This window comes from Aquisphaera insulae (genome assembly GCF_011064615.1).
Classification (GTDB): Bacteria; Planctomycetota; Planctomycetia; order Isosphaerales; family Isosphaeraceae; genus Aquisphaera; species Aquisphaera insulae.
The window spans coordinates 1-57,671 of record NZ_JAALJH010000011.1; the positions used below are offsets into that span (position 1 = coordinate 1).

The following is a 57,671-nucleotide window of genomic DNA, read 5'->3' on the forward strand; positions in this document are numbered from 1 at the left end:
CCAGGCGCCGGCTGGCGATCGCGCCGGGGCCTGGTTCCCAACCGCATCGCGGGCCGCGTCAGGCGCAACAGAAACCGTCACGTCCGCATCCCGGGTGTGGGGCAGGCAATACCAACCTTTCATCTCGCCACCCTCGCCCTCCCGAAGGGCCGTGGCTCGAGCGTGGGCGTGATCCCGGCCGAGCTCTGGGCGGGCCATCTCGGCGCGACGAGGCCGCCCGACGACTCCCTTCCGCCTGGCGGTGATCGCCGCTATGGTGATCGTCGGGCCCGAACCCGCCACGATGACCGTCCGACCGGAGACGACGAAATGTCCATGCGCTTTCGCATCATGATCAATCTGGGGCTTCTTGCCGGGATCATCCCGGCCCCGAGCGCGCTCGCCCAGGAGCCGCCCGCCAGGGCGGCCGGCGACATCGTCACGCTCACGGACATCACCTACACGAAGGTCGGCGAGGCCGAGCTGAAGCTGGACATCACCGGCCCGAAGGAGGGGGGGCCCTATCCGGCGGTGCTCGTGATCCACGGCGGGGCCTGGCGCGGGGGGAACAAGAAGGATTGCCAGATCATCATGCCGGACCTCGCCCGGCACGGTTACGTGGCCGTCTCGCCCCAGTACCGGTTCTGCCCGAAGGAGCGGTTCCCGGCCCAGCTCGACGACGTGAAGGAGGCCGTCCGCTGGGTCAAGTCGCACGCCAAGGAGCATCGCGTCGACCCCAACCGCCTGGGCGCGATGGGCTTCTCCGCCGGCGGACATCTCGCGCTGATGCTCGGCCTCACCGGCCCGAGCGACGGGCTCGAAGGGGCCGGCCCTGACGCGGAAGGCAAGTCGGATACGAAGATCCTCGCCGTCGTCAACTTCTTCGGCCCGACCGACCTCGCGGCCGACGACATCCCGGCTCGCTCGCGGCCGCTGGTCGCTGACTTCCTCGGCGCGACCGCGAAGGAGAAGCCGGAGCTCGCGGCAAAGGCGTCTCCCCTGACCTTCGTTTCGAGCGGCGACGCGGCCATCCTCACCTTCCAGGGCACCAAGGATCCGCTCGTCCCGCATACCCAGGCTACGAAGCTGGCCGACGCCATGACCGCCGCCGGCGTGCCCGGCCGCGTCGAGCTCCTCCTGGGCGCCTCCCACGGCTGGGGCGAGCCGGAGCTGTCGCGCACCAAGGCGGAGACCTTCGCGTTCCTGGATCGTTACCTGAAAGCCGCGGGGAGGTAGCCTCCCCGGCCTCGGCTCGGACGACGGCGGCTTCAGCCCGTCGGAACCAGGGGCGTGGATCCCGCCGGCGGAAAAGCGGAGGCCGGCCGCAACGATCGGGCCGCCGATCTCTTCCGGCGGGCGAAGGCCGGGGGGGGAAGCCCCCGGAGGGCTGGCTGGCCCGGCCCCTCCTGCGCAGGCCCCTTGGCATGGGCACGCCCTGATCGACGGCTCGCGGCGCCCCTCGTTCAGCCCAGCAGCTTGAAGAAGGTGACGCCGCCCCCCTTGACGGTGCGGTCCTTGAGCTTGGCCCCCAGGGCCTTCATGTGGGGGGCCTTGCCGTGGGCGTCCAGGTCCGCCTGGCTGGACCAGATCTCGTAGAAGACGAACTCGGTCGGTTCGGACTTCGACTGGTGGAGGTTGTAGCAGATGCAGCCGGCCTCCTTGCGGGTCGGCTCGACGAGCGAGAGCAACGCCTCCTTCACCGCCTCGACCTCGTCCGCCCTGGCCTTGATCGCGGCCGTCAGGATGACCGCCCCTTCGGGCAATTCGGGGCGCTTCGCGCCGTCGGCCTGTACCTCAGCTCCCAGCATGGCCGCTCCCGCCAGGGTCGCCCCGGTCGTCAAGATCGTGCGTCGGTCGAGTCCCATCGTCGTTCGCTCCCGGCCCCCCGAGCCATTCGGGGCGAGCCCGGGACGAGCATACGACCTGCCGCGACGGGCCGCAAGCGGGCCTCGATCGCCGGGCGGGGCGGTTCTTTCGCCCCCAGGGGGGCGGCAGGGATGTTCCGGAGCAGGGCCCATTCCGTAGAATGCACTCCTCGAAGGGCCGCCCACACGTGATGTCGCGGCCGACGGGTTCGCGGTTCGGAGGCGGGATGCCGGAATCGATACGACGCGCCGCGGCGGAGGAGACGAGGGGCGGGCTCTTCGTGGGATTGCTCGCCGTGGTCCTCTCGTTCGCCGCGATGGGGGGGATCGCCTACTGGAACACCCGCACGCTCTACCTCGTCGCGCGGCAGGTCGTGGCGACGCACGACATCCTCTCCAGGCTCGACGGCATCATCTCGCTCATGAAAGATGCCGAGACCGGGCAGCGGGGTTACGTCCTCACCGGCGATGATCGCTACCTGGATCCGTACGTCTCGGCCCGGACGGTCATCGATCAGCGGCTCGGCGAGGTGGAGCGGCTGGTCGCCGACAACCCGGAGCAGGCCGCCCGCCTGCCCGCCATCAAGGAACAGGTTGCCGGCAAGCTGGCCGAGATGGCCGAGACGATCGAGGTGCGGCGGTCGCAGGGGTTCGAGGCGGCCCGGAAGATCGTGGTGACGGATCGCGGCAAGGAGGCCATGGATGCCGTCCGGACCCAGGTCGGCCGGATGCAGGAGGACGAGCGGGCGAGGCGCCAGCAACGGATCGCGGAGATGGAGTCCGCCTACAAGGTCGCGATCGCCAGCGGGGTCCTGACGGGGCTGCTCGGGACGGCCCTCTCGGGCTTCATCGCCCACCTGGTCCGCCGCCGGGCGATCGAGCGGAAGCGGCAGGAGTGGCTCCAGGCCGGCCAGATCGGCGTCAACGAGGCGCTGGCCGGCGACCGGCGGCTCGAGGAGCTCGGGGAGAGCGTGCTCGGGTTCCTGGCCGGCTACATGGGCGTCCAGGCCGGGGCCTTCTTCGCGGCGTCGGGGGGGCAGTTCCGCCGGGTGGCGACCCATGGCGTGCCCGCCGACGGGGACGTGCCCGCCGCCTTCCGGCTGGGCGACGGCCTGCTCGGGCAGGCGGCCGCGGACCGCCGCACGCGCCTGATCCGGGACGTGCCCGACGGCTACCTGACGATCGGCTCGGCGCTCGGGAGGGGCAGGCCGCGTCACCTCGTGATCGCCCCGGCCGTCGACGACGCCAGGGTCAACGGCGTCCTCGAGGTCGGCTTCCTCCACCCGCCCGACGGCCTGGTGCTGGACCTGCTGGATCGCGTCTCGCGGTCGCTGGGGGTGGCCGTGCAGTCGGCCAGCTACCGGACGCACCTGCAGGACCTGCTCGAGGAGACGCAGCGGCAGGCCGAGGAGCTGCAGGCGCAGGGGGAGGAGCTGCGGGTCTCCAACGAGGAGCTGGAGGAGCAGGGGAGGGCCCTCAAGGAGTCCCAGGTCCGGCTCGAGCAGCAGCAGGTGGAGCTCGAGCAGTCCAACAGCCAGCTCGAGGAGCAGACGGCCATCCTCGGCACCCAGCGGGACGACCTCCAGCGCGCCAAGGACGCGCTCCAGGTCCATGCCCGCGAGCTCGCCCGGGCCAGCCGGTACAAGTCCGACTTCCTGGCGAACATGTCGCACGAGCTGAGGACGCCGCTGAACTCGTCCCTGATCCTGGCGAAGCTGCTGGCGGACAACCCGACGGGGAACCTGACGGCGGAGCAGGTGGAGTACGCGGAGACGATCCGGTCCGCGGGCGACGACCTCCTGACGCTGATCAACGACATCCTCGACCTCTCGAAGATCGAGGCCGGGCACATGGACGTCCGCGCCGAGCCGGTCCGCATCGTCGACCTGGTGGACGGCCTGGCGCGGGTCTTCGAGCCGCTCGCCCGGGAGAAGGGGCTGGGCGCCCGGTTCGACGTCCGGCCGGGCTGCCCGGAGACGATCGAGACCGACCGCCAGCGGCTCGATCAGGTCCTCAAGAACCTCCTCTCCAACGCGGTCAAGTTCACGGAGTCCGGCGAGGTGCGGCTGGAGGCGGCCCCTCGCGAGGACGGGCGGATCGAGTTCGCGGTCGCGGATACGGGGATCGGCATCGCGGGGAACGAGCAGCAGGTGATCTTCGAGGCGTTCCGCCAGGCCGACGGGACCACCAACCGGAAGTACGGCGGGACCGGGCTGGGCCTGTCCATCTCCCGCGAGCTGGCGCGGCTCCTCGGCGGCGAGATCCGGCTCCAGAGCGAGCCCGGCAAGGGGAGCACGTTCACGGCGATCCTGCCGCGGACCTATCGCCCCCCCGAGCCGAGGAGGCCGGCCGCGGCCGCCCCCCCCAGCCCGACCGCGGTCGCCGACGCGGCCGCGGCCGAGCCCGTCGAGCCGGCCGCCTCGACGTCCTCCGCCCCCCGGCCGGCGGCCGCGCCGGTCGCGGCGAGGGCCCCCGCCCAGGTCCCGGACGACCGCGAGGTCCTGATCGGCGACCGCCGGACGCTCCTGGTCGTGGAGGACGACGAGGCGTTCGCCCGCATCCTCCGCGACCTGGCCCATGAGCTGGGCTTCCAGTGCCTGGTGGCCGCGACCGCCGAGCAGGGCCAGGCGATGGCCGTGCAGTACCTCCCCAGCGCCGTCGTTCTCGACGTCGGGCTCCCGGACCACTCCGGGCTCTCGGTCCTGGACCGGCTCAAGCACGACGCCCGGACCCGCCACATCCCCGTCCACGTCGTCTCCGCGGGGGACTACTCCCGGGTCGCCCGGGAGCTCGGCGCCGTGGGCTACATGCTCAAGCCGGTCAAGCGCGAGGAGCTGGCGCAGGCCCTCCGGCAGCTCGAATCCCGCCTGGCCCAGCGGATGCGCCGGGTCCTCCTGGTCGAGGACGACCCGGTCCAGCGGGACAGCCTGGGCAAGCTCCTCGGCTCGCACGAGGTGCAGACCGTCGGCGCCGGCACCGCCGCCGAATGCCTGGCCCTCCTCAAGGACTCGACCTTCGACTGCATGGTGCTGGACCTCTCGCTGCCGGACGCCTCGGGGTACTCGCTGCTGGAGACGCTCAGCCGCGAGGACACGTACTCGTTCCCGCCGGTCATCGTCTACACCGGCCGCGACCTCTCGCCCGAGGAAGAGCAGCGGCTCCGTCGCTACTCCAAGTCGATCATCATCAAGGGGGCGAAGTCCCCCGAGCGGCTGCTCGACGAGGTGACGCTCTTCCTCCATCAGGTGGTCTCCGAGCTGCCGGCGGAGCAGCAGGTGATGCTCGAGAAGGCGCGGAGCCGCGACGCCACGATCGAGGGCCGCCGCGTGCTGGTGGTCGAGGACGACGTCCGCAACGTCTTCGCCCTGATGCGCACCCTGGAGTCCCGCGGCGCCGTCGCGCAGGTGGCCCGCAACGGCCGCGAGGCCATCGCGGCGCTCGAGGCGACGATCGGCGACGCGGCCCCGGCGATCGACCTGGTGCTCATGGACGTGATGATGCCGGAGATGGACGGCCTGGCCGCCACCGCCGAGATCCGCAATCGCCCGGAGTGGAAGAAGCTGCCGATCATCATGCTGACCGCCAAGGCGATGAAGGACGACCAGGAGCGCTGCCTGGCCGCCGGCGCCGACGACTACATGGCCAAGCCGCTGGACGTCGAGAAGCTCCTCTCGCTCGTCCGGGTCTGGATGCCGCGATGAATGGGGAGGCGGGCCCCGGGGGGGCGTCACGAAGCGGACCGGGACGGCGTATGCGAGGATGGCCATGGACGAGAAGACCGAGGACATCGAGATCCGCCTGCTCCTCGAGGCGATCCTCCGCGCGTATCACTACGACTTCCGCGGCTACTCGATGGCGTCCATGAAGCGGCGGCTCGTGCAGGCCAGGGAGCACTTCGGCGTGCCCACATTCTCACGGCTCCAGGAGCTGGTGCTCCACGACGCCGCGACGCTGCCGCGGCTGATCTCGTTCCTCACGGTCCAGGTCAGCGACTTCTTCCGCGACCCGGACTACTTCCGGGCGATCCGGGAATCGGTCGTGCCGCACCTGAGGACGTACCCCTCGCTGAAGGTCTGGGTGGCCGGCTGCAGCGCCGGGGAGGAGCTGTACTCGCTGGCGATCCTCTTCCGCGAGGAGGGCCTGGAGGAGCGGACCCTCTTCTACGGCACCGACATCAGCCCCGAGGCCCTGGCCCGGGCCGAGGCCGGCGTCTATGCCATGGACCGGATCCCGACCTTCACGCGGAATCACAGGGCATCCGGGGGGAAGTCGTCGCTGTCGGACTACTACACCGCGGCCTACGGGTCCGCCGTCTTCGACCGCAGCCTGCGGAGGCGGGCGGTCTTCTCGGACCACAGCCTGGTGACCGACGCCGTCTTCGCCGAGGTGCAGCTCGTCTCCTGCCGGAACGTGATGATCTACTTCGATCGCGGCCTCCAGGATCGGGCCGTCGGGCTCTTCAAGGACTCGCTGGCCCGCAAGGGCTTCCTCGGGCTGGGGGCCAAGGAGAGCCTCCGCTTCTCCTCCCACGCCGACGCCTTCGCCGACTTCGTCCGCGAGGAGCGGATCTACCAGAAGCGAGGTGAGTGGTGAGCGCGGCGAGCACGCGGGCGATCGTCATCGGGACGTCGGCCGGCGCCGTGGAGGCGCTGCTGGCGATCCTCCCCCAGCTCCCCCGCGAGTTCCGCCTGCCGATCCTGATCGTCGTCCACCTGCCCGCCGATCGCGAGAGCCTCCTCCCCGGGCTGCTCGGGGCCCGCTGTCTGGTGGACGTCCGGGAGGCCGAGGACAAGGAGCCGATCGCGGCCGGCACGGTCTATCTCGCGCCGCCGGACTATCACCTGCTGGTCGAGGGCGACGGCTCGCTCTCGCTCTCCAGCGAGGAGCCGGTCCTCTTCTCCCGGCCGTCGATCGACGTCCTGTTCGAGTCCGCCGCCGACGCGTTCGGCCCCGGCCTGATCGGGGTCGTCCTCACGGGGGCCAACAACGACGGCGCCCGCGGCCTGCGGGCGATCATGGATGCCGGCGGGATCGGGCTGGTACAGCGCCCCGACCTCGCCTATTCTTCGACCATGCCGCAAGCGGCCCTGGACGCCTGCCCCGGCGCCCAGGCCCTCACCCTGGATGAGATCGCGGCCCGGCTCATGGAGGCACGGAGCGGCCCATGATCGACACCCCGATGGACCCCGTCCACTGCCTGCTCGTCGATGACCTGGAGGAGAACCTGCTCGCCCTCGAGGCGCTCCTGCGGCGGCGCGGGGTCGTGCTCCTGAAGGCCCGCTCCGGCTTCGAGGCGCTGGAGCTCCTCCTCAAGCACGACGTGGCCCTCGCCCTGGTGGACGTGCAGATGCCGGAGATGGACGGCTACGAGCTCGCCGAGCTGATGCGCGGCACCGAGCGGACCCGGCGCGTCCCCATCATCTTCCTCACCGCGGGCACCGCCGACCGCGAGCGCCGATTCCGGGGCTACGAGGCCGGCGCCGTGGACTTCCTCCAGAAGCCCCTCGATCCGGACATCCTGCGGATGAAGGCCGACGTCTTCTTCAACCTGGACCGCCAGCGCCGCGAGCTCGCCCGCCAGCGCGACGAGCTCCGGGCCGCGACCGAGGAGAACGCCCGGCTGCTGGCCGAGAGCCGATCCTACGCCGAGGCCCTGCGGCACGCCGACCTCCGCAAGGACGAGTTCCTGGCCACCCTCTCCCACGAGCTGCGCAATCCCCTCTCCGCGATCGCCGGCGCGGTGCAGATCCTCGGGGCCGAGGCGCTCGCCGAGCAGCACGACTGGGCCCGGCGCGTCATCGAGGCCCAGGTCGGCAACTTCTCCCGCCTGATCGACGACCTGATGGACGTCTCCCGGATCGCCAGCGGGAAGATCCGCCTCAAGCCCGAGCCGACGGACGTCCGCCCGATCCTGGAGCGGGCCGTCCACTCCGTCGGCCCGCTCGTGAAGGCGCGCGGGCACGGGCTGACCGTCGCGTTCGACCATGGCGACGCCGCGATCGTGGTGGACCCGACGCGGCTCGAGCAGATGGCCGTCAACCTGCTCAACAACGCCGCCAAGTACTCCGAGGACGGCGGCCGGATCGCGGTGCGGACCTCGCTCCGCGAGGGGACGTTCGTCCTCAGCGTCCAGGACACCGGGTTCGGATTCGAACCGGAACGGCTCCCCGAGATGTTCGAGCTCTTCACCCAGGACGACCGCTCCCTGGCCAGGTCGGAGGGGGGACTCGGCATCGGCCTGACCCTGGTCAAGCGGCTCGCCGAGCTGCACGGCGGCGGCATCGAGGCGGAGAGCGCCGGGCCGGGGCGGGGGAGCACCTTCACCATCACCCTCCCCGCGACGATCTCGGAACCTCCCGCGGACTCCTCGGCTTCCGCGCCCGTCGCGGCGAGCGACGGACCGGCCGGCCAGGGGGCGTCACGCCGGCGGATCCTCCTCGTCGACGACAACGTCGACGCCGCCTGGTCGATGGCCGAGCTGCTCAGGCTGGACGGCCACGAGGTGGAGATCGCCCATGACGGTCCCGCGGGCATCGAGCTCGCGGGGAGGTTCCTCCCCGACGTCGTCATCCTCGACATCGGCCTCCCAGGGATGGACGGCTACCAGGTCCTGCGTGCCCTCCGCGCCGACCCGAGCTGCCGCGGCGCCACCTTCATCGCCACGACCGGCTACGGCCAGGACCAGGACCGCGCCCGCTCGCGCGAGGCGGGCTTCCACCACCACCTGGTCAAGCCGATCGACCTGCACAGGCTGGCCGCGATCCTCTCCGGACCGGCCGGGGCGGACGGCGGGGCGTGATGACGTCCGGCCCGGCTACTCACGATCGAACCGCGCCCGCGGTGGAGGCCATCCTCGTGCTCCGGTATTCCCCGGATCGTCCCAGGTGCATGGCCTCAAGGATGAGTGTTGGGCTGATGATCCCGCCGGGGAAGAGACTTCAGCCACTCGATGGCCCGAGGCATCCCCTCATCGATCATCGACTCGTAATGGCCTCCCGCGGGGACGCTCGAAATCGAGACGTCCTTCTTCTTGGCGCGGAGCCTCTCGCCGAAGGCTCGGACCTTGCTGGCGAACCTCGCGTCGTCCTCTGCATAGAACAGGAAGATGGGACACGTCAGGTTGTCGTCATGTTGGGACGGATTGAATCGTCCGTAGAGGTCGGCGATCCCGTCGATGACCGGCGTGAGCATTTCCATGGCGTTGAGGGGGATGTGTTCCGGGAGAGCGGTCGCAGGTGCATAGGCCGCGCAGGCGGCGACGCGAGGCTCGTTCTCGGCGACCAGGAGGGCAAGCGTTCCCGCCGAGCTGTGACCGGCCACGAAGAGACGCTCCGGGTCGATCGTCGGGACGTGCCGGATGGCGTATTGAATCGCGTTGTGGGCGTTGATCAGTCCAGCCTGAGCCCGGAGGAAGTCCGAGCACGCCTTGACGGTCAGCTTCACGTCAGCCTCCGCGGCTTCCGTGAGCATGCCGTCCAGCTCGTAGGCCAGGACGGCCATCCCCGCGCGGGCGTACGGCAGGTGCTCGGCGCGAGCCGACTCGTGAAGGTCCATCCCGGCGATCAACTTCGAGCCCGCTCCGGTGATCAGGACGCACGGCAGTGAATGCGGGGCGTGCTCTCCGCCCGGCAGGTAGAGCCACAGCTTTCCCCGGTGACCGGGCCGGGGCTCCGCCTCGCCGGGCGGCGTGAGAATGGGGATCTCGCGGAACAGGATCCCGGGCTCGATATCGACGGCGGCCGTCGGCTCGCCGAACGAGGGCAACGTCCAGTCCGTCAGGTCGAGGCCCTCCGGCACCGTTTTCCTCGGGAGGATCCTCCCCTTCCGGGCGGAGTATTTCGCCGCTAGGGCGCGCTGCCGCTCCTGATCCTTCCGATGGCTGCGATAGAGGGGATAGACCTGGGCCCCCAGGATCACCAGGATGCCAGCGATCCCGAGGAGCATGCGGAGATTCCTGGGCAGGTCCCAGGACCGCTCGCTCGAGATCCGGCCGGCGGCCGGGCTGCGTGCCCCGGCCGGGCTCGAGGCTCCGGCTCCCGCGGGGCGGCCCGACCGGGCGGCGGCGACGGGCGAGTCGTCCTCTTCCCACCAGCCGGGCGAGGCCGTCCCCTGGTCGTCCGGGGTCTCGTCGGCGGGGGGCATAGGGACCTGCACACGCTCGCCGCACCGGCTGCACTTCACCCTCCTGCCGGCCCACTCCAGAGACGTCGAGTATCGCTTCGCGCAGCGGGGGCATTCGAAGGAGATGACCATGGCACGTCTCGAGTTATCGGTGGCCTTCGAGCGTCGAATGGAGAGGTGTTCGGACGATAAATGCGTCAACCGGATTCGTCAAGCCGAATGCCTGTGCGTCGGCACGGCCGTTCGACCCGGGCGATGATCGGCCGCTTGACTCCCCCTCGCCGGCACCCTAACGTGATGAGCACTGATCATCAGATGTGCGACCGCCCGGTCAAGGGCACCACCAAGCGGCGGGCTGAGGTCATGAATCCGGACGCCATCGGGAAACTGCGGGGCCGGCTCGCCGCCGACGTCCCCGCGCTTGGCCTCTGGGTGACGCTGGAGTCGCCGAGCATCACCGAGATGGCGGTGGGCCTGGGCCTGGACTGGGTCGTGATCGACGCCGAGCACGGCCACCTCGACTGGAAGGAGATCGTCGAGCACCTGCGGGCCTGCGCGCGGAGCGACACCGTCGCCCTGGTCCGGATCGCCGAGCTGAACGGCGGGCTGATCAAGCGGGCGCTCGACCTCGGCGCCGACGGCGTGGTCGTCCCCTGGGTCGAGTCCGCCGACCAGGTCCGCCGGGCCGTGGCCTGCGCGCGGTACGCTCCGGAGGGCACGCGTGGGATCGGCGCGGAGCGCGCGACCGGCTGGGGCGAATGCCTGGCGGAACACGCGGCGACGGCGAATGATCACGTCCTGGTCGTGCCGATCATCGAGACGGTGGGGGCGCTGTGCGAGGTCGAGGCGATGAGTCGGGTGGACGGCGTGGAGGTCTTCTTCTTCGGGCCCGCCGACCTGTCCGCGACGGTCGGCCATCGCGGGCAGTGGCAGGGGCCCGGGGTTGCGGAGGCGATCCTGTCGGCGAAGGACGTGTTCCGGCGGGCCGGGAAGCACTGCGGCGTGGTGGCGGCCGGCGAGGAGGACCTGGTGCGCCGTGGTCAGCAGGGCTTCCGGATGATCGGCGTCGGGCTCGACGGCGGCCTCTTCCTGGGGGCGTTGCACCGGGTCCTGAAGGCCGCGGGGCGAGATCGGCGCCTCGGGGCATCGCCGGCCCCGGGGCCGGCGTCGGCCCCCGGCCCCGTCCCGCTCGCCCGGCCGCCGGAGTCATTCCGGCCCGACCGGCCGGAAGTGATCGCCCCGGTCGGCTCCGGGCCCAGGACCGAGATCGAGCGCGGGGTCGTCTTCGAGTGCCTGGTCGGGACCCACAATCGCGCCCGCAACCTGACCACCGGGCTGGTCACGTTTGCCCCGGGCGCGGAGCTCCCCTGCCACACGCACCCGTTCGGCGAGTCGATCACGCTGGTTCGCGGCCGGGCCGCGATCGAGGCGGACGGCCGCGACTATGAGCTGGGCCCGCTGGACAACGCGGTCATCCCCGCGGGCCTGGCCCATCATGTCCGCAACCTGTCGGCTCGCGAGCCGGCGGTCTTCCACATCGCCATGGCGACGGACGCCCCGGTCCGGACCCTCGTCGAACGGCCCGTGCCGCGGACGTCGATGCCGGCGGCGTCGGCCGGCACGCCCGGCGCCGAGCGGATCAACCGGCATGCCACGGCCCCGAGGTTCGCGGCCGGTCCGAACACCGAGTTCATCGACTTCTTCAACGTCGACCTGATGGAGGGGATGGAGATGAGCGGCGGCTACGGCCTCTTCCACCCCGGCGGCCGGCTCCCGGCCCACATCCACGACTTCGACGAGTCGATCTGCATCCTCTCGGGCCGGGCGACGTGCGTCGTCGAGGGCCGGCGCCACGCCATGAGCGACGCCGCGACGGCCCTGCAACCGCGCGGGCGGGTCCATTACTTCATCAACGAGTCCGACGGGCCGATGGAGATGCTCTGGGTCTATGCGGGACCACGCCCGGAGCGGATCGTGGTGGACGAGGGCTGCGCGACCGCGGAGGGCGACCCATGGCGGTGAGCTTCACGGTGGGACTGACCGGCGATTTCATCGGCCCGGATGGCCGGCCGGTCTACCGAGACATCGGGCTGGACGTGCTCGAGGGCGTCCCCGGCATCGCGGTGGAGTACCTGGCGGAGCACCGGCCGGAGCTCGGGCCGGACCAGTCGGCCGGGCTTGCGGGCCTGATCGTCCTGACGCCCCGCGTGAGCGCCCGCAGCCTGTCGACGGCCGGCGACCTGCTGGCCCTGGGGCGGTTCGGCGTCGGCTATGACAGCGTGGACGTGGCCGCCTGCACGGCCGCGGACGTCGTCCTGTTCATCGCCGCGGGGGCCGTCGACCGCTCCGTCGCGGAGGCGACCGTCGCCTGGATGCTCGCCCTGACCCATCGGGTCCGCGCCAAGGACGCCCTCGTCCGCGCCGGCAAGTGGCAAGAACGCTCGGGCTACATGGGCTGCGAGCTCCGCGGCCGGACGCTCGGGATCATCGGCCTGGGGGGGATCGGCCGGGCGCTCCTCCCGCTGCTGGCCGGCTTCGGCATGAATCCGCCCCTGGCGTTCGACCCGCACGCGGATCCGGAGGCCGCCGCCGGGCTCGGCGTCCGGCTCGTGACGCTGGACGAGCTGATGGCGTCGGCGGACTTCGTCTCGATCCATTGCCCGCTCAACGACCAGACGCGCGGCCTGATCGGCGCCCGCGAGCTCGGGCTGATGAAGCCGACGGCCTTCCTGCTGAACACCGCCCGCGGCGGGATCGTGGACGAGGCCGCCCTCGTCGAGGTGCTCCGTGCGCGCCGGATCGCCGGTGCCGCGATCGACTGCTTCGCCGAGGAGCCGGTGACCCGGCCGCACCCGCTCGGCGAGCTCGACAACGTGCTCCTGTCCCCGCACTGCATCGCCTGGACGGACGAGCTCTTTCGCGACATCGGCCGCACGGTCTGCCTGGGCATGGTCGAGCTGGCGCAGGGCCGTCGGCCCCGCGGGGTCGTCAACCCCGAGGTGTTCGATCGGCCCGGCTTCCGGACGAAATGGGACAGGCTGAGGCTGGAAGGGCGGCGGTGATCGCGGTCGCGCGAGGGTGACCCGAGGAGGACCGGCATGAGCCGTCGGTTGGTGGGGCAGACGGCCTGGATCAGCGGGGCGGCCTCGGGCATCGGCGAGGCGACCGCACGGCTCTTCGCGGCCGAGGGCGCGCGTGTGGGCCTCGCCGACCTCCAGGCCGATCGCGGCGGCGATGTCGAACGCGCGATCCGGTCGGCCGGCGGCGAGGCCCTGTTCGTCCCCTGCGACGTCACGCGCGAGGACTCGGTCCGGTCCGCGATCGACGACGTGGCCGGTCGCTTCGGCGGCCTGCAAATCGTGGTCAACTGCGCCGGCATCGTCCACGGCAAGCTCCTCCACGAGTACGACGCCGCGGATTGGGACCGGTTGATGGCGGTGAATGTCCGCGGCATCTTCTTCGCGATCAAGCACGCCCTCGCCCACCTCCGACTCAACGAGCGCAGCTACGTGGTCAACATCGGCTCGATCAGCAGCTTCGTCGGCCAGGCGGGCACGCCGGCCTACACGGCGTCCAAGTTCGCGGTGCTCGGGCTGAGCCGGTCCATCGCCCTGGACTACGCCGACATCGGCCTGCGGTGCAACTGCGTCTGCCCCGGGATCACCGACACGCCGATGCTCCGCCATCACCTGCACGCGACTCCGGACCCCGCCGCGACCCTGTCGAGGCGGCTCCATCGCGTGCCGACCGGCCGGGCCCTCCCGCCGGACGACATCGCCCGATCGGTGCTCTACCTGTCCTGCGAGGATTCGGCGGGAGTCACGGGCACCTCGCTGACCGTCGATGGCGGCTACCTCGCGGCCGCCGAGTGGGAGACCTCCCGAGTCACCTTGCCGAGCGACCTGCCATGAAACTCCGACTGGCCTGCGCCGACTTCACCTTCCCGCTGCTCTCCCACGACCAGTCCCTGCGGCTGATCGCCATGCTGGGGTTCGAGGGGGTGGACATCGGCCTCTTCGAGGGCCGCTCGCACCTCTGGCCCTCCCGCGAGTTCGTCGACGTGTCGCGGTCCGCGGGCGAGCTCCGCCGCAAGGCGGACGACCTGGGCCTGGACGTCGCCGACGTCTTCCTGCAACTGGCCCCGGACTTCCGCCCCTGCGCGATCAATCACCCCGAGCCCGCCCGGCGGGCGGAGGCCCGCGACACCTTCCTGGAGGCCCTGGATTACGCCTCGGTCTGCGGCTGCCGCCACGTCACGATCCTGCCGGGGGTCCACTTCGAGGAGGAAGGATACGACGCCTCGTTCGGCCGGACCGTCGAGGAGCTCGCCTGGCGGGTCGACCAGGCCGGTCAGCGCGGGATCGCGCTGGGGACCGAGGCGCACGTCGGCTCGATCGCCCCCGACCCGGCCGGCGCCGAGCGGCTGGTGACGGGCGTCCCCGGCCTGACGCTGACGCTCGACTACACGCACTTCACCCGCGCCGGCCTGCCCGATTCCGCGATCGAGCCCTTGCTCGCTCACGCCGGCCACTTCCACGTCCGCGGCGCCCGCCCCGGCCGGCTCCAGGCATCGTTCAAGGACAACGTCATCGACTACGGCCGCGTCGTCGACCGGATGCGCGCGCTCAACTACCCCGGCTGGGTCGGCGTCGAATACGTCTGGACCGACTGGGAGCACTGCAACGAGTGCGACAACCTGTCCGAGACGATCCTCTTCCGCGATTTCCTTCGCGGGCTCCCCGATCGGCCGGGCGATTCGATGGGGACCCTCACGGCGTGACCGCCATCGCGCGGAATCTCTCCTGCGCCTCGCGGAAGCGGACCTCGACCTGGCGACGATCGTCGGCGGTGGCGAAGCGGTTGCGGGCGGCGACGGCCCGGAGCATCTGGTCGATCCAGCCGACGAAGAATTCGGCATCCCGCCGGCTGGCGATCTTCTTGCCGGCCACCGCGACGTACACGGGGCTGGTGTGGGCCCAGGCGGGCCCGTCGAAGAGGTCCGGGTGATCCGGGCCCCGCACCCGCAGGGCCACCCAGCCGCTCCGCTCGAAGGGCAGCTCGGCCTCGAGGCGGCCGGACCGCACCCCTCCCGCGTCGCCCGCATTGAAGTCCTTGCGGGCCGCCACCTCCCCGTTCACGATGACCTCGATCCGGTCGAACGGCACCCGGCTCTCCACGGTCGCGATCACGCGAACCTTGCCGGCCGCCTCGAGCGCGATCGCCTCGCCCGGGCCCTTGCCGTCGACCTCGAGCATCGGCATGGGGCCGTTGGTGACGAAGCTCCGGCCGGCCTTCAGGCCCTCGAGCCAGCCCCGCATCGTGAGCGGCCCGTCGGCCTTCACGTAGACCCGGTCGCCCCCGAGCGGGTCGGTCGAGCGGTCCAGCAGCGCATCGGTGCCGACGCACGCCGAGAGCCTCAGGCCGCAGTTCAGGAGCCGATACCAGAGCTCGGTCGAGCGATCCTCGTCGCTGTTGTACGACATCAGGTCGACCGCGTGGACCACGCCCAGCACCGCGTCGATCGGCAGCTCCCGCGCGGCCCCGCTGGGCTCCGACGGGTCCTTGCCGAACGGCGACGACTGGCCGGAAAACATGGGATGGCCGTAGGTCACGACGCCTCCCTGGCGGACGGCTTCGGAGGCCGCCGCGAAGTTCGCCGGGAAGTCGTTGCGGTTCGGCGTCCCGTCGAAGCCGGTGTATTGCGGCTCGACCAGGCGGCCGATGCCGAAGAACTGCATGTGCCCGTAGATGGTGCTCCGCAGCTCCTCGCCGAACGCGACGAGGTGACGATCCGTCGACACGGCGTGCGGCTTGCCGGTGATCAGCTCGGCGTCGCGGACGTCGTCGCCGGCGCTGTTCGACGCGCAGAGGTTGACGAAGCTCACCCCCTCCGCGCGGGCCGCCACCAGCGCATCCGCGGGGGTCACGCCGATGGGGCCGCCGGTGTGCAGGTGGACGTGCGAATCGCCCGAGTACCAGCCGCGTGCCGCCAGGTCGGCCCAGCGGCCCAGGCGCACGGCCTGGGCGTCGGGGCTCGCGGGGTCCAGGTTCAACTCCTGCGGGACCGACTCGATGCCGCCGTCGACCCGCATCCGCGCCGGCCCAGGAGGCAGGTCCACCTCGAAGGATCCGTCGGCGTAGAAGTACGAATCGCCCCGGGTCGTCTTCCGCAGCGGGGCACCCGCCGGGCCGTAAGGCCGGCCGTCGCTGCCGACGATCCGGACGCGCGCGGCGGCCGGCGCACCGTCTCGGAGCAGGCTGACGCGAGTCGGCCGCGGGCCGAAGTCGGAATCACCGAGGACCAGCCGGAAGACCGTCCCCTCGTAGCCGACGAGCAGCAGCTCGCCGCCGTGGTCGACGCCGAAGGAGACGATCCGCTGGGGCGACTCGACGATCTGCCGGATCCGGGTCAGCCGGCGTCCGGCCTGGGTCATCGCCCAGATCCGCTTGGATTCGAAGTCGCCGAAGATGTAGGCGCCCTGGTACGACGCGTTGCGCGTCCCGCGATAGACGTATCCCCCCGTGACCGAGGGCCCGTACTTGCGCCGGTAGGCCAGCACCGGCGGCGTGTACGCCACGCCCGGCCTGCGGTAGCGGTCCGAGAACGTCATGAACCCTTCGTGGACATTCCAGCCGTGATTCTCGCCGGCGCGGGCGATCGTGACTTCCTCGAACAGATTCTGGCCGACGTCGCCGACCCAGAGGTCCCCGGTGAGCGTGTCGAAGCTGAACCGCCAGGGCATGCGGAAGCCCTTGGCCCAGATCTCCGGCCGCACGGACGGGCCGGCGTTCCGGAAGGGGTTCGTCTCCGGGATCGCGTACTCCCTGCCATCCTGTCGGCGGTCGACGTCGATCCGGAGGATCGACCCGGTCAGCAGGCGCGGGTTCTGGCCATGGCCGTCCGGGTCCTCCTGCGGCCCGGCGTCGCCCGCGCCGATGTACAGGAACCCGTCCGGCCCGAACGCCAGCATGCCGCCCCAGTGGATGTCGGTGTCCTGGTGAATCTGGAGGATCCGCCTGGAGGAGACGCCCGCGTCCCGCCGGAGGTCGGGCGTCGCCTGCCGCTCGACGATCACGGGCGAGAAGAAGCTGCCCTGGTTGCGGACGTGATAGTTCACATAGTACTTGCGATTCTCGACGAAGTTCGGGTGGAAGGCGAGGCAGACCACCCCCTCGAAGTCACCGGTCGTCGCCTCGCCGCTGAGGTCGACGAACAGCTCCTTCCGGTCGCCGGGGTTGCCTTCCTCGACCCGCCAGATCTTCCGCGACTTCTGCTCGACGACCAGGAACGCCCGGCCGCCGCCGGGCACGGCGACGACCCAGACGGGGTGATCGAACCGCATGCCCTCGCCGAACAGCGGGGCGAGCCGGATCGGCCTTTCGACGGGGGGGATCTCGATCGGCATGCCGTCGAACCCCGGCGTCCCTTCCGACTGCTTCAACGAGGCGAGGTAGGCGATCAGGTCCGCGAACGCCCCGACCTTCAGGGTCTTCTCCAGGCCGACGGGCATCAACGAGGCCTCGCTCCGCTTCTCCGCCTCGACGTCGCCGATCGGCAGCGTGACGAGCTTGCTCTCGGCGTCGAGCAACCGGAGCTCCGTTTCGGTCCGCCTCAGCAGCACGCCCGTGAAGACCCTGCCGTCCTTCGTCGATGCGACGATCGTGCCGTAATCGGGGTGGACTGTCGCGCTCGGCTCCAGCACCGACTGGATCAGTTGTTCCCGGCTGTACTTGTCGCCGACAACTTGCAGGCTTGGCCCCGCCCGCCGCTCATCCCCCTCGACGACATGGCATTTGGCGCAGCCCACCTCGGTCGACTGGAAGACGGCCTTCCCCCGCGCCGGGTCGCCTCCCACGAGCCCGGCCTGACGGTATACGGCCAGGTCGTCCCGCTCGATCGTCCGCACGGCGAGGGCGAGCGGAAGGGCGGCGAGCAGGATGAACGAGGACACGATCGCGAGCACGATTCGCCGCATGAGTAGCCCCCCGGACCGCCAGCAAGACCCGCCGCGATTAGACCACGGCCGATCGCCGCGTTTCCAGGGCGCCCCCCACTCGATGATTCACCGCGACGTTTGTAGGATGGAGTGGGCCGTCTCGGGAAGGGAGCCGAGCCGGGCGCAGGCCGTTGACCCCGCCAGTGCCCCGTTCCCGATCGCATCGCGGACCGCGTCTGGCGTCACAGAAAGCGTCGCGTTTGAGCCCAGCGACCGGGGAGTTTCCATCATGCCCGGCACGTTCGACCACGATCCGGAGTTCGCCGGCACGATCCAGAAGCCGCGGCGTCGGCGATACCAGATCCTGAAGCACCTGGGCTGTCTGGGCGTAATGGTGCTGTGGCTGATTCTGTCGACGCTGGCGTACGAGCACGGCAGACATGCCGCCTCTCGCGGCTGGTGCGGCAACAACCTCAAGCAGATCGCCCTGGCGATGCGGAGCTACGAGGACGACTACCACGCCTTGCCGCCCGCCTGCACGGTGGACGCGAACGGCCGGCGGCTCCATAGCTGGCGGACCTTGATTCTGCCCTACCTCGATCAGGAGGCACTCTACAAGTCCATCGACCTGTCGAAGCCCTGGGATGATCCGGCGAACGCGAAGGCACGGGCGGCCATGCCGAGCGTCTACCGCTGCTACCTATCAAAAGCGCCCAAGAATACCACGACGTACCTGGCCAACGCGGCCGAGGGCGGTTGCCTGGTCCCGGGCCGGCCCCGGCGGCTGGACGAGATCACCGACGGGCTCCTATGGACGTTGCTGGCGATCGAGGTCGACGAGCCGCACGCCGTCCCCTGGATGGCCCCGATCGATGCCGACGAGGCCCTCATCCTGGGCCTCTCTCCGGGCTCGAAGCTCACCCACGCCGGGGGCGTCAACGCGGCGTTCGGTGGCGGCGACGCGACGTTCATGAAGGCCACGAAGCCGGCCCAGACGCGCCGCGACTGGATCTCGATCGCCGGCGGCGACGGGATCTGTCTCGAAGGGTATTACGATTGACGTGACGATCCCGAAGCTCCCCGGGCGGCCCGGCCTGACCTGCCTCACCCAAGTTTTCGGAGGAGTTACTTGACGCGGATGACCTGGTGCCGGAATCTATGTTCGAACATTGTTCGGACGTAGTCTGAAAACGGGGCATGGTCTTGAAGATCGCATCCGTCGCCGCCCTCCGGATCAGACAGCCGGAGTTCGAGGATTTCACCTGGTGGGCGACTTCGCCGCTTGACGCGCTCTACGAGGAAGGGCGGCGGCAACGGGATCAGGGGGCGGCGCTGTTCAACAGGACGATCGACTCCCGCGACGACGACGTCTTCCATGTCCTGGTGCGAGTCACGACCGATGACGGCCTGACGGGGCTTGGGGCCATCGGGCTGGGCTCGCGGGCGATGGCCGACGCGGTCGAGCGGCTGCTGGCGCCGCTCATCCTGGGCCGAAACCCGTTCGACGTGGAACTGCTCTGGGAGCTGATGTTCCGCTCGACCGTGAATATCGGGCGCAAGGGGCTGATCCTTGAAGCGATCAGCGGGATTGACATTGCGCTCTGGGACATCCTGGGCAAGGCGACCGGCCAGCCCGTGTATAACCTGCTCGGCGGTCGGACGCGGGAGAAGATCCGTGCCTACGCGAGCTACCTCTACGCCGACCGCGACCTCGACCGGTTCGCCCGCATGGCCAGGGGTTACGTCGAGGCCGGATTCACCGCCGTCAAGATGCGGTTCGGCTATGGCCCGTACGACGGCCGCGCGGGGATGCGGAAGAACGTCGAGCTGGTCCGGACGCTCCGGGAGGCCGTGGGCGACGACGTCGACGTGATGGCCGACGCCTACATGGGCTGGACCGCGCAGTACGCCATCGAGATGATCCGCCTGCTCGACGACTACCACCTCGCCTGGATCGAGGAGCCGGTCTTGCCCGACGACCTCGACGGCTACGCCCGCATCCGCGCCTCGACCCGGACCGCGATCGCCGGGGGCGAGCACGAGTTCACGCGGTACGGATTCAAGGAATTGATCACTCGCGGGTGCGTCGATTATGTCCAGCTCGACGTCAACCGCGTCGGCGGCGTCACCGAGGCGCGCAAGATCTGGGCGCTGGCCGCGTCGTTCTCTCTGCCGGTCGTGCCGCACTCGCAGAACTACCATAACCAGCACCTGATCATGGCGCACCTGAACTCCCCGCTCTCCGAGTACCTCCCGCCGGATTACCGCGACGGCGACACATTCCTGTCCGAGCTGTTCATCGGTGACGCCGTCGCCCGCGACGGGCACATCACGCTCTCCGACGCGCCCGGGATGGGGGTGGAATTGAATGAGGCGGTCGTCGCCGAGTACCTGCTGCCCCGTGATGGAGGATCGCCGCGATGAAGGCTGATGCCTCGGGCGTCTACCCGATGCTGGTCCCGTTCTACACGGCCGACGATCGCGTCGACCACGCGCTCTGGCGCCCCCAGGTGGATGCGGCGGTCCGCCACGGCTGCCACGGGATCGGCGTCATGGGCCTCGGGACCGAGGTCAACAAGCTCTCGTCCGCCGAGCGCCGCGAGGTCGTTCGATCGGTCGCCGAGGCGCTCGGCGGACGGCTCCCGCTCTCGGTCACGGTCGGCGAGAACACGGTCCGGGGCCAGATCGAGTTTGCTCGGTTCGCCGTCGAGCACGGCGCCGCCTGGCTGATCCTCCAGCCGCCGTCCGTGTCCGACCTGCCGGAGATTGAGCTCCTGCGGTTCTTCGGCGCCGTGGCCGACGCGGTCCCGGTGCCGATCGCCGTGCAGAACGCGGCCATCTACCTGGGCATCCAGCTCACCGCGGCTGGCCTGGTCTCGCTCCACAGGCAGCACCCCAACATCAGCCTCCTGAAGACGGAGGATCCGCCCGACGTCACGGCGCGGCTGATCGAGGAGACCGGGGGCGTCCTCCGCGTCTTCGTCGGCCGGGGCGGGCTGGACATGATCGACGAACTTCGGGCCGGGGCCGTGGGGATCATCCCGGGCGTCGAGACGATCGACCGAACCGCGCGCATCTTCGACGCCTTCCGGGACGGCCGCGAGGTCGAGGCGGAGGCGGCCTACGGCGAGATCCTGCCGACCCTGGTCTACGTCGAGCGGTCCATCAACCATTTCGTCACGGCCTCGCGCGAGATCCTGGCCCGTCGCCTGGGGGTGGCTCCGGTCCGCCACCGGCTCGGCAAGGACCTCGGCGACTTCGGCCGAGAGATGGTCGCGAGGTGCTCGCGATCGCTCGGTCCCCTGGCCGCCGGCGACGCGGCGGGAGTCTCCTCATGAACGTCCTGCGCCTCGGGATCGTCGCGATGGTCCTGACCTCGGCATCGGCCCGCGGTGAGGATGTCCGGTTTCAGGCCGGGATCATCTTCTCGGAGCCGGGCGGCGAGTCGCTCCGGCTGGACCTGGCACGACCGGCCTCGGGCGACGGGCCGTTCCCGGCGGTGATCTGCATCCACGGCGGCGGCTTCTCCGGCGGTCGTCGCGAGGACTACGACGACCTCTGCCGCAAGTTCGCCCGCCGGGGCTACGTGGCGGTGACGATCGACTATCGCCTGGCCCCAAGGCATCGCTGGCCGGCCCAGATCCACGACGTCAAGGCGGCCGTCCGCTGGGTCCGCGCCCATGCCGGGGAGTACGGCATCGATCCCGAGAAGATCGCCGCGATGGGCGCCTCTGCCGGCGGCCATCTGGCCCAGTTCCTCGGCGTGACGAACGACGTCCGCGAATTCGACGGGGACGCCGCACCGGGTGCCCCGTCGAGCCGGGTGGCGTGCATCGCCGCCTGGGCCCAGGCCAGCGACTTCACCCGGGAGTATGGCGTCTGGAAGGGGGCGGCCGAGGCGTTCCGCGGATTCCTGGGGGCGGAGCTGACGGCCGACTCGCGGAGGCTCCACGTCCGCGCCAGCCCGCTCTTCTGGGTGACGCCCAACGCGGCCCCGTCCCTCCTGGTCCATGGGACGGCGGACAGGGACGTCCTGTTCGCCCAGTCGGCCTGGATCTACGAGCGGCTCGTCTCGGCCGAGGTCGACGCCGAGCTGGTCCGGATCGAGGGGGGCGGCCATGGCCTGGCTGGTGCCCATCTCGAACAGGCCGAGCGCGCCACGTTTCGGTTCTTCGATCGCCGGTTCCGGCCGATGGGGCCGGGGGAGGCCTCTCATGACTGACGTGCTGGCCGGCGCGGGGATGTCGAAGGCACGCCACGCCTTCCTGGAACTCCGCGAGCAGATCCTCGACGGCCGCCTCCCGCCGGGGACGCACCTGACGTTGCGGCCGATCGCGAAGTCGCTGGGCATGAGCGTCGGGGCCGTCTCCGAGGCGGTCCGAGAGCTGGTCCACGAGCAACTCGTCGACTTCGAGCCGAACTACGGGGCGCGCGTGAAGCGGTTCGACTCGGAGACCGTGCGCTGCCAGCACATCCTCCGGATCGCGATCGAGTGCGAGGCGATCCGTCGCTGCACCGATCGGATTTCCGGCCGCGAGCTTGACGAGCTGGAGGCACTGGCGCGAGAGGTCGACCGGCTGGTCGACGTCGAGGAGGACCTCTCCAAGGCGCGGCGGCGCGACCTGGAATTCCACCTGCGGATCGCCGACCTCTCGGGCATCCCGACGCTGGCAGGCGTGCTCCGTTCTTGCCACCTCGTCCGGCTCTTGGCCGTCGAGGCCTCGCCGGGTCACGAGGCAATCCCGATCCCGAACCGGACGCACATCGAGCTGGTCGAGGCGATTCGAAGCCGCGACCCCGACGCGTCCGAGCGGGCGATGCGCGACCACTGCGAACGCTCGCTGCTCCTGCAACAGCGACGGGCCCTGGGCATGGTGTCCCGCTGATTGGAAACGGCTTCGGCTCGGAGGCGATCCCGTGAGCACACGCCGGAAGACAATCATCGTCGCGACGTCCTGGCTCGTTGCAGGGTGGGCATCGGCTGCGCCCGCCCTCGCGGCCGATGATGCGGCCGCCAGGTTCTTCGAGGACAAGGTCCGCCCCACGCTCGCCGATCGCTGCTACGAGTGCCACGGCCCGGCGTCGGGCAAGGGAAAGGCGAAGCTCCGCGTCGATTCGCGCGAGGCGCTGCTCCGCGGCGGCGAGTCGGGCCCGGCGATCGTCCCGGGCGAGCCGGATCGGAGTCTCCTCCTGCTCGCGATCCGTCACGACGGCGCCGTGGCGATGCCGCCGAAGTCCAGGCTCGACCAGGCCGAGATCGACGCCATCGCCGCGTGGGTCAAGGCCGGGGCTCCATGGCCCTCGGAGTCCGGCGCCCGGGCCGACGCCGCCACGCCGGCCGGCGGCTTAGCGGGATGGGGCAAGGAGGCGCGCGCGTTCTGGGCCTTCCAGCCGCTGACGTCGCCGAGCCTTCCCGGCGTCGCCGACCCGAAGTGGGCGCGATCGCCGATCGACCGATTCATCCTGGCCCGGCTGGAAGCGGCCGGGCTCCATCCCTCCCCTCCGGCCGACCGTCGGACCCTGATCCGCCGCGCGACGATCGACCTGATCGGCCTGCCGCCGATGCCGGAGGAGGTCGAGGCGTTCGTGCGGGACGCGTCGGCGGACGCCTTCGACCGCGTCCTGGACCGGCTGCTCGCCTCGCCCCACTATGGCGAGCGGTGGGGCCGGCACTGGCTCGACGTCGCCCGATACGCCGACAGCAACGGGATGGACGACAACCTCGCCTACTCCGACGCCTGGCGGTATCGCGACTACGTCATCGCCTCCTTCAACGCCGACGAGCCGTTCCCGCGATTCCTCGAAGCACAGCTCGCCGGCGACATCCTGGCCGGCTCCGACCCGAAGCGTCGCGACGAGCGAGTCGTCGCGACCGGCTTCCTGGCGATCGGCCCGAAGATGCTCGCCGAGGACGACCCGGTCAAGCAGCAGATGGACATCGTCGACGAGCAGCTCGACACGACGTGCCGCACGTTCCTCGGGCTGACCATGGGCTGTGCTCGCTGCCACGACCACAAGTTCGACCCGCTGGCGATGGCCGACTATTACGCCCTCGCCGGGATCTTCAAGAGCACGCGGACGATGCTCAGCTTCCGCGTCGACTCCAAGTGGAACGCGACCGGCCTCGAGACGGCCCAGGCCGCCCTGCGACTCGAAGACCTCGAGACGATCATCGACCGCCACGACAACGCCCTGGTCAACGGCAACACCAACGCGATGCCCGCCGAGGAGCGCGCGGCCCGGGCCAGGCTCCTCGAGGACGCCAAGGCCGAATACGCCCGAATCCCCAAGGCCATGTCGGTCGCCGAGGGGAGCGTCGGCGACGTCCCCGTCTTCCTTCGCGGCAACCATCTGACCCCCGGGCCCGTCGTGCGTCGCGGCTTCCCGACCATCCTGGCCGGCTCCGACCAGGCCCCCCTGCCGTCGTCGCAGAGCGGCCGGCTCGAGCTGGCACGGTGGCTGGGGAGCCCGACCAACCCGCTCACGGCGCGGGTGCTCGTCAACCGGGTCTGGCGGTGGCACTTCGGCCGGGGGATCGTCCCGTCCGCGGACAACTTCGGCAGGCTCGGCCAGGTACCTTCCCACCCCGAATTGCTCGACTGGCTGGCGACCCGATTCATCGCCGACGGCTGGTCGATCAAGGCCCTGCACCGGCGGATCTTGCTCTCGCAGACGTATCAAATGAGCACGTCCTGGGACGAGAAGGCCGCCCAGGTCGACCCCGAGGATCGGCTCTTCTGGCGGATGCGGCGGTCGAGGCTCGACGCGGAGACGCTCCGCGACGCGATCCTGGCCGTCTGCGGCCTGCTCGACCCGGCGTCGGGCGGCCCGCCTATGGCGTCCAAGCCGTTCCAGAACCTGACGGCCACCGGCGATGCGAGCCGGCCGACGCTCTACGAGTCGCGGAGGCGGAGCGTCTACCTGCCGATCCTCCGCGGCGCCCTCTACGACCAGTTCCAGGCGTTCGACTTCCCCGACCCGGCGGTGGCCAACGGCGACCGGGTCGCCACGACCGTGGCCTCGCAGTCCCTCTTCCTGATGAATGGCCCGCTGATGAAATCGGCGCCCGCACAACTGGCGAGGGCGCTGCTCGACCGGGCGGGGATCGCGGATGAGGACCGGCTCCGCGACCTCTGCCTGCGGCTCTTCGCCCGGCCGGCGGGCGAGGACGAGTTGAGGGGCTGGGAGGCGTTCCTCCGACGATATCAGGACGCGCGGTCGCTGGCGTCCGAGAAGCCCGAGGATCGACGGAACCTGGCGTGGCAGGGACTCTGCCGTGCGCTGATGTCGTCCAACGAGTTCCTGTACATCGAATGATGTCCCCGGACGAGACCGAGGGAGATGCGCGATGAGTGGCAACCTATCATCCCGTCGGCGATTCCTGGAGCAGGCCGGTGCCGGATTCGGCGGCCTCGCCCTGTCGGCGATGCTGGCCGACGAGGCGAGGGCCGCGGGCGCCGTCAACCCTCTCGCGGTGAAGTCGCCGCATTTCCCGGCGAAAGTGAAGCGGGTCATCCTCCTGTTCATGTTCGGGGGGCCGTCGCACCTGGACACGTTCGACTACAAGCCGAGGCTCACACGAGACGCCGGCAAGCCGCTGGCGCCGGAGAAGCGGCCGAGGGTCGTCTCGTTCCCGAACCGGATGGGGAACCTCGTCGGCTCGCCGTTCGAGTTCCGCCAGCACGGCCGGAGCGGGACGTGGGTCAGCTCGCTCTTCCCCGAGGTCGCTCGCCGCGTCGACGACCTCTGCGTCATCAATTCGATGCACTGCTCGAATTCGCGGCACGGCGGGGCCGTGCTCGAGTGGCACACGGGGAGCGACACGTTCGTCCGGCCCAGCTTCGGGTCGTGGGTCACGTACGGACTCGGGACCGAGAACCAGAACGTCCCGGGCTACATCACGATCTGCCAGGACCTGTCCCAGGGCGGCGCGAACAACTTCGGCTCGGGGTTCCTCCCGGCCATCTACCAGGGGACGACGCTCGGCCATTCGGGGATGAAGCCGAAGGATGCCAGGATTCCATTCATCGGCGATGCGTCGGGCCGCCGCGACATCCAGCGACTGGAGCTCGACCTGATCGCCGACGCCGAGCGTCGACGCGCCCCGCTCCGCGGGCCCGACAGCGAGCTGGACGCCCGGGTCGCATCCTTCGAGCTGGCCTTCCGGATGCAGGCCGAGGCCCCGGAGCTTCACGACCTCTCGAGGGAATCGAAGGCAACCCGAGACCTCTACGGCCTCGACGACCCCGTGACCGCCGACTTCGCCCTGCAATGCCTCCTGGCCCGGCGATACTCCGAGCGCGGCGTCCGGTTCGTCCAGTGCAACGTCGGCGGCTGGGACGCCCACAACAACCTCAAGGCCGATCACGGCAAGCTCGCCAGGTCGATCGACCGGCCGATCGCCGGCCTCCTGGCCGACCTCAAGGGGCATGGCCTCTGGGACGACACGCTGGTCATCTGGGGCGGCGAGTTCGGCCGGACGCCGACCTGCGAGGGGACCGACGGTCGCGACCATAACCCCCACGGATACACGATGTGGCTCGCCGGGGGAGGCGTCAAGCTCGGGATCACCCACGGCAAGACCGACGAGTACGGCTATTTCGCCGTCGAGGACAAGGTCCACGTCCACGACCTCCACGCGACGATCCTGCACCTGCTCGGCCTCGACCACAAGCGGCTGACTTACCGCCATGCCGGCCGCGACTTCCGCCTGACCGACGTCTACGGCGAGCTCGTCGAGGGCATCCTCGCCTGAGCCCGCTCGTCCTCTCGCAGAGCCCCACCCGATCGAAGGGAGATCGCCGATGTCCGGGCCGACCCGACGCGAGTTCCTCACCGCCGCCGGCGCAATGGCCACCTCGGCGATCGCGGCCCGCGAGCCGCACGCGGCGGAGCCCCGCGCCGCCTCCCGGCCGGCGGCGATCCCCCCGCACACACCGCAGATCGTCGAGGGCATCCACGCTTATGCCGATCGCGTCAGCGTCGACGCGGGGGAACTGGCCCGATTCCACGTGAGCAGCTCGTATCCCTACGAACTCCAGGTCTGCCGCCTGGGCCTCGACATCGACGGCCCCGGTCGGGACGAGGTCGCGCACGACTTCGGCGCCTCGACGGGCGCCGTCCAGCCGATCCATCCGGGCTCTTATCTGTTCATCGACAAGCCGCTCGACCCCCAGGCCCCGCTCGCGGCGCTGACGCTGGAGGTTTGGGTCCGCCGCTGGAGGACCACCGGCCGACAGGCGATCCTCGGCCAGTTCGACGAGCCCGATGCGTGCGGATTCGGCCTGTTCGTGAACGAGGACGGGGCGCTCGGCTTCTACCTCGGCGACGGCGGCCCGTTCGAAGCTCGCCACCTCCACACGACGCCCCCCGGCCAACTCCGGATGGAGATCAATCCGGAGGGCCTGAAGCACTTCCCGGACAACACGCCGAGCTCGGTCGCGTCGAACCGATGGCATCACGTCGTGGCGCGATTCGACGGCACCTCGAAGTCAGTCTGGGTCGACGGGCGCGAGGTGGCCGGATGGCCCGTGTCCATCAAGGCCCGGCCGGGGGCCGCCGCGCTCCGGATCGGTGCGGGGGGACATAAGGGCGAGGCCTCGGCGTTCCTCGATGCCGACATCGCCATGCCGGCGATCTACGGCCGGGCGCTGTCCGCCGAGGAGATCGGGGCCGGCTTCGCCGCGAAAGGGCTCAAGCGTCCCGCCGACCCGGCCCTGCTGGCGTGCTGGCCGCTCGACGAGGAGCGGGGCGACCGTGCGGCCGACGCCTCCCCGCACGGCCGCCATGCGCGAATCGTCAACCGGGGGACCTGGATGATCGGGGGCCCGGGCTTCGACGCCGACGTCCCCCGATTCGGCACCTACGACCCGTCGACCGACCCGAAGCGTGGCCACGGCTTGCGGCTGGCGTCCGATGACCTCTACGACTGCCGATGGACGCCGACGCACGAATTCCGGATTCCCGAGGCCGCCCGCTCCGGGGCCTACGTCGCTCGGTTCCGCTTCAAGCTCGACGGGCAGGAGCGGCTCTATCACAGCGTCTTCGTCGTCAAGAAGGCGCCGGCCCGGCCCAGGGCGCCGGTCGCCTTCCTGTTCTCGACGAACACCTGGCGGGCCTATTCGGCCACGCCGTTCAGCCCGACGTGGCCGGGCCTCAGGAAGTCGATCGGCAACAACGGTTTCGCCAACAGCCCGGGCGAGCCGCCCGCCTACTGCTTCTACCGGCCGCACCGGGCCGGCCAGGGGACTTACCACGTCGGCTTCCGCATGCCCTGGCCGGTCGTCGGCCCCTACACCAGGATGGGCCCGGAGGAGTGGGATTACAGCCACCTCTGCCGCCAGGATCGGGCCACGCAGACCTGGCTCGAGGCCAACGGGTACGATCACGACGCTCTCAGCGACAACGACCTCCACCTCGACCCGAACGTGCTGGACGGCTATCGGGTGCTGTTCGTCGTCGGCCACAGCGAATACTGGTCGTCCGAGGCGATGGAGACGGTCTCGCGATTCCTCGACCGAGGCGGGAATGTGGTCGTGCTCTCGGGGAACACGGCGTTCTGGCGCGTCTCGCTCGACGAGGAGGCGGGCGTACTGGAGTGTCGCAAGGCGGACGCGCCGGGGACGCAGGTCCGGGCCGACCGCCGGGGCGAGGCGTGGCACAGTCACGACGGCCGCCGGGGCGGCATGGCGCGCGAGTGCGGCTACCCCGCGTGGAAGCTGTTCGGGCTGGAGTATCTCTCGCTCGAGGGGGTGGGCACGCAGGGTGTCGGGCCATACCTGGTCCGTAATCCGGACCATTTCCTCTTCCGGCGGCCCATCGACCTGGGCCTCCGCGCGGGCGATGCCCTGGCCGCCGCGCCGGCGAGGTCCCTGCCGCAGCCGATCGGGCACGAGGGGGACGTCCGGGTCTCAACCCTGGCGAAGTTCCTGGTCGAGCCCGCGCCGCCGGGGGCCTCGCAACCGACCGAGGACCCGGCCGGGATGACGCTCCTGGCCGAGGGGTACGCCGACATCCGCAAGGTCGCCTTCGCCTGGGATTACTTCCAGCGCTGGGTCCCGCCCGGCAAGGGGCCGATGATCCCCGTCGCGGCCGAGTTGATCTACTGGGAGCGTCCCGGCGGCGGTCGCGTCTTCCACGCCGGGTCGATCAACGCCGGGTCGTTGCTCGCCCTCGACCCCAGGTGGTCCGGCCTGCTCAAGAACGTCCTCAGCTATTTCGGCGTCTCGCCCCGCTGATCGGTTCCTCACGATCCCCTGGAGACCGCGCGTGGAAACACCCTCGGAGGCGCCGGCAAGCCGGCCCGGGACGATCCCGCTGCTGATGCTGGTCGTGGCCTGCGGGCACTTCAATCGGCTCGCCATCGCCGTGGCCGGGGCAGAGCGGATCATCCCGGACTACGGCCTGAGCACCGAGCGGATGGGCCTGGTCTACTCCGCCTTCCTGCTGGCCTATACCGTCATGATGGTCCCCGGCGGCTGGTTCATCGACCGCTTCGGGGCGAGGTCGGCACTCCTCGGGCTGACGATCGGCTCGACCTTCTTCGTCGCCCTGACGGGGATCGCCGGCCTGCTCGCGGAGGACGCCGCGGCGCTCTGGCTCGGACTCCTCGTCGTCCGGACCGCGCTCGGCGCCGTGAATGCCCCGCTGCACCCGGCGTCCGCCCGGACGGTCGCCGACCGGGTTCCGGCGCGGTCGCGGGCCCTGGCGAATGGGCTGGTCACGTTCGCGGCCTGCGTCGGCATGGCGGCCACGTATCCGGTCTTCGGGACGCTGATGGATCGCATCGGCTGGCCGACCGCCTTCCTCGTCTCCTCCGGACTATCCCTGGCCGTGACCCTCGCCCTGGCCGGCGGGTTGCGGGTGAGCCGGCCGACGATGGTCCACGCGGCCTCGCACGACCCGGCATCGGCGAGCCGCGTCCTCCGGCGACGGGGGGTGATCTGCATCACGATCAGCTACCTGGCCTTCTGCTATTTTCAGTATCTCTTCTTCTACTGGATGGAATACTACTTCGAGACCATCCAGGGACTGAGTCGCGAATCCGCCCGGAATGATTCGACGATGATCACGCTCGTCATGGGGGTGGGGATGATCGCCGGGGGCTGGCTCTCCGACCGGGCCCCTCGCTCCCTTTCGCCCCGTGCGCGGCGGGCGCTGGTGCCCGTCGTCGGGATGCTCGGGAGCGGGATCGCGTTCGAGTTCGGACTGTTCGCGCCGGGGCCGACGGCGACCCTGGCGGCCTTCGCCGTCGCGGCGGCCTTCACCGGGGCGTGCGAGGCGGCCTTCTGGACCACGGCCGTCGAGCTGGGCGCCCCGCTGGGCGGCACGGCCGCCGGGTTGATGAACATGGGCGGCAATCTCGGCGGGATGATCTCCCCCGCGCTCACCCCGTTGCTCGGCTCGCTGTTCGCCACGGCCTCCGATCCCGACTCGGGCTGGCGGACGAGCCTGGCCATCGCCGGCGGGATCGTCGTCGCCGGCGCCGCACTGTGGCTGGGCATCGATCCGTCGCAAACCGAAAGGGATCCGGGCGCCGAACCATAGCAACTCGCCCCGATCATGTGCGGTGCGGCGGCCAGATCACAACCGACTTCCCTTGGCGGTGCGGCTCGGTTCAGGGGAAGAGTTCGGCCGTGGGGATCGGGGCGAAATCGACGTCGTCGAGGCGGAGGGGCAACGTCTCGTGCTCGGTGATCGTCGTGCGGAGTAGCAGGCCCTGGGGCCCTCCCTGGTAGACTTCCGTGACGCGGCGGCCCAGGTCGACGATCCAGTAATCCCCGATCCCGGACCGGGCGTACGCGCGGCGCTTGGGGCCGGAGTCCTTGGCGTAGGTCGTGTCGGAGATCTCGACGACGAGGGCGACGTTGCGATGGTCGGGGGTGCGACGAGCGTACCGGGAGCGTGGGCCGCGTACCACGACGAGGTCGGGGATCGGCTTCCAGTGCCGGGAAAGGATGAGGGGCTTCTCTTCGCGGACGGTCCAGTCGCTCTTGGGGAGGCGTTCCCGCAGGAGATCGCCCAGCGCCGTGACGGCGTTATCGTGGGCGGGGCCGGTCGTCATCATGACGAGTAATCCATTGAGGAGCTCGACCTTCCGATCCGCGAACGTTCCCGCCGCGCCCAGGGCGTCGTACCCGGCGACGTCAAGCCGATAGGGAGTGATCTTGCGCATCGGCGACTCCGTCTGGAAGGGATCGTGGCCCTTTCATCATACCGCATGAACGTCCCTCGCGGCCCTCCCAGCACTCGAGAGTGGACGGTCCTGACTACCGGCGCTCATCCCCAGATGCTCTGAATCGTCTCGCTCGTGTCATCTTTGAGGAACGTCTCAATGGCGCGAAGGACCTTCGACAGGTCCGAACGGGCGGCCTCCTTCGGTTCCACCTGATACAGCCCGTGGTTCACCGTGGTCCGTGTCTCAGGGTTCGTAAGGCCGAGTCGTTCGGCCTGTCTCAGGCAGTTCGTGGAAAGTTGCCACTGACCGATGTCCTTACCTCGGAACTCCAGGATGATCGACATGGCGTTTCCGGGCTCGCCGGGATGGTCTGGTATGAAACAATGGAAAAGCTCCGATGTGAAGCCCGAGGGCGGTTGCGGGCCGAGGGGCTGGGCTTGCGTGGGCGTCATGGCTCGGATCGGAGCGGAAGGAACCGGATCTCGACGCGTCGATCGAGGGCGGCGGCGATGCGACGCAGCATGGGCAGGGAATGGCCCTTGTAGTCGGCGTCCTCCAGCCGGCAGATGACGGAGGCGGTCGTGCCGACCAGCCTGGCAAGCTCCCGCTGGCTGAGGCCCGCCCTGGTGCGAAGCTGGTAGATCTTGCGGGCCACCTCGTCATCGGCCCTGGCCTCTTCCAGAGCGGCGAGCCGCTCCGGCTTGCCTTCGTAATACCTGCGGTGCATGGCCTCGATGGCGTCATCTGTCGGCGGCCGTTTTCTCGGCATGGTCAACCCTCTCGATAGGTGTGACGGCCAGGATCCCTCGCAAACTGCTCTTTCGCCGTGACGGCGCGGTCGATATCGCCGGGCGGAACGCGTTTCTCTTTCGCCAGGCCATGAGACACCACGGCGGCAACTTTATCGTGAAAGAAATAGAGCATGCGATAGTTCACGCTGCCGACTCGAACGCGAAGCTCGTGAATCCCATCGCGCAGGTAATCGGCCTCCGGGCGGCGAAGCTCATGACCCAGTTCCCGAAGACGCTCCAGCTTGACCCGGCATTTATCCAGCGCCTTCTCCGGCAAGTGGTCGAACCATTCGAGGACCGGAACGACGCCTTCATCATCCTGGAAAAAGACGACGTGAGTTCGAGGCATCCTCCCACCTCCCTTGGCCATTGTTCGCATCTTTGCGAACGATGGTCAAGTCGAGAGGTCCTGGGGGGCATGCAAGGGCCCCGAAGGAGAGCGGAACAGCCTTCGCCGATCAGGTTCGGGCTCGCCTCGACTTCGCCGTGGGAGCTCGACCTCGCGAGTGACCCATCACCTCGGCCAGGAAGCGGCCGGTGTGGGAGGCCATGCAGGCGGCGATCTCTTCGGGGGTGCCGGCGGCGATCAACTGGCCCCCCTTGTGGCCCCCCTCGGGGCCGAGGTCGATGACGAAGTCGGCGGTCTTGATGACGTCGAGGTTGTGCTCGATCACGAGGACGGAATGGCCGAGATCGATCAGGCGATTGAGGCTGAGCAGCAGGCGATCGATGTCGGCGAAGTGGAGGCCGGTGGTCGGCTCGTCGAGGATGTACAGGTTGTGCTTGCCGCGCTTGAGCTTCGCCAGCTCGCCCGCGAGCTTGACGCGCTGGGCCTCGCCGCCGGAGAGGATCGTGGACGGATGGCCGATCGTGAGGTAGCCGAGGCCGAGCTCGTTGAGTACCGAGACCTTGCGGGCGATCACCGGCTGATCCTCGAAGAAGGCGACGCTCTCCTCGATCGACAGGTCCAGGACCTGGGCGATGTTCTTGCCGCGATATTCGACCTCCAGCGTGTCCTGGCTGTATCGCGCGCCCTTGCAGGTCGGGCAGAGGACCTCGACGTCGGGCATGAACGAGAGCTGGGTCGTGATCGTCCCCTCGCCGGTGCACTCCTCGCACCGGCCCCCCTTGACGTTGAAGCTGAACGTCGACGCCGTGTAGCCGCGCTTCCTCGCCTGGTCGGTCTCGGAGAAGAGGGTGCGGATCGCGTCGTAGAAGCCGATGTAGGTCGCCGGATTGGACCGCGACGACCGGCCGATCGGGGACTGGTCGACGTCGATGACGTCGTCGACGTGCTCCCCCCCGGTGAGCTCGTCGTGCTCGCCGGCGAAGACGCGGCTGTCGTGGATCAGGGAATACAGCCGCTTGTAGACGATGTCGTGGATCAGCGAGCTCTTGCCCGATCCGGACGCGCCGGTGACGCAGACGAACTGCCCCAGCGGGATCTCGACGCGGAGGCCCTTGAGGTTGTTCTGCCTCGCCCCCGCGACGACGATCGACTTCCCGAGCCCCGGCCGGCGTCGGGCCGGGACCTCGATGGCCTTCCGGCCGCTCAGATACAGGCCCGAGAGCGACGACTCGTCGTCGAGGATCTGCTCGACCGTCCCCTCGGCCACGATCCGGCCGCCGTGGACCCCCGGGCCGGGGCCGATCTCGACCACGTGATCCGCCGCCCGGATCGTGTCGGCGTCGTGCTCGACGACGATCACGGTGTTGCCCAGGTCGCGGAGCCGCTTGAGCGTCTCGATCATCTTCGCGTTGTCCTTGGGATGCAGCCCGATGCTGGGCTCGTCCAGGACGTAGAGCATCCCCATCAGGCCCGAGCCGATCTGGGAGGAGAGCCGGATCCGCTGTGATTCCCCGCCCGAGAGCGTGGACGATCGGCGATTCAGGTTGAGGTAATCGAGGCCGATCGCGATCAGGAGCTCGAGCCGGGTGCCGACCTCGCGGACGATCGTCTCGGCGATCGCCGCGTGCCGGTCCGTCGGCCGGAGCGATCGCAGGAAGTCGAGCAACTGGACGAGGTGCATCTCGCCGATCTCGAACAGGTTGCGGCCCGACACCGTCACCAGCCGGCGCGACCGCTTGAGCCGGGCGCCGCCGCACTCCGGGCAGTCGTATTCGACCATCACCTTCTTGAGGTATTCGTCCATCCCGGCGTTCGACGTCCCCTGCTTGCGGTACTGGCGGTACGAATGCTCCAGTTGGTTCACGATCCCGTTGAACTTGATCCGCTTGCCGACGTGCTGTTGCCCGAGCTTCGCCCCCGGGGGGAGCAGGACCTCGAACTGCTCCCCCCTGGTGCCGTGGAGCAGCACCTGGACGTGCCGCTCGGCCAGGTCCTTGAACGGCGTGTCGAGGCTGAACCCGAAGTGCATCGCCAGGCTGTGGAGGATCCGGCCGCCCCAACTGTCGCGGTTGTTGCTCATCGCCGCGGCGACGAAGGCCCCGTCGTTGATGGATCGGCCGGGGTCGGGCACCAGGAGCGCGGGATGCACCCGCATCGCCGTCCCGATGCCCGAGCACGTCGCGCAGGCGCCGGCCGGATCGTTGAACGTGAACTGGGCCTGGTTCATCTCGCCGGCGACGAGGCGATGGCGCGAGCAGCCGAAGCCCTTGTAGAACCGCTCGTGCTCGGCGCCGGCCTTCTTCGGCCTCGTGATGTGAAAGCCGAGGAGGCCGTCGCCGAGCTTCAGCCCGTGCTCGAGCGAGGTCACGATCTGATGGTCGATCCCCGGGCCGATGACGAACGTGTCGATCACCGCCTCGATCGCGTGGTCCCGGTCCTCGTCGAGCTCGATGTGGTCCCCCAGGTCATGCGGCTTGCCGTCGATCCGCGCCCGCCGATATCCGTTGACCCGGATCTGGTCGAAGAGATACTCGTAGTCCTCGCCGTGGATCTTGTAGACGGGCGCCCGCACTTCCACCTCGGCGCCCCGGGGCAGCGACAGCAGGTGTTCCATCATCTGATGCGGCGAGCGGACGGCGAGGGCCTCGCCGCACGACGGACAGTGCGGCGTCCCCATCGTCGCGTACAGCATCCGCAGGTAGTCGGAGATGTCCGTCATGGTGCCGACGGTCGACCGCGGGTTCGACCCGACGGTCTTCTGGTCGATGGAGACGACCGGCGAGAGCCCATTGATGAAGTCGACGTCCGGCTTCTTCAACTGGCCGATGAACCGCTTCGCGAACGTCGACATCGACGCCAGCAGTCGCCGCTGACCCTCCGCATAGATCGTGTCGAAGGCGAGCGACGACTTGCCCGAGCCGCTCACGCCCGTGACGACGACGAGCCGGTCGCGCGGGATCTCCACGTCGACGTTCTGCAGGTTGTTCTCGCGGGCACCGCGGACCTGGATGGTCGTTCGCATGGCTAGGCCTCAAGGATGTAGGCCGGCTCTTCCACCCGTCCCAGGCTCCGTTTGGTCAGCTTGAACGGGGCGGAGACCTTCTGCAACAACCCTTTCCGCTCGAGCCATTCGCAGGCCGCCTCCAGGTGCCCCGGGTGCATCTGGGTGAAGGCGAAGTGGTCGCTCATCTCCGACAGCGGCACGACCCGGTTCTGCTTCTTGAGGAACGCCAGGAGCGGCTTCATGTGCTCGCGATGATGCGCCTCGAGATACCCCTCGATCGCGTCCAGCGCCGCGGCGAGCACGCGCCGATTCTTCCGCTTCGCGAGCACGTCGAGGTAGATCGGCCGGAACAGCTCGGGGTCGCCTTCCATGGCCCGATAGATGACGTCCTGCTCGCAGATCTCGCCTCGCCGGATGATCTCCGTGTGGGCGACGCTGTGCGCGGCCGAGAGGATCCCCTGGGCCGCCAGCTCGAGATCCCCCTTCAGCTCCAGCCGCTTGCGGGCGTGGCGAAGCTCGTCGATGGTCCAGGTCGAGAAGACCAGCAGCTCGCGTTCCCGGTCCTTGATCGCGACCTGGTTCGCCTTCTCGAACCAGCCCTCGATCGAGGGATCCTTGCTGTGGACGATCTCGCGATGCGCGAAGAAGTTGCACGAGAAGGCGGTCCGCGACATCCCCTCGACCATCTGCTTGAAGCGGGTCCGGGGGATCACCTCGGCGTGGATGTTGATGCCGTCCTCGACGAGGATCCGGAAGATCCGCGGGTCCTCGCCGTCGCTCGGGAGCCGCCGGCTGACGCCGTCGGCCTCGATGATCCACAATCCGAGCCGTTCCCGCGCCCAGATCGTCTCGGCCGACAGGCTCCGGACCATAACGACGGCGAGGACGTACCGATCCTCCGCGACCCGTTCGAGGAACCGCCCCAGCGCGGCCCGGAAACGAGCGACTTTCGAGGCATCTTCTTCGTGGGTCATTCGCGCCTCCGGGCCCCGGGGCAACTCGATTCCCGTCATTTTTCCGAACGACATCTGTTCCAGTCTATCGGCCGTGGATGGGCCCCTGGTGCAGCCGAACAGGGAACGCGTGTCGAGTTGCCCGCCCTGGGTGCCGGCCGGTCATCCCCGGACAGACCGCGAAGCTCCAGCGTGATCGACATGGATATTTTATCAGATGGTCAATGTTCATGGAGTGGGGGCGTGTGGCCCGCTTCCGGTGGCGGCGGGGCGACCCACCCGGGTCCCAGGCTGTCCCTCCTCGTCGGGCATCAACGGCAACGCCCGCGAGCTTCGCCCCGGCGTACCATCGCAGTCCCGACGCCGAACGGCCGCAGCCCGTCGACCAGGGGTCGTGTCGACCCTTGATGGCATCAGCCTCGAGGGGAGTCCATCGAGCAGGTCCGGGCGATTGCCGCCGTCCAGGAGCACTGGACGGATCGCCGCAGATTTCGTCTCCGTCCGTTTCTGCGGTCCTATCTCCGACTCTCGCTGCCCATCCTGGACAACCTCCTGGGAGGTGTTCTGGCCTTATGTTCATGATGCGAGCCCTGGCCGATTCGGCTCGCGCGAGGTTACAATCGCAGGCATCAGGAGCCGAACGCCGGGGTTTTCGGCGCGGCTTTGCCGATGGCCATCGCGGGCCTCTTCGTGTCTCGGATCCGACCGTTCGATCCCTATCATCCACATGAAGCATCACTGATCAGCACGCCGAGAGACACGAGCGATGTTCAATCCGGAAGGGCTCGGCCTACCCAGCGTCTCGCCGCCTCGGGAATCCGAGGAGGGCGAGGCTCGCGTGTCCGCGACCCGAGCGGTCGCCGATGAGTCCATGCCTCGCATTCGTTCCGCGGACGGCTCGGCCGTGGGAGGGAACGATCTCGATCCGGCCCTGCTGCTGCTCTTCGACGAACTGGCGAGGAGGATCGACGCGGGCGAGGCGATCGACGCCGAACAGGTGGCGATCGAGTACCCCCGATGGTCTGAGGAGATCCGCGTCCTGCTACCCACGCTGTACGGAGTTGCGGCATTGGGGCGTGACCACAGGGGGGCCGGGCCCGTCCTGCCGGCGGGGGGCCGCGACGCCGAAGGTCGGAAAGTCTTCGGCGACTTCCGAATCGTCCGCGAGATCGGCCGAGGCGGGATGGGGGTTGTCTACGAGGCCGAGCAGGTCCCGCTTGGCCGTCGCGTGGCACTGAAGGTGATCGCACCGGCCGCGGCGCTCGACCCGCGAGCCGTGCAGCGATTCCAGCTCGAGGCACACGTCGCGGGGCTGTTGCAGCATCCGAACATCGTGCCCATCCACGCGGTCGGCGCGGTGGGCGAGACGCCCTATTACGCGATGCAGTATGTCGACGGGGAGAGCCTCGCGCATTTGATCATCGAGCTGCGGGGATTGACGGAGGTCCCATCGGTGAGCATGGCTCCGCCTTCGAGCCCCCGGGATTCCTCGTCGCGGAGAGGCGGCGGGTGCCCCTCCGAGCCTTCTCGTGACGAGCCTGCGTGGCCCGCTTCCGGCAAGCCTTCGCCTTCCGGCACCCTTGCCCTCGGGCTCCTCACGGGATACTTCGACCCCCGCCGTGAATCCGATGAATCCGGACACACCGCGCGAGGTCCAGGGCCTGCCGACCCCCGCTCGGTCTGCGATCGGGCCTACATCCAAACGATCGTCCGCCTCGGGATCCAGGCCGCCGAGGCGCTGGGTTATGCCCACGACGAGGGGATCATACACCGCGACGTCAAGCCCGCCAACTTGCTGCTCGACATGAAGGGGGACGTCTGGATCGCCGACTTCGGCATGGCCGATGTGCAGGGCGATGCGGGCCTGACGCTCACCGGCGACATCCCCGGCACGCTGCGCTACATGGCGCCGGAGCAGGCGCTCGGCAAGCGGGCCCTCGTCGATCGCCGCACCGACATCTACGCGCTCGGAGCCACGCTGTATGAACTGCTGACGCTGGGCCCGGCGGTGCCGGGCACGGACAAGCAGGAGATCCTGCGCCGGATCGCCGAGGAGGAGCCCCCGCCGGTGCGACGGCTCAATCCGGCCGTCTCGCGCGACCTGGCGACGATCGTCGCCAAATCGATGTCGAAGGAGCCCGCGAACCGGTACGAGACGGCGCGGCATCTGGTCGACGACCTGACGCGTTATCTCGACGGCCGGCCGATCGCAGCGAGGCCGGTCGGCCCGGCGGTGCGGGCGTGGCGTTGGTGCCGGCGCAAGCCCGCGCTGGCGAGCCTTGCCGCGGCACTGGTGCTCGTGCTGTCGGCCGGGGTCGCCGGCATAACCTGGAACTGGCGAGAGGCGGTGCACCAGCAGCGCGAGTCCGAGCGCCGGGGCGAACTGCTGCTCATGTCTCATGAGGAAACCGCTCGGGAACGCGATCTGAAGGAATTGCAGCGGGCCAGGGCCGAGGCCGTCAACCGCTTCCTGATCGATGAGCTCCTAGGCCAGGCCAACCCCTCGAACAACTCGGCCGCCACGCGAATCACGCTGATCGAGGCCCTCGACCGGGCCGAGGCCAAGGTTGGCGCCTCGTTCACGGACCAGCCCGAGATCGAGGCGTCGATCCGGATGGCGATCGGAGAAGCGGAGCACGGCCTGGGCCGATACGGCAAGAGCGAGGCGCAGTACCGCGCGGCGTGGGCACTCCTGGCCGCGCGTCCCGGCGGACCGGGGGCCGACGGGTTCGAAGCGCTCGCGAATCTGGGCGACTGCCTCACCCACCTCGACCGGCTCGACGAGGCGGAGCCGACCGCTCGCCGAGCCGCGGGTGAAATCGAACGGCTGCTCGGACCGCGCCACAAGCTCACGTTGAAGGCGTTGACCTTCCTGGCCAACGTCGAGCAGGTACGCAGCCGCTATCCGGAAGCCGAGGCCATCAACCGACGCGTCCTCGACACCCGACGAGAGCTGCTGGGGCCCAGGCATCAGGAGACGTTGCGGTCGCTGAACAACGTCGGGTGTGTGCTGAAGTCGCAGGCCAAGTTCCGCGACGCCGAGCAGATCTTCCGCCAGTGCCTCGAGCTCCGGCGGTCGACCGCGGGCGACGAACACCCCGATACCCTGACGGCCCAGCACAACCTGGGCGATGTCCTCGTGCTGCTGGGTCGATTCAACGATGCCGAGGCGCTCCTGCGGCCCTGCCTCGACGCCCGCCGGCGAGTGCTGGGTCCCGATCATCCGTACGTCCTCCTGGATATGTTCATCCTCGGCAAGGCCCTCCGCGGGCAGGGCAAGCACGACGAGGCGGAGAAGATGCTCCGCGATTGTCTCGAGGCCCGGCGACGTGTCCTCGGGCCGACCTACCCGGAGACACTTGAAACGGCCGGGGAACTCGACGCGCTACTCAAGGCTCGTGCTACGCCCCCCGCCCGATGAGCCCGCGAGCCGAGGAGGCGGCCATCCAGCGGGCGCCGGGGCACCATCCCCCGGGGAGCCTGGCGCCAAGGATCGAGAACCACATTCCGGCGGAGCCGGCAAAGCCCAATGCTCGAGCTATTGGGCCCACGCCCCCCGCTCGTCGAGCCCACCGAGAGCTTGCCTGCTGCGTGGTTGTAAGTCATTAGTATTGAACAACTTGCGATTTTATCGAAAATTCTTGCAGCGATTCTCGCGGGTTTTACCAGATTAGCTTAGAGACACCGGAGAGCTTCAAGGCATGAGCGACGCGTCACGGGTCACGAGGGAGCTGGTCGAGCAGGCGGGGGAGGGAGACGCCGCGGCGAGGCAAGCCCTGCTCGAACGCTATCGCGACCACCTTTGCCGCATGGTGGCCGCGCGGCTCGACCGTCGCCTGTCGCCGCGGGTCGATGCCTCGGACGTCGTCCAGGAAACGCTCGCCGTGGCCGCGGGCCGCCTCGACGAGTATCTCGAGGAACGCCCGCTGCCGTTCCTTGGCTGGATCCGCGGCATCGCAAACGAACGGGTCACGTATGCACATCGCCAGCATCTCTATGCCCAGCGGCGGAGCGTTTCCCGGGAGAGTCGAGGGCCCAGCCTGGCGCGAGCGGAGGAGTCGAGCGTGGCGATCGTCCCCCAGCTCGTCTCCCCCGAGACCAGCCCGAGCAACAACCTGGCGCACCAGGAGATTCGCGAGCGGCTCAGGGGCGCGATCGAGTCCCTGCCGGCCCGTGACCGCGAGGTGTTGTTGATGCGACATTTCGAGCATCTGGACACCAGCGAGATCGCCGACGCCCTCGGGCTCGCCGAGTCCGGCGTCCGGGCACGCTATTTCCGCGCCCTGAGCCGGCTCCGCATCAGCCTGGAACGCACGGACTTCTGAATAGAGCGTCGAGAGTAACCGACACCCGAACCGCGAAGGAGAGCTTGCAGGTGAGAGGATCATCGGTCCGGACGCCCCCGAATCTCGCGGCCTGCGCGTTCCTCGCTGCCGTCTCGTCGATGACCGCCGGATGTGGCAACTCGGAGTCCCTCTCCGAATCGGAGGTCGCGGCCAACAGGCAGGCGGTCGAGGCCAAAGTAGGCAAGGCCAGGAATGGCGTGGAGTCCAGACGCTTGTTCCGAGACGCCATTCTCAATCCGGACGACGAACCCGCCCCTTCGACGAAGGTCGAGAGGAAGTCCGGCCTGTCACGCAAGAAGTAGCCCGTCCAGAGCCGTCATCCCGCACGACATGCCCCCCCAGCCGAGCCCAGGCTCCGACCGTCTCCGAAGGTGGTCCTCACTCTCCTCCACCCTCCCGCATCTTTACGACATCCATCCGCTCATCTCGGGCCCCGAGGAGTTTCATCCCATGCCATCCGCGTCTTCCCCCCTGCGTCGTCCGCGCGGTTTCACGCTCATTGAATTGCTGGTGGTCATCGCCATCATCGCCGTCTTGATCGCCCTGCTCTTACCCGCGGTGCAGTCGGCCCGGGAGGCCGCCCGGCGCCTTCAGTGCAGCAACAACCTCAAGCAACTGGCCCTCGCCGCGGTGAACTATGAGAACGCCAACGGCTGCTATCCATTCGACGGCCAGGTCGCGATCGCGCCCGACTACATGGTAAACGGCGCCGCGAGCGAGACCATGTTCGTCCGTATGCTGCCATACTTCGAGCAGACTGCGCTGTACAACGCGTTCAACCAGGCCCTCTACGCCAGCGACCCGAATAACATCACGATCTCAGGGGTCCTCGTCTCCACCCTCTTCTGCCCGAGTGACCCCGACGAGCAGCAACCCATCAATCTGTCGGCACCGGATCCGCTGGGTATGGGTTCCCTGGGGGAGAGCCATGGTTTCGTCCTGCCGCCGGGAACCTGGTACCAGTACGGCATGAGCTACCGAGGCTCGGGCGGCCCGTTCAACGGCGGCCTCGGCGTCCGCGGGATGTTCAGTAACACGTCGATGCAGAAGGTCACGATCCCGATGATCACCGACGGTACCAGCAACACATCGCTCTTCTCCGAGGTAAGTTCGGGGAGGTGGGTCGACCCTTCGGGAGGGCGGGGGTCCCTGAAGAACTCGGCCCTGATCGCCGCCTACCGCTCCTTCTGGAACGCGACCGGGGCCGGTGATACCTACAGTTCCCAGTTCGCCCCGAACCCCGGTCGGTATTTCGACGGCAAGTCGATCTACGCCGGCCTCTACAGCAACATTCTCCCATCAAGCCTCCATCCCGGCGGACTCAACCTGGCGATGGCCGACGGATCGGTCCGCTTCATCAAGGATTCGATCAACAGTTGGCCGCTGGTGGATCGGGGCGGCGGCAACCTGGGGGTCAACAAGGCCTGGTACACCGTGTCGTCGGTCTTCAATCCTAACCTGGGGGTCACCGTGAGCACCTTCAGCTATACGCCCCTCGCCAGGCCGGGCGTCTGGCAGGCCCTCGCCACCATCAATCAGGGCGAGGTGATTAGCGCCGACCAGTACTGACCGAGGGCCCGCGCCACGCTCGAACGGGGCGAGGCCCGTGGCGGGGGGATGCCCGGGGCCTTGCCGACTCCGCCCCCGATTCCGTGCCCGGATCGAGTCGACGTCACGGTCATCTTCAGGAGAGCCCGCATGAGATCGATTGTCTTTCGCTTCGCCTTGGTCGTCGCGTCTTCCACCTTCGCTCGGGCCGCCGACGACCCGGTGCCGAAGCCCGCCGACGACAGTCTCGCGGCGCTCGTTCGGGAATATGAGGCCGCGACGAAGGCCTACAGCGACGCATACGAGGCCAGCCTGGAGGCGGCGCGGAAGAAGGGAGGCTCCGCCGTCAAGGCCTTCAAGTTCGACAGGGCCGCGCCGAGTACCGGCTTCTCGCCGAGATTCCTGGCGATCGCCCGGAAGGATCCCGAAGGCCCCGACGCACTGCCGGCCCTCCGACTTGCCATCAAGACGAGCTTCGATGATGACGGGCCCAACCCGTCGGGAGCCGAGGCGGTGAAGCTCCTGCGGAAGTACTATCTCACCAAGCCAGCCATCAAGGACTTCATCGGGTTGCTGGTCATCCGGCACGATGACCTGTCGTGGGAGGTCGTCGACGAGATCGCCGCGAGCCACCCCGACCGCGCCGTTCGAGCCCACGCGCTCAAGCGTAAGCTCGGCATGTGCGAGTCCTTCGCCAAGTTCCTCGATCGATTGAAGGACCCCAAGGTGAAGGCGGGCTGGGAGCAGAGCATCTCCAAGAATCGAGCCCCGCAACAGTATTACAAGCTCGCCCTCCGCGAGGGGCCGAAGGTGGAGGCGCTGAAGAAGACCCTGCGGGAGCAATACCCGGAGTTCTACACGGAACTCGTCGTGGGAGTCTCGGCCCCGGAGGTCGTGATGAAGGACCTCGACGGTAAGACCGTGAGGCTGAGCGACCTGAAGGGGAAGGTCGTCGTGCTCGATATCTGGGCGACCTGGTGCGGCCCTTGCAGGGCGATGATCCCCCACGAGCGAGAGATGGTCGGTCGGCTCAAGGGGAAGCCATTCGAACTCGTGAGCATCAGCGCCGATGACGAACTGAAGACGCTGGCGGACTTCCTCGCCAAGGAGAAGATGCCCTGGACCCACTGGTTCCCCGGCGGCCCGAAGGCCAAGTTCTTCGAGGCGTGGAACGTCAATCACTACCCGACGATCTATGTCCTCGACCCGAAGGGGGTGATCCGCTACATCGATGTGCGGGACGAGACGCTGGAGAAGGCCGTCAACGAACTGCTCAAGGAGATGGAAACCGAGAAGGTCGGCTGATCCTGCCGGATGGCCGTCGCGGTGGGCCGCGTCGAGCCGGGCGCGTCACCGCGACGGATCATCGACGATCTCTCGGTACGTGGCCCTGTCGACCGGCAGGCGGATGGTCGAACAGGCGTCAGGGCTGGGCCGCGTCCCCCTTCCGATCGAGCCCGTCCCCGCCCGAGCCGTGCCCCCGAATTGTGGCTTCCGCCTCCCGCCTCAGGATGTGATAGATCCAGGCTTCGCGGTTGTCGGCCCGGGCCAGATCCCAGTCGTGGCCTCGGACCGCGGCCGTGAGGGATCGGAGCGCCGCGTCGTCTTGCCCCAGGCGTTTCTGCGCCATGGCCTTGATCAGAAGCGGGCAGGGCCCCAGCACGGTCGCGGCCTCGCCGTCGAGCAGCGGGACCGCCTCCGAGAAACGGCCGCGACGATATTCGCCCAGCGCCCTGGCCAAAAGGAAATAGGGCCGGGTCCAAACCGGCGGGGGCGAGGGGCGGCCGGCCAGGGCCCGCTCGATCAACGCGACCGCCCTCTCGGCCTCCGCGGGCGGGAGCGGGAGCAGGAGGCAGGCGCGGCCGATGCGCTCGGCCGCCTGGGGTTCGTCGACCCTCCCGAAGCGCTCGAGGAGGGCGTTCCGCTCCTCGCGGTAGTCGCCTTCATGCCCGAGGAACAGGCAGAACTCGGCGTAGCCGTCGCGAGCCAGGATCGTGTCGGGGGCCGCGTCGATCGCCTTTCGCCAGGTCGCCCGCGCTTCTTCCGGGGGCAAGAGCCGCAGGAACGTCGTCCTCAGGGTCGGCTGGGCGATCAGGAGCCTCGGATCGAGCTCGATGGCCCGGCGGTATTCGCCCATCGCCTCCTCGGCCCGCGACGCCGCGGCGAGTGAGTCGCCGAAGCCGGCATGGAGCAACGCACTGTCGGGGTCGCGCTCCGCGGCCGAGCGGAGCAGCGCGATGGACTCGTCGAGTCGACCGGTGTGACGCAGGTTGTAGGCCAGGTTGTAAATCGGGATGGCGGCGGTCGGGTCGATCCGGAGCGAGGCCCGGAAATACTCGATCGCCTCGCCCGGGCGGCCGCAGGCGGTCAGGCTGCTCCCGAGGTTGTTGCAGCTCACGGCCGTGTCGGGCCGGAGCGACAGGGCTGACTGGTGATAGCGGATGGCTTCCGCATGCCTGCCGGCACGGTTGAGCGCCGACCCCAGCGCCAGGTTCGCCCAGAAGTCGCCGGGCCGGGCTCGCTGGATCTTCTCGAGGAAGTCCAGGGAGTCGCCGCCCGCGGCTCGAAGGTCCCCGGCGATCGCCAGGAGCAGCGGGACGGGCTGGTCGGCGACGGGCGCCGTTGCAACCAGCCGCTCGAGCGAGCCTCGCCCCCTCCGCAGCTCCGGGTCGCGGGCGTCGCCGATCCAGCCGGCGTCCTGCCCGACGACGAGCCTGGCGACGTGCAACGCCCACGCCTTGCGGCCGGCATCAGCCCTGGATACAGGCCAGTCGTCGAGGGCGTCCAGAACGGCGTACCGGGCGTCCGAGCGCGCGACCCGGGCCGCGACGACTTCGGGGGCCTCCTCGGGCCCGCCGAAGCCGAAGCGGCGAAACTCCCGCGCGTAGGCCTCGTCCGCGCCCGCGTCGTCGAACGACCCGCCGATCGATCGGGCCCGGTTCATGCGGACCGCGTCGAGTCGGGCGACCAGCTCGAGGTCGCGACGGGCCCGCTCGACGGCCGCGTGGATCTCCCCCGTCCCGCGCCCGGAGAGGCGTCCCTCGGCCCGCCCGAACGCCGCCCTCGCCTCGGCCCAGCCCGCCCGCTCCATCGCCCGGGCCATCTCGCGGAGGTCGTCCCTCGCGGCGTGTTCGTCGTCGGCCACCTCGACCGCGGCCCGGCGGGCCGCTTCGGCCCGGTCCACGACGATCCAAAGGCCGGCCCCGGCCAGGGCACCGGCGAGCAGGAGGACGCCCCCGAACATCGCGTACCATCCCGGGCTGCGTCGGACTCGTCGCCAGACGCGGGCGGCCCGTCCCTCGGCCTTGGCCTCGATGGCCTCGCCGTCCAGGAAGCGGCGGAGATCGGCCCCGAGCCGCTCGGCCGAGGCATAGCGAAGCGCCGGATCCTTGCTCAGGCACTTGAGGCAGATGATCTCGAGGTCGCGAGGGACCTTCGGGTTGAGCGACGTGGGCGGGGCGGGATCCTGGGCGACGACCTGCCGGATCGTCTCGGCGGGCGTCTTCCCCCGGAAGGGGGGCTGGCCCGTGAGCAGCTCGTAGAGGATCCCGCCCAGGGCGTAGATGTCGACGGCCGGCCCGACGCCATCCGGATCGCCGGCGGCCTGTTCCGGGGCCATGTAGTTGGGCGTGCCGATCACGGCGCCGTTCAGCGTCAGCCCGGAGGCGTCGTCGATCCGGCAGGAGAGGCCGAAGTCGCCGACCTTCGGCGTGCCGTCCGTCTCGAGCAGGATGTTCGCGGGCTTCAGGTCGCGATGGATGATGCCCGCGGCGTGGGCGGCCTGCATGGCACCGGCCAGCGTCAGGACGAGGGCGGCCGCCTCCCGCGGGCCGGTCGGCTTTTCCCGTGCGGCGAGGCTCCCGCCCGCGACGAACTCCATCGCGTAGTAGGGCCGGCCCTCGGCGTCGCCCACGTCGTAGATCTGGACCACGTGCGGGTGGCGGAGGGCGGCCACGGCCTCGGCCTCCCGCTGGAACCGGTCGCGTTCCCGCGGGGACGCATAGGCTCCCGCGATGGCCATCTTGATCGCGACCGGGCGGTTCAGTCGGACGTGACGGGCCCGGAAGACCACGCCCATCCCGCCCCGGCCGAGGAGCGCCTCCAGCTCGTATCCCGCGACGGCCGGCAGGTCAGGGGGCCCTTCGGCGGTCGATGCTTCGCGCGACGGGGACTCGCGCTCGGGCGGGAACCACGAGTCGAGCTCGGCCTCCAGGCGGCGGACGCGGCGCCAGCGGTCGCGGACCTCGGGGAGCAGCTCGGGGAAATCGCTGCAGACCTCCTCCGGCGTCCGGCCCGTGTCGTGCAGTTCCTCGAGCAGCTCGCTGACTCGCAAGTCGGTCGCCACCGCATCACCCTCTTGGTCTCGAGCTCACGGCCCGGACGCCCGTCGACGTCCGCCGGGCGCCTCGCCGCGTGGCCGCAGGTCGTCCAGCGCCTCCGCCAGGCCGTCGAGCCCCCTCCGCAGCCGCCGCTTGACCGTGGATTCCGACGTCCCCAGCACCTCGGCGGCCTCCCCGGTCGTCATCCCCTGGATGCGGATCAGGTCGAACGCCTCGCGCTCCTCCTCGGGGAGGCCCTCGATCGCCGCGAGCATCCGCCGCCCGTCCCCGGAGAGACCCGTGTCGCTCGATGCGGCGGCGAGGGCGAGGTCGTCACGCAGCTCGATCACCGACGGCTGCTCATCCAAGCGTCGGGCCAGGTCATTCAGCTCCCAACGCATGTGCTGCCCGGCCAGGGAGAAGTACTGCCGCACGCTCGTCGGCCGGGCCTCCCGCAGCGCCTTCATCAGCCGCTCGGCCACGGCGCCGAGGAGGTCCTCGGCCTCCAGGCTCATCGGCGGCTTCATGAGCCGGGGATAGCTCCTGGCCAGGAACAGGACGCAGAGCCGCCGCAGGCGGCAGGCCGACCGCTCCAGGAGCGCCCGCACGACCGGCTCGGAGGGCTCGCCGCGGGCGAGCTCGTCGAGATAGCGCTGGACGACGAGGGTGGTCGGGTCATGTTCCATGGCGAGTACCGGAAGCAACTTGTGTCGATGGCTGGCATTGTACCCGACGGCGTGAACCCCGGCCACGCTTAGCAGGACGAGAGGACGGTCCGCAGCACCCCAGCCCAGGAGCCTTATCTTGTCGAATCCGATCCACAGCCTGCTCACGCCGGAGAACTGCACGGTCGTCTTCATCGACCATCAGCCGCAGATGACGTTCGGGGTGGCGAGCATCGATCGCCAGGCCCTTTTCAACAACACGATCGGCCTGGCCAAGGCGGCCAAGGTCTTCGGCGTCCCGGTCATCCTGACCACCGTCGAGACCGAGCGATTCAGCGGCGCGATGTGGCCGCAGCTCACCGGCCTCTTCCCCGGCCGCAAGCCCCTGGAACGGACCTCGATGAACGCCTGGGAGGACAGGCCGTTCGTCGCCGAGGTGGAGCGGTTGGGGCGGAAGAAGCTCGTGATCGCGGCGCTCTGGACCGAGGTCTGCCTGGCGTTCCCGGCGATCCAGGCCATGGAGGCGGGGTACGAGGTCTACGCGGTCGAGGACGCCAGCGGCGGCACCAGCGAGGCGGCCCACCGCTGCGCCATGCAGCGGATCATCCAGGCTGGCGCCGTCCCGGTCACCTGGCAGCAGGTGCTCCTGGAGTTCCAGCGGGACTGGGCACGCCGCGAGACCTACGACGCGGTGATGCGGATCGTGCTGGAACACTCCGGCGCGTATGGACAGGGCGTCGAGTACGCCTATACGATGGTCCACAAGCAGCCGCCGCTCGACGTCCGGTATGGGGCCGGCAAGTGAGCAGCGACGTTCAGGATCGGAAGGTCATCCCCGAGGCCGCCCCCGCTGGCCCCGGCGGTGCCCTCAGCATCATCATCCGGCGAGTGGTCCGCGCGGACCGCCGATCCCAATTCGAGGCCGCCGTCCGGGCATTCTCGCCCGTCTCGGTGACGTTCCCCGGCCATCTCGGCGTCCATGTCGTCCCGCCCCCGGCCGGGGGCCGGGAATACGTCGTCATCCTCAGCTTCGCCTCGGAGCGGGCGTGGCGGGAGTTTCAGCGGTGGGGGCCCTATGAATCCTGGATCCGCCAGGTCCGGCCGCTCCTGGCCGACGATCCCGCGATCGAGGAGGTCACCGGCCTGGAGACCTGGTTCCGATTGCCCGGCGAGCCCGCGTTCGTGCCGCCCCCACGCTGGAAGATGGCGGTCGTGACCTGGGTTGGCGTCTGCCTGACGGTCGGCACGCTCAACGCCGTCGTCCGCCCGTGGATGGACGGATGGCCGTGGTGGGCGAGCCTGCTCGGGCTCAACGCCGTCGTCGTCGCGGCCCTGACCTGGATCGTGATGCCGGCCCTTTCGCGATGGTTCCGCGGCTGGCTCCATCTCTCACCGATCGAGGAGGACTGATGGCCCCGACCGATGCCGACCTGATCCTGCACAACGCGGCGATCGCGACGCTCGACCCGTCGAACCCCGATGCCCATGCCCTCGCGATCCGCGACGGCAAGTTCCTGGTCGTGGGCGACGAGGCCGGGGTGATGACGGCGCGTGGCCCGGCGACGAAGGTCGTCGACCTCGGCGGCCGGCGGGCGATCCCCGGCCTCAACGACTCGCACCTCCACCTGATTCGGGGCGGGCTGAACTTCAACCTCGAATTGCGGTGGGATGGCGTCCCGTCGCTGGCCGAGGCGCTGCGGATGCTCCGCGAGCAGGCCTTCCGGACGCCCGCGCCGCAGTGGGTCCGCGTGGTCGGCGGCTGGAACGAGTTCCAGTTCGCCGAGCGGCGGATGCCGACCCTCGCCGAGATCAACGCGGCCGCGCCGGACACGCCTGTCTTCATCCTCCACCTCTACGATCGCGCGCTCCTGAATGCGGCCGCCCTCCGCGCGGTCGGCTACTCGAAGGACACGCCCGACCCGCCCGGCGGCGAGATCCAGCGCGACAAGCGGGGGAATCCGACCGGCGCCCTGATCGCCCGCCCGAACGCGATGATCCTCTATGCGACCCTCGCCAAGGGGCCGAAGCTCCCGCCCGAGTATCAGCTCAACTCGACGCGGCACTTCATGCGCGAGCTGAACCGGCTCGGCGTGACGAGCGTCATCGATGCCGGCGGCGGCTACCAGAACTACCCCGACGACTACGCGATCATCGAGGACCTGCACCGCCGCGGCGAGATGACCGTCCGCGTCGCCTACAACCTGTTCACCCAGCGTCCCAAGGGCGAGTTCGACGACTTCGCGAGGTGGGTCGGGATGACCAGGCCGGGGGCCGGCGACGACTACTACCGGATGAACGGCGCCGGCGAGATGCTCGTCTTCTCGGCCGCCGACTTCGAGGACTTCCTCGAGCCCCGGCCCGACCTCGCCCCGGGCATGGAGGCCGAGCTCCATCGCGTGGTGAAGCTCCTGGCCGAGCACCGCTGGCCGTTCCGGATCCACGCCACCTACGACGAGTCGATCTCCCGGTTCCTGGACGTGTTCGAGGCGGTCGATCGCGAGGTGCCGTTGGCGGGCCTGCGCTGGTTCTTCGACCACGCCGAGACCGTCACCGAGCGGAGCCTGGAGCGGATCAAGGCGCTCGGCGGGGGGATCGCGGTCCAGCACCGCATGGCGTTCCAGGGGGAGTACTTCGTCGACCGTTACGGCGCCGAGGCGGCCTCGCACACGCCGCCGGTGGCGAGGATGCTCGAGATGGGCATCCCCGTCGGGGCCGGCACGGACGCGACCCGCGTGGCAAGCTACAACCCCTGGGTCTCCCTGTCCTGGCTGGTGACCGGGCGGACGGTCGGCGGGCTCGCGCTCTACCCCGAGTCGAACCGACTCGACCGCGCCACGGCCCTGCGCCTCTACACGAGCGGGTCCGCCTGGATGTCGGGCGAGGAGGCGACGAAGGGGATGATCGCGCCGGGTCGGCTCGCGGACCTGGCGGTGCTCTCGGCCGACTACTTCGCCGTCCCGGAGCCGGAGATCCGGGGCATCGAGTCGCTCCTCACCGTGGTCGGCGGGCGGATCGTCCACGGAGCCGGGCCGTTCGCGTCCCTCGGGCCGGCGCCGCCGCCGGTCACGCCGGACTGGTCGCCGGTCGGATTCTACGGCGGATATCACCGCGACCGGGCGTCAGCCATCCCCACGGCCCTCTCGCACTCGTCGCGGTGCCGTCACACGTCCCGCGCATCGTCTCTCCTCCAGGAGCGGCCTCGCTCTTCGAACTCGCCCGCGGGCGCATCCTTCTGGGGAGGGGGATGTGCATGCTGGGCCTTCTGACGGAGGTTCGCGCCGCGCTCCGGGCACGGCGTCGACCTCGCCGAGACGGGCTGGCCCTCGCCGGTTTGCTCGGCCTGGCCTGGTCCGGCACGCCGGCGTGGGCGCAGCAACCCGCGAATCCGCCCGCGACCGCGAGGACGACCGACGACGGCGCCCAGTCGGCCAGTCGCCCCGTCGGCGATGGTTCGGGCGTCCCGCGCCTCGGCCCCGGCCAGGCGGCCGTGACGGCGACGGTCCCGGAGGCGTCGGCAGGCCGCCCCCCGTTCAAGCTCCTCCGGTACGACGAGGACTTCCGCTTCCTGGCCGACCCCGCCCGGCGCACGGACTTCTTCGACCCGCTCAAGTACATCCCGCTGTTCGGCCGGGATCGCTTCTATCTGACGTTCGGCGGCGACGTCCGCGAGTGGTTCGAGTCCTACCACAACGACTCGTTCGGCGAGGGGCCCGGCAATGCCGAGGGCTTCAATACGTACTTCCTCCAGCGTTACATGCTCCACGCCGACCTGCACGCGGGCGACCGGTTGCGGGTGTTCTTCCAGACGATCAGCGGCTTCGAGAGCGGCCGCATCGGCGGGCCTCGGCCCGACATCGACGTGAACCGATTCGACGCCCACCAGGGGTTCGTCGACTGGATCTGGCGACCGGAGGCGTCGGACTCGTCGCTGACGTGGCGGCTCGGCCGGCAGGAGTTCCGGTACGGGAGCGGCCGGCTGATCGACGTCCGCGAGGGGCCCAACCTGCGGAGGTCGTTCGACGGCGCCCGCGCCCTGGGGCACCTCGGCCCCTGGTCGATCGACGGGTGGTGGGCCAAGCCGGTCCTCAACAATCCGGGGGTCTTCGACGACATCCCGAACCCGGCCGTCATGTTCTGGGGCCTCTACGGCGTCCGGCCGGTCGGCGACGGGACGCTGCTGGACGTCGACCTGTACTACCTCGGGTTCCAGAACCTCGCGGCGAGCTTCGACGGCGACCCGGGGCGCGAGCTACGTCATTCGATCGGGACGCGGATCTGGGGACGGCCGCTGCCCTGGGAATACAACCTCGAATATGTCTATCAATTCGGCCGATTCGGCTCGGGCGAGATCAGCGCCTGGACCGCGGCCAACGCGGCACGCTACAACTTCGCTGACATGCCGTTCCGGCCGGCCCTGGGGGTCCGATTCGATGTCGCCAGCGGCGACCGAGACGCGAACTCCGCCAATCTCCAGACGTTCAACCCGCTCTTCCCCTCGGGCGCGTACTACAACCTCACCGGACCGTTCGGCCCGCAGAACATCATCGACGTCCACCCGACCCTCGACCTGCATGCCGGCGAGAGCCTGACCCTGTCCGCCGACTGGGCGTTCTTCTGGCGCGAGAGTCTCGACGACGGCGTCTACCGGCTCTCCGGTTCGCTGATCGCGAGCGGTCGGACCAGCCGTGCCCGCACCATCGGGTCGAGCCCGGCGTTGACCGCCGTCTGGACGCTGAATCCGCACACGACGCTCCTGGCCAGCTACGTCCGCATCTTCCCGGGCCAGTTTCTCAAGGAAACCACCCCCGGGAAGGACGTCGACTACGCCACCGTTTGGCTCACCTTCAAGTTCTGAGTGCAGATCCTCGGAGACGCCCATGCCCCGCTCCTTCCTCGCGGTCGCCCTCCTCTTCGGATGGTCCGTCCCTTCCATCGCCCAGGAGGCGAAGCCGCCCGCCGAGACGAGAATCGACGGCCCGCGCCAGACGACGCTGATCGTGCGCATGCAGGGCCCGTACGATGCCGACGTCCCGCTCCAGGTGGTCTGCTACTTCAAGCGCACGCCCGATTCCGACGCGCGGATGTCCGGCGCGCCGGTCGAGCTCGACAAGCACCTGGGAGGGCTGATCGGCAGCCTCCGATCGCGCGGCGAGTTCGGGGGCGAGGAGCTCGAGACGATCCTCTTCGACGTGCCCGCGGGGACGATCCGACCGAAACGCCTCCTGCTCATCGGCCTGGGCGACGAGTCGACCCTGTCGGGCGAGAGGATGGAACGCGTCGGTCGGACCGCCCTGCGAGAAGCGGCGCGGCTGGGGGTGACGAAGGTCGCCTTCGCCCCCCTGATCCGCGACCAGGGGAGCTCCGCGATCGCGACCGGCGAGGTGGAACGGGCCGTGACTCGCGGCGTCCTGCTCGCCTACGAGACGGAGCGGCGTCTCCAGGAGGAGGGATTCGCCAGGCCCTTCGCCCTGGCGGAATGGGTCGTCGAGGCCGGCCCGAAGTACTACGACGAGACCGTCGAGGGCGTGAAGAAGGGCGCCGGCGAGGCGAAGGTCGAGGCGGCCCGCCGCGATCCGCGGCGGTTTTCGGCCCGGGGCCGGTGACGCGAGTCTTCGCTCAGAACCTTATTTCTTCGGGAGCATCATCATGGCGGTCGGCGACGAGTTGTTTCGGCCCTTGCGGCTCGGGGCCATCGAGGCCCCGAACCGCATCTTCATGTCCCCGCTCACGCGTTCGAGGGCGACGGACCGGGTCCCGAACGAGCTGATGGCGAAGTACTACACGCAGCGGGCCTCGGCCGGGCTGATCATCACCGAGGCGACGGCCATCAGCGAGCAGGGCTACGGCTGGGTCGGGACCGCCGGGATCTACAACGACGCCCAGGTCGCCGGCTGGCGAAGGGTGACCGAGGCCGTGCACGGCGCGGGCGGGCGGATCGTCCTCCAGCTCTGGCACATGGGCCGCGTCTCCCATCCCGACTTCCTCGGCGGCGAGCTGCCGGTCGCGCCGAGCGCCATCGCGGCCGAGGGCGAGGCCCACACGCCGGGCGGCAAGAAGCCCTACGTCGTCCCCCGGGAACTGTCGGCCGGGGACATCGCCGGGATCGTGGACGACTACTCCGCGGCCGCGCGGCGGGCGCGCGACGCGGGATTCGACGGGGTCGAGATCCACGCCGCCAACGGCTACCTGATCGACCAGTTCCTCCGCAGCTCGTCGAACCGGCGATCGGACGAGTATGGCGGCAGCGTCGCGAACCGGGCCCGGTTCCTCGTCGAGGTCGTCCGGTCCGTCACGGCGGCCTGGGCCCCGGACCGGACCGGGGTCCGCATCAGCCCCACGATGAACGAGAAGGGCATGACCGACGTCGACCCGGTCGGGCTCTTCACGCACGTGGCACGCGTCCTCTCCGCCGCCGGCCTGGCGTATCTCCACGTGGCCGAGGCGATCCGGCCCGGGCGCCTCTACAACCCGGACGGCCCCCGGGTCACCCCGCACATCCGCGCGGCCTACGACGGCATCCTCGTGGCCAACGGTGGATACCGGAAAGAGGACGCGGTCGAGGCGATCCGAGAGCGCCGGGCCGACGCGGTCGCATTCGGGCAGGCCTTCCTCGCGAACCCCGACCTCGTGGCCCGATTCGCGGGCGACGCCCCCTTGAATCCACCCGACCCATCGACCTACTACACCCACGGCGAGGCGGGTTACGTCGACTATCCCGCGATGACCTGAGCCGCCGGATCCGTCGCCGTCGAGCGGGCCGACCTTGCAAGATTGTCAGCGAGAGCACGAAAGCGACGCATCGGCTGGATCCCTGCCCTGCCGGGATTCACCCGTTCGTATCGGCCGACGCCTCGGCCCGCCCCAATCGCCGTAGACGTCCGAGCCTGACCCGGTAGAAGGCGACCGGGAGGAGCAGGTCAATCACCTCGTCGGCGATCAGGACGCCGCCGAGGACCGGGGCGGCCATGGGGCGGATGACCTCGGCGCCGACGCCGTCGGCCCAGAGCATGGGCGCCAGGCCGAGGATGATGGTCGCCTCGGTCAGGAGCTTGGGTCGGAGCCGGTTCACGGCCCCTTCGAGGACGGCGCGGCGGAGGCCCTCGGTGTCGAGGGCGGCGAGGCCGCCGGCCCTCGCCACGGCCTCGCGGAGGTAGACGAGCATGATGATCCCGGTCGACGTCGCCATGCCGAAACATGCGATGTAACCGACCCGGACCGTCACCGAGAACTTGAAGCCGAAGAGCCACTGGAAGAAGACGCCGCCGGCGATCGCGCCCGGGATGGCCAGCATCATCAGCGCGGCGTCGGCCAGGTCGTGGTAGGTCAGGTACAGGATCAGGAAGATCATGGCGAGCACGATCGGTACGATCACCCGCAGGGTGGCGCGGGCGCGGGCCTCGTGCTCGAACTGACCGGTCCAGCCCAGGACCGTCCCCTCGGGCAGCTTCACCTCCCGCTCGACGATTTCGCGGGCGCTCGCCACGAAATCGGCGGCGTTCCCGTCGCGGACGTTGAGCCGGACATAGTTCCGCAGCAGGCCGTTCTCGCTCTTGATCGTGGCCGGACCCTCGACGACGCGGACCTCGGCCAGCTCTACCAGGGGGACGAGCGCGGTGCGGCCATCCGCCTCCTTCCGGAGCGAGGGGACCAGCAGGGCCCGCACCGCGTCCTCATCCCCCCGCCAGTCGCGGCCGTAGCGGACGCGGACGGGATGGCGCTCTCGGCCTTCCACCGTCATCGCGGCGACCTTGCCGCCGAGCGCGGTCTCGACCGCCTGGTTGAGCGCGGCGACCGCCACGCCGGCCCTGGCCGCGCGGTCGCGATCGATCCGGATCTCGAGATACCCCTTCCCGCGCACGGGATCGGCGATCACGTCCGCGGCGCCCGGCAGCCGCCGCAGGACCGCGGCGACCTCCTCTGACGCCCGGACGATGTCCTCGAGCCGGCGGCCCTGGACGCGGACGCCGATTGCGGTGTTCACGCCCGTGGCGAGCATGTCGACCCGGTTCTGGATCGGCATCGTCCAGACATTGGCCCAGCCCGGCATCGGCACGGCCTGATCGAGCTCGGCACCGAACCCGATGAGGTCGGAACGCTCCTTCCGCCAGAGGAGCAGGCCCGCGGCGAACGGCCTCGAGAGTTCGGTCTGGACCGCGGCGAGCGCCGGGATCGGCTCGATGTTGAGAGGCACGCCGGAACCGTGCACCGGGGCCGGAGCACCGGTGGCCGGCGTGATCGGGCGTTCGCGGAGCGCCCGGATCGCCCGGAGTCCGGCGGCGATCGCGGGGTCGGTCGCGCCGGCCCGCTCGACCAGCTCCTCGGCGACGATCCGCGTGTAGGCCTCGGCCGCGCGGGGGACCAGGTCGCGGTCGAGCTGCCGCACATGGTCGCCCCACCGGGCCTGCTGGGGCGCGTAGCCGGGGTCGTCGGGATCGGTGATGACGCCCGGCAGCGAGCGCTCGAACTCCCGGTTCCGCTGGTAGGCGAACTCGCGAAGCGTGGCGTCGCAGAGCGGCAGGGCGGCGTCGGTGGCCTGCCGCATCAGGGCTTCGGGATCGACCGGGGTCGCGACCAGGCCGCGCGCGACCAGCGCGGCGAGCACGGCGCGGGTCTGGCGCCCGGCGTCGGCGGGGAGGAGCTTGCGCCGGGGCCAGTGGGCCCGAGGGCGGAAGTTTACCATGGTCTCGAGCATCTCGATCGGTGCGGGGTCGGTCGGGGACTCGGCCCGGCCGGCCTTGCCGACGACCATGTCGACCTCGGGGAACCGGCAGAGGATCATGTCCGACGCCTTCAGGTCGTCGGCCGCCTCGGTCACCGAGGCCCGCGCTACAGTGACCGGCATGTTCATCACCATCCCCTCGTCCACCGGCGTGATGAACTCGCGGCCGAGCGGCGTGATCGCGCGGTCCGCGACGAGCGCGACCACGATCAGGCCGGCCCACGCCAGCGCGCGGCCGGGCCAGGTCCGCGCAGCGGCGGCGGTTGCGACGAGCGCCAGCCCGAGCGTGACCAGGAAGAGCGTGCGGCTGCCGAGCGGGGCAAGTCCGGCGACGAACGTCACGCCGAGCAGCCAGACGAGCGGCGCCGGGCGGTCGAGCAGCGAGGACAGGATCGGCCTGTAGACGTCGATCACGGACCGCACGATCCAGCTCTCGCGCTCGGCCCGCATCCGCCCCCTCAGCAGGTAGGTGCAGAGCGCGGGGACGAGTGTGACGGCGAGCAGCGCGACCGTCACCAGCGCGAACGACTTGGTGAAGGCCAGTGGTCGGAACATTTTCCCCTCTATCCCGCCGAGCGCGAAGACAGGCAGGAACGAGAGGACCATGATCGCCACCGAGAAGAAGATCGGCCGGCCGACCATCTGGCAGGCCGGCAGGATCACCGCGCGGACGTCGCCGCGCACGGGCCGGTCGCCGAACTCGTCGTGCAGCCGGTGCATGGCGTTCTCGACCATGACGATCGACGAATCGACGAGCACGCCGACCGAGATCGCGATCCCGGCCAGCGACATGATGTTCGTCTCGATGTTCGCGATCCCGAGCGCCCTGAGCGCGGCCATGATCGCGAACGATCCGAGCGCGGCCAGGGGCAGGGTGAGGGCGATGACGAACGAGGCGCGGACGTGGAGCAGGATCAGGACGACGCAGATCGTCGCCGTCGCGATCGCCTCCGCGATCGTGCCCGTCACCGTCCCGATGGCGCCACGGATCAGGGGCGTGCGGTCGTAGAAGGGGACGATCCGGACCCCCTCCGGCAGGCCCGGCTGGAGGTCCCGGATCTTGGCCTTGATCCGGCGGGTGACGACCAGGGGATTCTCGCCGTGCGCCATCAGGACCACGCCGCCGGTGACCTCGTTGCCGTCCTTCTCGAGGATCCCGCGGCGGGGTCCCGGGCCGATGGCCACGGTCGCCACGTCGCCGACGCGGAGGATTGATCCGTCCGGATTCGCGGCCAGGACGGCGGCCTCCAGGTCGCGGGCCGCGCGGGCCGGGTCGAAGGCGTCGTCGTCGGCCCCGGCGCGGGAGCCGAGCCAGCCGAGGCTGCGGACGATGTACTCCGCGTTCCCCTTCTGGACGATCGGCCCGCCGACGGTCGCGTTCGACTCGCCGACCGCGCGGACCACCTCAGACAGCGTGACGCCTCGCGTCCGCAGCCTGCGCGGGTCGACGTTCACCTGGTACTCGATGGGATAGCCGCCCACGCTCGCGACCTCGGCCACGCCCGGCACGGCGGCGAGCTGCGGCCGGACGAACCAGTCCTGCACGGCCCGCAGCCGGCCGAGGTCGAGGCCACCCCCCTCGATCGTGTACCAGTAGATCTGGCCGGTGGCGACGGCATCGGGCGGCGGGTGCGGTACCACGCCCTCCGGCAGGATGTGGCCGGCCTGCGACAGGCGCTCGAGCACGCGTCCTCGTGCGGCAGGGAAGTCGACGTCGTCTTCGAAGATGACGTGGATCATCGAGAAGTGGAAATCGCTCGAGGACCGCACGGTCCGGACGCCCCGAATCCCCTGGAGATGGAGCGAGAGCGGATAGCCGACCTGGTCCTCCACCTCGCGCGGGCTGTGGCCCGGCCACTCGGTGAAGACGACGACCTGGTTCTCCGACAGGTCGGGGA

Annotated in this window: 40 protein-coding genes (1 of these 40 running past the window's edge); 28 read left to right on the forward strand and 12 right to left on the reverse strand. The window is 69.8% G+C overall.

Features of this window, described 5'->3' with window-relative positions:
• Positions 1 to 309 precede the first annotated feature (309 nt).
• Positions 310 to 1,215 carry an alpha/beta hydrolase gene (locus tag G6O54_RS08820; protein ID WP_165223404.1) on the forward strand — a complete coding sequence of 302 codons (906 nt, stop codon included), beginning with the start codon at positions 310 to 312 and terminating at the stop codon, positions 1,213 to 1,215.
• Positions 1,216 to 1,442: 227 nt separating this feature from the next.
• Here G6O54_RS08820 and G6O54_RS08825 read toward each other — a convergent pair whose 3' ends face one another.
• A complete protein-coding gene (locus tag G6O54_RS08825) occupies positions 1,443 to 1,844 on the reverse strand; it encodes a putative quinol monooxygenase (RefSeq protein ID WP_205678712.1) in 402 nt (133 codons plus the stop codon).
• A 227-nt stretch (positions 1,845 to 2,071) separates the two neighbouring features.
• On the opposite strand from G6O54_RS08825, the gene G6O54_RS08830 reads away from it, so the two are divergent.
• The 4 genes from G6O54_RS08830 to G6O54_RS08845 all read left to right on the forward strand — a co-directional run bounded on the left by G6O54_RS08830 (position 2,072) and on the right by G6O54_RS08845 (position 8,643).
• On the forward strand, positions 2,072 to 5,545 hold the full coding sequence (locus G6O54_RS08830) for a response regulator (protein ID WP_205678713.1): 3,474 nt from the start codon (positions 2,072 to 2,074) through the stop codon (positions 5,543 to 5,545).
• A 64-nt stretch (positions 5,546 to 5,609) separates the two neighbouring features.
• Positions 5,610 to 6,437 carry a CheR family methyltransferase gene (locus G6O54_RS08835; RefSeq protein ID WP_165223408.1) on the forward strand — a complete coding sequence of 276 codons (828 nt, stop codon included), beginning with the start codon at positions 5,610 to 5,612 and terminating at the stop codon, positions 6,435 to 6,437.
• The gene (locus tag G6O54_RS08840; protein WP_165223409.1) at positions 6,434 to 7,012 is read left to right on the forward strand and encodes a chemotaxis protein CheB; all 579 of its coding nucleotides are present in this window, start codon (positions 6,434 to 6,436) and stop codon (positions 7,010 to 7,012) included. The genes G6O54_RS08835 and G6O54_RS08840 overlap by 4 nt, the downstream gene beginning before the upstream one ends.
• Positions 7,009 to 8,643 carry an ATP-binding response regulator gene (locus tag G6O54_RS08845; RefSeq protein WP_165223410.1) on the forward strand — a complete coding sequence of 545 codons (1,635 nt, stop codon included), beginning with the start codon at positions 7,009 to 7,011 and terminating at the stop codon, positions 8,641 to 8,643. Before G6O54_RS08840 ends, G6O54_RS08845 begins: the two co-directional genes overlap by 4 nt.
• Positions 8,644 to 8,738: 95 nt before the next feature.
• Here the strand turns inward: G6O54_RS08845 and G6O54_RS08850 are convergent, their stop codons facing one another.
• Positions 8,739 to 10,097: a dienelactone hydrolase family protein gene (locus tag G6O54_RS08850; RefSeq protein WP_165223411.1), complete on the reverse strand. Its 1,359-nt coding sequence runs from the start codon at positions 10,095 to 10,097 to the stop codon at positions 8,739 to 8,741.
• Between the two features lie 183 nt (positions 10,098 to 10,280).
• Between G6O54_RS08850 and G6O54_RS08855 the strand changes: the two genes are divergently transcribed.
• The 4 genes from G6O54_RS08855 to G6O54_RS08870 are packed head-to-tail and all read left to right on the forward strand — an operon-like array spanning position 10,281 to position 14,745.
• Positions 10,281 to 11,987 carry an aldolase/citrate lyase family protein gene (locus G6O54_RS08855; RefSeq protein ID WP_165223412.1) on the forward strand — a complete coding sequence of 569 codons (1,707 nt, stop codon included), beginning with the start codon at positions 10,281 to 10,283 and terminating at the stop codon, positions 11,985 to 11,987.
• The gene (locus G6O54_RS08860) at positions 11,978 to 13,027 is read left to right on the forward strand and encodes an NAD(P)-dependent oxidoreductase (protein WP_165223413.1); all 1,050 of its coding nucleotides are present in this window, start codon (positions 11,978 to 11,980) and stop codon (positions 13,025 to 13,027) included. The genes G6O54_RS08855 and G6O54_RS08860 overlap by 10 nt, the downstream gene beginning before the upstream one ends.
• Before the next feature lie 36 nt (positions 13,028 to 13,063).
• Positions 13,064 to 13,876, forward strand: coding sequence for an SDR family NAD(P)-dependent oxidoreductase (locus G6O54_RS08865; RefSeq protein ID WP_165223415.1), 813 nt, complete (start codon positions 13,064 to 13,066; stop codon positions 13,874 to 13,876).
• Positions 13,873 to 14,745 carry a sugar phosphate isomerase/epimerase family protein gene (locus tag G6O54_RS08870; protein ID WP_165223417.1) on the forward strand — a complete coding sequence of 291 codons (873 nt, stop codon included), beginning with the start codon at positions 13,873 to 13,875 and terminating at the stop codon, positions 14,743 to 14,745. The genes G6O54_RS08865 and G6O54_RS08870 overlap by 4 nt, the downstream gene beginning before the upstream one ends.
• Here the strand turns inward: G6O54_RS08870 and G6O54_RS08875 are convergent.
• Entirely contained in the window at positions 14,735 to 17,941 is a 3,207-nt protein-coding gene (locus tag G6O54_RS08875; protein WP_165223419.1) for a CehA/McbA family metallohydrolase, read from the reverse strand. The genes G6O54_RS08870 and G6O54_RS08875 overlap by 11 nt on opposite strands.
• Positions 17,942 to 18,191: 250 nt before the next feature.
• On the opposite strand from G6O54_RS08875, the gene G6O54_RS08880 reads away from it, so the two are divergent.
• The 9 genes from G6O54_RS08880 to G6O54_RS08920 all read left to right on the forward strand — a co-directional run bounded on the left by G6O54_RS08880 (position 18,192) and on the right by G6O54_RS08920 (position 30,448).
• Positions 18,192 to 18,962 (forward strand): DUF1559 family PulG-like putative transporter, encoded by a 771-nt coding sequence (locus G6O54_RS08880; RefSeq protein ID WP_165223421.1) that lies wholly within the window; start codon positions 18,192 to 18,194, stop codon positions 18,960 to 18,962.
• 143 nt (positions 18,963 to 19,105) lie between these two features.
• Positions 19,106 to 20,326: an enolase C-terminal domain-like protein gene (locus tag G6O54_RS08885; protein WP_165223423.1), complete on the forward strand. Its 1,221-nt coding sequence runs from the start codon at positions 19,106 to 19,108 to the stop codon at positions 20,324 to 20,326.
• Complete coding sequence (locus G6O54_RS08890) at positions 20,323 to 21,240, forward strand: dihydrodipicolinate synthase family protein (protein ID WP_165223425.1); 918 nt, start codon at positions 20,323 to 20,325, stop codon at positions 21,238 to 21,240. Before G6O54_RS08885 ends, G6O54_RS08890 begins: the two co-directional genes overlap by 4 nt.
• Complete coding sequence (locus G6O54_RS08895) at positions 21,237 to 22,124, forward strand: alpha/beta hydrolase (protein ID WP_165223427.1); 888 nt, start codon at positions 21,237 to 21,239, stop codon at positions 22,122 to 22,124. The genes G6O54_RS08890 and G6O54_RS08895 overlap by 4 nt, the downstream gene beginning before the upstream one ends.
• Positions 22,117 to 22,788 carry a GntR family transcriptional regulator gene (locus G6O54_RS08900; RefSeq protein WP_165223429.1) on the forward strand — a complete coding sequence of 224 codons (672 nt, stop codon included), beginning with the start codon at positions 22,117 to 22,119 and terminating at the stop codon, positions 22,786 to 22,788. Before G6O54_RS08895 ends, G6O54_RS08900 begins: the two co-directional genes overlap by 8 nt.
• Before the next feature lie 31 nt (positions 22,789 to 22,819).
• Positions 22,820 to 25,219, forward strand: coding sequence for a PSD1 and planctomycete cytochrome C domain-containing protein (locus G6O54_RS08905; RefSeq protein WP_165223431.1), 2,400 nt, complete (start codon positions 22,820 to 22,822; stop codon positions 25,217 to 25,219).
• A 31-nt stretch (positions 25,220 to 25,250) separates the two neighbouring features.
• On the forward strand, positions 25,251 to 26,657 hold the full coding sequence (locus tag G6O54_RS08910; protein ID WP_165223433.1) for a DUF1501 domain-containing protein: 1,407 nt from the start codon (positions 25,251 to 25,253) through the stop codon (positions 26,655 to 26,657).
• Between the two features lie 49 nt (positions 26,658 to 26,706).
• Positions 26,707 to 29,139, forward strand: coding sequence for a LamG domain-containing protein (locus tag G6O54_RS08915; protein ID WP_165223435.1), 2,433 nt, complete (start codon positions 26,707 to 26,709; stop codon positions 29,137 to 29,139).
• Positions 29,140 to 29,170: 31 nt separating this feature from the next.
• A complete protein-coding gene (locus G6O54_RS08920) occupies positions 29,171 to 30,448 on the forward strand; it encodes an MFS transporter (protein ID WP_165223437.1) in 1,278 nt (425 codons plus the stop codon).
• A 70-nt stretch (positions 30,449 to 30,518) separates the two neighbouring features.
• Here G6O54_RS08920 and G6O54_RS08925 read toward each other — a convergent pair whose 3' ends face one another.
• From G6O54_RS08925 to G6O54_RS08950, 6 genes are all read right to left on the reverse strand, one after another.
• Positions 30,519 to 31,076 (reverse strand): Uma2 family endonuclease, encoded by a 558-nt coding sequence (locus G6O54_RS08925; protein WP_165223440.1) that lies wholly within the window; start codon positions 31,074 to 31,076, stop codon positions 30,519 to 30,521.
• A gap of 104 nt (positions 31,077 to 31,180) precedes the next feature.
• Positions 31,181 to 31,423, reverse strand: coding sequence for a hypothetical protein (locus G6O54_RS08930; RefSeq protein ID WP_165223443.1), 243 nt, complete (start codon positions 31,421 to 31,423; stop codon positions 31,181 to 31,183).
• Positions 31,424 to 31,527: 104 nt separating this feature from the next.
• Positions 31,528 to 31,848: a helix-turn-helix domain-containing protein gene (locus G6O54_RS08935; protein WP_165223446.1), complete on the reverse strand. Its 321-nt coding sequence runs from the start codon at positions 31,846 to 31,848 to the stop codon at positions 31,528 to 31,530.
• Between the two features lie 2 nt (positions 31,849 to 31,850).
• The gene (locus tag G6O54_RS08940; protein ID WP_165223449.1) at positions 31,851 to 32,219 is read right to left on the reverse strand and encodes a type II toxin-antitoxin system RelE/ParE family toxin; all 369 of its coding nucleotides are present in this window, start codon (positions 32,217 to 32,219) and stop codon (positions 31,851 to 31,853) included.
• 109 nt (positions 32,220 to 32,328) lie between these two features.
• The gene (uvrA, locus tag G6O54_RS08945; protein WP_165223452.1) at positions 32,329 to 35,241 is read right to left on the reverse strand and encodes an excinuclease ABC subunit UvrA; all 2,913 of its coding nucleotides are present in this window, start codon (positions 35,239 to 35,241) and stop codon (positions 32,329 to 32,331) included.
• Positions 35,242 to 35,243: 2 nt separating this feature from the next.
• Positions 35,244 to 36,197 carry a hypothetical protein gene (locus tag G6O54_RS08950; protein ID WP_165223455.1) on the reverse strand — a complete coding sequence of 318 codons (954 nt, stop codon included), beginning with the start codon at positions 36,195 to 36,197 and terminating at the stop codon, positions 35,244 to 35,246.
• 850 nt (positions 36,198 to 37,047) lie between these two features.
• Here G6O54_RS08950 and G6O54_RS08955 point away from each other — a divergent pair.
• From G6O54_RS08955 to G6O54_RS08970, 4 genes are all read left to right on the forward strand, one after another.
• Positions 37,048 to 39,597 carry a serine/threonine-protein kinase gene (locus tag G6O54_RS08955; RefSeq protein WP_205678715.1) on the forward strand — a complete coding sequence of 850 codons (2,550 nt, stop codon included), beginning with the start codon at positions 37,048 to 37,050 and terminating at the stop codon, positions 39,595 to 39,597.
• Positions 39,598 to 39,877: 280 nt separating this feature from the next.
• Positions 39,878 to 40,501: a sigma-70 family RNA polymerase sigma factor gene (locus G6O54_RS08960; protein ID WP_165223478.1), complete on the forward strand. Its 624-nt coding sequence runs from the start codon at positions 39,878 to 39,880 to the stop codon at positions 40,499 to 40,501.
• Positions 40,502 to 40,972: 471 nt separating this feature from the next.
• Entirely contained in the window at positions 40,973 to 42,091 is a 1,119-nt protein-coding gene (locus tag G6O54_RS08965) for a DUF1559 domain-containing protein (RefSeq protein WP_165223729.1), read from the forward strand.
• 129 nt (positions 42,092 to 42,220) lie between these two features.
• Entirely contained in the window at positions 42,221 to 43,375 is a 1,155-nt protein-coding gene (locus G6O54_RS08970) for a TlpA family protein disulfide reductase (RefSeq protein ID WP_165223481.1), read from the forward strand.
• Between the two features lie 118 nt (positions 43,376 to 43,493).
• Here the strand turns inward: G6O54_RS08970 and G6O54_RS08975 are convergent, their stop codons facing one another.
• Together G6O54_RS08975 and G6O54_RS08980 are read right to left on the reverse strand one after the other, a co-directional pair.
• The gene (locus tag G6O54_RS08975) at positions 43,494 to 46,415 is read right to left on the reverse strand and encodes a protein kinase domain-containing protein (RefSeq protein ID WP_165223484.1); all 2,922 of its coding nucleotides are present in this window, start codon (positions 46,413 to 46,415) and stop codon (positions 43,494 to 43,496) included.
• A gap of 24 nt (positions 46,416 to 46,439) precedes the next feature.
• Entirely contained in the window at positions 46,440 to 47,075 is a 636-nt protein-coding gene (locus tag G6O54_RS08980; protein ID WP_165223487.1) for a sigma-70 family RNA polymerase sigma factor, read from the reverse strand.
• Positions 47,076 to 47,193: 118 nt separating this feature from the next.
• Between G6O54_RS08980 and G6O54_RS08985 the strand changes: the two genes are divergently transcribed.
• From G6O54_RS08985 to G6O54_RS09010, 6 genes are read left to right on the forward strand one after another with little or no spacing between them, the layout of a single operon-like run.
• A complete protein-coding gene (locus G6O54_RS08985; protein WP_165223490.1) occupies positions 47,194 to 47,859 on the forward strand; it encodes a hydrolase in 666 nt (221 codons plus the stop codon).
• On the forward strand, positions 47,856 to 48,464 hold the full coding sequence (locus G6O54_RS08990) for an antibiotic biosynthesis monooxygenase (RefSeq protein ID WP_250846784.1): 609 nt from the start codon (positions 47,856 to 47,858) through the stop codon (positions 48,462 to 48,464). The genes G6O54_RS08985 and G6O54_RS08990 overlap by 4 nt, the downstream gene beginning before the upstream one ends.
• Entirely contained in the window at positions 48,464 to 50,320 is a 1,857-nt protein-coding gene (locus G6O54_RS08995; RefSeq protein ID WP_165223493.1) for an amidohydrolase, read from the forward strand. Before G6O54_RS08990 ends, G6O54_RS08995 begins: the two co-directional genes overlap by 1 nt.
• A complete protein-coding gene (locus G6O54_RS09000; RefSeq protein ID WP_250846785.1) occupies positions 50,305 to 51,909 on the forward strand; it encodes an alginate export family protein in 1,605 nt (534 codons plus the stop codon). Before G6O54_RS08995 ends, G6O54_RS09000 begins: the two co-directional genes overlap by 16 nt.
• Before the next feature lie 22 nt (positions 51,910 to 51,931).
• Positions 51,932 to 52,657 (forward strand): M17 family peptidase N-terminal domain-containing protein, encoded by a 726-nt coding sequence (locus G6O54_RS09005; protein WP_165223496.1) that lies wholly within the window; start codon positions 51,932 to 51,934, stop codon positions 52,655 to 52,657.
• Positions 52,658 to 52,700: 43 nt separating this feature from the next.
• Entirely contained in the window at positions 52,701 to 53,783 is a 1,083-nt protein-coding gene (locus tag G6O54_RS09010; protein WP_165223499.1) for an alkene reductase, read from the forward strand.
• 97 nt (positions 53,784 to 53,880) lie between these two features.
• Here G6O54_RS09010 and G6O54_RS09015 read toward each other — a convergent pair whose 3' ends face one another.
• Positions 53,881 to 57,671, reverse strand: the 3' portion of a protein-coding gene (locus G6O54_RS09015; RefSeq protein ID WP_165223502.1) for an efflux RND transporter permease subunit. 115 nt of this gene lie beyond the right edge of the window; only the last 3,791 of its 3,906 coding nucleotides appear in the window; its start codon lies beyond the right edge, outside the window; its stop codon occupies positions 53,881 to 53,883.

Coding starts and splice junctions, on each gene's coding strand:
- G6O54_RS08870 (WP_165223417.1), top strand. CDS start 13,873: ATGAAACTCCGACTGGCCTGCGCCGACTTCACCTTCCCGCTGCTCTCC.
- G6O54_RS08875 (WP_165223419.1), bottom strand. CDS start 17,941: ATGCGGCGAATCGTGCTCGCGATCGTGTCCTCGTTCATCCTGCTCGCC.
- G6O54_RS08890 (WP_165223425.1), top strand. CDS start 20,323: ATGAAGGCTGATGCCTCGGGCGTCTACCCGATGCTGGTCCCGTTCTAC.
- G6O54_RS08865 (WP_165223415.1), top strand. CDS start 13,064: ATGAGCCGTCGGTTGGTGGGGCAGACGGCCTGGATCAGCGGGGCGGCC.
- G6O54_RS08950 (WP_165223455.1), bottom strand. CDS start 36,197: ATGACCCACGAAGAAGATGCCTCGAAAGTCGCTCGTTTCCGGGCCGCG.
- G6O54_RS08915 (WP_165223435.1), top strand. CDS start 26,707: ATGTCCGGGCCGACCCGACGCGAGTTCCTCACCGCCGCCGGCGCAATG.
- G6O54_RS09005 (WP_165223496.1), top strand. CDS start 51,932: ATGCCCCGCTCCTTCCTCGCGGTCGCCCTCCTCTTCGGATGGTCCGTC.
- G6O54_RS08940 (WP_165223449.1), bottom strand. CDS start 32,219: ATGCCTCGAACTCACGTCGTCTTTTTCCAGGATGATGAAGGCGTCGTT.
- G6O54_RS08835 (WP_165223408.1), top strand. CDS start 5,610: ATGGACGAGAAGACCGAGGACATCGAGATCCGCCTGCTCCTCGAGGCG.
- G6O54_RS08900 (WP_165223429.1), top strand. CDS start 22,117: ATGACTGACGTGCTGGCCGGCGCGGGGATGTCGAAGGCACGCCACGCC.
- G6O54_RS08980 (WP_165223487.1), bottom strand. CDS start 47,075: ATGGAACATGACCCGACCACCCTCGTCGTCCAGCGCTATCTCGACGAG.
- G6O54_RS08995 (WP_165223493.1), top strand. CDS start 48,464: ATGGCCCCGACCGATGCCGACCTGATCCTGCACAACGCGGCGATCGCG.
- G6O54_RS08960 (WP_165223478.1), top strand. CDS start 39,878: ATGAGCGACGCGTCACGGGTCACGAGGGAGCTGGTCGAGCAGGCGGGG.
- uvrA (WP_165223452.1), bottom strand. CDS start 35,241: ATGCGAACGACCATCCAGGTCCGCGGTGCCCGCGAGAACAACCTGCAG.
- G6O54_RS09000 (WP_250846785.1), top strand. CDS start 50,305: ATGCTGGGCCTTCTGACGGAGGTTCGCGCCGCGCTCCGGGCACGGCGT.
- G6O54_RS08880 (WP_165223421.1), top strand. CDS start 18,192: ATGCCCGGCACGTTCGACCACGATCCGGAGTTCGCCGGCACGATCCAG.
- G6O54_RS08965 (WP_165223729.1), top strand. CDS start 40,973: ATGCCATCCGCGTCTTCCCCCCTGCGTCGTCCGCGCGGTTTCACGCTC.
- G6O54_RS08895 (WP_165223427.1), top strand. CDS start 21,237: ATGAACGTCCTGCGCCTCGGGATCGTCGCGATGGTCCTGACCTCGGCA.
- G6O54_RS08935 (WP_165223446.1), bottom strand. CDS start 31,848: ATGCCGAGAAAACGGCCGCCGACAGATGACGCCATCGAGGCCATGCAC.
- G6O54_RS08825 (WP_205678712.1), bottom strand. CDS start 1,844: ATGGGACTCGACCGACGCACGATCTTGACGACCGGGGCGACCCTGGCG.
- G6O54_RS08830 (WP_205678713.1), top strand. CDS start 2,072: ATGCCGGAATCGATACGACGCGCCGCGGCGGAGGAGACGAGGGGCGGG.
- G6O54_RS08820 (WP_165223404.1), top strand. CDS start 310: ATGTCCATGCGCTTTCGCATCATGATCAATCTGGGGCTTCTTGCCGGG.
- G6O54_RS08845 (WP_165223410.1), top strand. CDS start 7,009: ATGATCGACACCCCGATGGACCCCGTCCACTGCCTGCTCGTCGATGAC.
- G6O54_RS08855 (WP_165223412.1), top strand. CDS start 10,281: ATGTGCGACCGCCCGGTCAAGGGCACCACCAAGCGGCGGGCTGAGGTC.
- G6O54_RS08930 (WP_165223443.1), bottom strand. CDS start 31,423: ATGTCGATCATCCTGGAGTTCCGAGGTAAGGACATCGGTCAGTGGCAA.
- G6O54_RS08850 (WP_165223411.1), bottom strand. CDS start 10,097: ATGGTCATCTCCTTCGAATGCCCCCGCTGCGCGAAGCGATACTCGACG.
- G6O54_RS08925 (WP_165223440.1), bottom strand. CDS start 31,076: ATGCGCAAGATCACTCCCTATCGGCTTGACGTCGCCGGGTACGACGCC.
- G6O54_RS08970 (WP_165223481.1), top strand. CDS start 42,221: ATGAGATCGATTGTCTTTCGCTTCGCCTTGGTCGTCGCGTCTTCCACC.
- G6O54_RS08910 (WP_165223433.1), top strand. CDS start 25,251: ATGAGTGGCAACCTATCATCCCGTCGGCGATTCCTGGAGCAGGCCGGT.
- G6O54_RS08955 (WP_205678715.1), top strand. CDS start 37,048: ATGCCTCGCATTCGTTCCGCGGACGGCTCGGCCGTGGGAGGGAACGAT.
- G6O54_RS09010 (WP_165223499.1), top strand. CDS start 52,701: ATGGCGGTCGGCGACGAGTTGTTTCGGCCCTTGCGGCTCGGGGCCATC.
- G6O54_RS08860 (WP_165223413.1), top strand. CDS start 11,978: ATGGCGGTGAGCTTCACGGTGGGACTGACCGGCGATTTCATCGGCCCG.